Origin of the sequence: Ochrovirga pacifica (assembly GCF_000220525.1) — a bacterium.
Classification (GTDB): Bacteria; Bacteroidota; Bacteroidia; order Flavobacteriales; family Flavobacteriaceae; genus Ochrovirga; species Ochrovirga pacifica.
Map to the genome: position 1 here is coordinate 1 of NZ_AFPK01000038.1, position 55,927 is coordinate 55,927.

General features: G+C 34.3%; 50 protein-coding genes. 20 read left to right on the plus strand and 30 right to left on the minus strand.

All coding sequences use genetic code 11. The annotated features are described in order from the left end of the window. Positions 1–16 precede the first annotated feature (16 nt). From FS85_RS0107705 to FS85_RS0107740, 8 genes are all read right to left on the minus strand, one after another. A complete protein-coding gene (locus FS85_RS0107705) occupies positions 17–466 on the minus strand; it encodes a GatB/YqeY domain-containing protein (RefSeq protein WP_010135576.1) in 450 nt (149 codons plus the stop codon). Positions 467–478: 12 nt separating this feature from the next. Further along, the gene (gene trpA / locus FS85_RS0107710) at positions 479–1,249 is read right to left on the minus strand and encodes a tryptophan synthase subunit alpha (protein WP_010135577.1); all 771 of its coding nucleotides are present in this window, start codon (positions 1,247–1,249) and stop codon (positions 479–481) included. A gap of 105 nt (positions 1,250–1,354) precedes the next feature. Continuing rightward, positions 1,355–2,548: a tryptophan synthase subunit beta gene (gene trpB / locus FS85_RS0107715; protein WP_010135578.1), complete on the minus strand. Its 1,194-nt coding sequence runs from the start codon at positions 2,546–2,548 to the stop codon at positions 1,355–1,357. Between the two features lie 84 nt (positions 2,549–2,632). After that, entirely contained in the window at positions 2,633–3,256 is a 624-nt protein-coding gene (locus tag FS85_RS0107720; RefSeq protein ID WP_071585709.1) for a phosphoribosylanthranilate isomerase, read from the minus strand. 65 nt (positions 3,257–3,321) lie between these two features. Next, a complete protein-coding gene (trpC, locus tag FS85_RS0107725) occupies positions 3,322–4,110 on the minus strand; it encodes an indole-3-glycerol phosphate synthase TrpC (RefSeq protein ID WP_010135580.1) in 789 nt (262 codons plus the stop codon). Positions 4,111–4,208: 98 nt separating this feature from the next. Then, positions 4,209–5,198 (minus strand): anthranilate phosphoribosyltransferase, encoded by a 990-nt coding sequence (gene trpD / locus FS85_RS0107730; RefSeq protein WP_010135581.1) that lies wholly within the window; start codon positions 5,196–5,198, stop codon positions 4,209–4,211. Positions 5,199–5,252: 54 nt separating this feature from the next. Further along, positions 5,253–5,828 (minus strand): anthranilate synthase component II, encoded by a 576-nt coding sequence (locus FS85_RS0107735; RefSeq protein ID WP_010135582.1) that lies wholly within the window; start codon positions 5,826–5,828, stop codon positions 5,253–5,255. 88 nt (positions 5,829–5,916) lie between these two features. Next, positions 5,917–7,311: an anthranilate synthase component I family protein gene (locus FS85_RS0107740; protein ID WP_010135583.1), complete on the minus strand. Its 1,395-nt coding sequence runs from the start codon at positions 7,309–7,311 to the stop codon at positions 5,917–5,919. Between the two features lie 289 nt (positions 7,312–7,600). On the opposite strand from FS85_RS0107740, the gene FS85_RS0107745 reads away from it, so the two are divergent. Next, on the plus strand, positions 7,601–7,990 hold the full coding sequence (locus FS85_RS0107745; RefSeq protein ID WP_010135584.1) for a DUF805 domain-containing protein: 390 nt from the start codon (positions 7,601–7,603) through the stop codon (positions 7,988–7,990). Positions 7,991–8,024: 34 nt separating this feature from the next. On the opposite strand, the gene FS85_RS0107750 is transcribed toward FS85_RS0107745, so the two are convergent. Next, positions 8,025–8,777, minus strand: coding sequence for an RDD family protein (locus FS85_RS0107750; protein ID WP_010135586.1), 753 nt, complete (start codon positions 8,775–8,777; stop codon positions 8,025–8,027). A 23-nt stretch (positions 8,778–8,800) separates the two neighbouring features. On the opposite strand from FS85_RS0107750, the gene FS85_RS0107755 reads away from it, so the two are divergent. The 11 genes from FS85_RS0107755 to FS85_RS0107805 all read left to right on the plus strand — a co-directional run bounded on the left by FS85_RS0107755 (position 8,801) and on the right by FS85_RS0107805 (position 21,072). Continuing rightward, positions 8,801–9,775 (plus strand): stage II sporulation protein M, encoded by a 975-nt coding sequence (locus FS85_RS0107755; RefSeq protein WP_010135587.1) that lies wholly within the window; start codon positions 8,801–8,803, stop codon positions 9,773–9,775. Beyond that, positions 9,772–10,464 carry a hypothetical protein gene (locus tag FS85_RS0107760; protein ID WP_010135588.1) on the plus strand — a complete coding sequence of 231 codons (693 nt, stop codon included), beginning with the start codon at positions 9,772–9,774 and terminating at the stop codon, positions 10,462–10,464. Before FS85_RS0107755 ends, FS85_RS0107760 begins: the two co-directional genes overlap by 4 nt. Then, the gene (locus FS85_RS0107765; RefSeq protein ID WP_010135589.1) at positions 10,461–11,714 is read left to right on the plus strand and encodes a hypothetical protein; all 1,254 of its coding nucleotides are present in this window, start codon (positions 10,461–10,463) and stop codon (positions 11,712–11,714) included. The genes FS85_RS0107760 and FS85_RS0107765 overlap by 4 nt, the downstream gene beginning before the upstream one ends. Beyond that, a complete protein-coding gene (locus tag FS85_RS0107770) occupies positions 11,702–12,676 on the plus strand; it encodes an AAA family ATPase (RefSeq protein WP_010135590.1) in 975 nt (324 codons plus the stop codon). Before FS85_RS0107765 ends, FS85_RS0107770 begins: the two co-directional genes overlap by 13 nt. 5 nt (positions 12,677–12,681) lie before the next feature. Next, positions 12,682–14,043, plus strand: coding sequence for a DUF58 domain-containing protein (locus FS85_RS0107775; protein WP_033194643.1), 1,362 nt, complete (start codon positions 12,682–12,684; stop codon positions 14,041–14,043). An 11-nt stretch (positions 14,044–14,054) separates the two neighbouring features. Beyond that, on the plus strand, positions 14,055–16,109 hold the full coding sequence (locus tag FS85_RS0107780; RefSeq protein ID WP_010135592.1) for a M3 family metallopeptidase: 2,055 nt from the start codon (positions 14,055–14,057) through the stop codon (positions 16,107–16,109). Positions 16,110–16,196: 87 nt separating this feature from the next. After that, positions 16,197–17,615, plus strand: coding sequence for a hypothetical protein (locus FS85_RS0107785; protein WP_010135593.1), 1,419 nt, complete (start codon positions 16,197–16,199; stop codon positions 17,613–17,615). Positions 17,616–17,659: 44 nt separating this feature from the next. Next, positions 17,660–18,088, plus strand: a complete 429-nt coding sequence (locus FS85_RS0107790; protein WP_010135595.1) for a DUF6146 family protein — start codon at positions 17,660–17,662, stop codon at positions 18,086–18,088. Between the two features lie 41 nt (positions 18,089–18,129). Then, positions 18,130–18,756 carry a CPBP family intramembrane glutamic endopeptidase gene (locus FS85_RS0107795; protein ID WP_010135596.1) on the plus strand — a complete coding sequence of 209 codons (627 nt, stop codon included), beginning with the start codon at positions 18,130–18,132 and terminating at the stop codon, positions 18,754–18,756. A gap of 117 nt (positions 18,757–18,873) precedes the next feature. Further along, entirely contained in the window at positions 18,874–20,277 is a 1,404-nt protein-coding gene (lpdA, locus tag FS85_RS0107800; RefSeq protein ID WP_010135597.1) for a dihydrolipoyl dehydrogenase, read from the plus strand. Between the two features lie 102 nt (positions 20,278–20,379). Continuing rightward, positions 20,380–21,072: a hypothetical protein gene (locus FS85_RS0107805; protein WP_010135598.1), complete on the plus strand. Its 693-nt coding sequence runs from the start codon at positions 20,380–20,382 to the stop codon at positions 21,070–21,072. Between the two features lie 80 nt (positions 21,073–21,152). Here the strand turns inward: FS85_RS0107805 and ftsZ are convergent, their stop codons facing one another. From ftsZ to mraZ, 13 genes are read right to left on the minus strand one after another with little or no spacing between them, the layout of a single operon-like run. Continuing rightward, positions 21,153–23,288: a cell division protein FtsZ gene (gene ftsZ, locus FS85_RS0107810; protein ID WP_010135599.1), complete on the minus strand. Its 2,136-nt coding sequence runs from the start codon at positions 23,286–23,288 to the stop codon at positions 21,153–21,155. A gap of 31 nt (positions 23,289–23,319) precedes the next feature. Continuing rightward, entirely contained in the window at positions 23,320–24,702 is a 1,383-nt protein-coding gene (ftsA, locus tag FS85_RS0107815; protein WP_010135600.1) for a cell division protein FtsA, read from the minus strand. 9 nt (positions 24,703–24,711) lie between these two features. Continuing rightward, a complete protein-coding gene (locus FS85_RS0107820) occupies positions 24,712–25,428 on the minus strand; it encodes a cell division protein FtsQ/DivIB (protein WP_010135601.1) in 717 nt (238 codons plus the stop codon). Next, the gene (gene murC / locus FS85_RS0107825; RefSeq protein WP_010135602.1) at positions 25,429–26,769 is read right to left on the minus strand and encodes a UDP-N-acetylmuramate--L-alanine ligase; all 1,341 of its coding nucleotides are present in this window, start codon (positions 26,767–26,769) and stop codon (positions 25,429–25,431) included. Further along, positions 26,760–27,854 carry an undecaprenyldiphospho-muramoylpentapeptide beta-N-acetylglucosaminyltransferase gene (gene murG, locus FS85_RS0107830; protein ID WP_010135604.1) on the minus strand — a complete coding sequence of 365 codons (1,095 nt, stop codon included), beginning with the start codon at positions 27,852–27,854 and terminating at the stop codon, positions 26,760–26,762. The genes murC and murG overlap by 10 nt, the downstream gene beginning before the upstream one ends. Further along, positions 27,851–29,071 carry an FtsW/RodA/SpoVE family cell cycle protein gene (locus FS85_RS0107835; protein ID WP_010135605.1) on the minus strand — a complete coding sequence of 407 codons (1,221 nt, stop codon included), beginning with the start codon at positions 29,069–29,071 and terminating at the stop codon, positions 27,851–27,853. The genes murG and FS85_RS0107835 overlap by 4 nt, the downstream gene beginning before the upstream one ends. 2 nt (positions 29,072–29,073) lie before the next feature. Beyond that, positions 29,074–30,411 carry a UDP-N-acetylmuramoyl-L-alanine--D-glutamate ligase gene (murD, locus tag FS85_RS0107840; protein ID WP_010135606.1) on the minus strand — a complete coding sequence of 446 codons (1,338 nt, stop codon included), beginning with the start codon at positions 30,409–30,411 and terminating at the stop codon, positions 29,074–29,076. 3 nt (positions 30,412–30,414) lie between these two features. Continuing rightward, entirely contained in the window at positions 30,415–31,629 is a 1,215-nt protein-coding gene (mraY, locus tag FS85_RS0107845; protein ID WP_010135607.1) for a phospho-N-acetylmuramoyl-pentapeptide-transferase, read from the minus strand. Beyond that, positions 31,629–33,092 (minus strand): UDP-N-acetylmuramoyl-L-alanyl-D-glutamate--2,6-diaminopimelate ligase, encoded by a 1,464-nt coding sequence (locus tag FS85_RS0107850; protein WP_010135608.1) that lies wholly within the window; start codon positions 33,090–33,092, stop codon positions 31,629–31,631. Before FS85_RS0107850 ends, mraY begins: the two co-directional genes overlap by 1 nt. Before the next feature lies 1 nt (position 33,093). Continuing rightward, entirely contained in the window at positions 33,094–35,088 is a 1,995-nt protein-coding gene (locus tag FS85_RS0107855) for a penicillin-binding protein (RefSeq protein WP_010135609.1), read from the minus strand. A 12-nt stretch (positions 35,089–35,100) separates the two neighbouring features. Beyond that, positions 35,101–35,421 carry an FtsL-like putative cell division protein gene (locus FS85_RS0107860; RefSeq protein WP_083823636.1) on the minus strand — a complete coding sequence of 107 codons (321 nt, stop codon included), beginning with the start codon at positions 35,419–35,421 and terminating at the stop codon, positions 35,101–35,103. Beyond that, positions 35,418–36,326, minus strand: a complete 909-nt coding sequence (gene rsmH, locus FS85_RS0107865; RefSeq protein WP_010135612.1) for a 16S rRNA (cytosine(1402)-N(4))-methyltransferase RsmH — start codon at positions 36,324–36,326, stop codon at positions 35,418–35,420. Before rsmH ends, FS85_RS0107860 begins: the two co-directional genes overlap by 4 nt. Beyond that, positions 36,313–36,786, minus strand: a complete 474-nt coding sequence (mraZ, locus tag FS85_RS0107870) for a division/cell wall cluster transcriptional repressor MraZ (RefSeq protein ID WP_010135613.1) — start codon at positions 36,784–36,786, stop codon at positions 36,313–36,315. The genes rsmH and mraZ overlap by 14 nt, the downstream gene beginning before the upstream one ends. Before the next feature lie 216 nt (positions 36,787–37,002). Between mraZ and FS85_RS0107875 the strand changes: the two genes are divergently transcribed. From FS85_RS0107875 to FS85_RS0107885, 3 genes are all read left to right on the plus strand, one after another. Continuing rightward, positions 37,003–37,770 (plus strand): alpha/beta fold hydrolase, encoded by a 768-nt coding sequence (locus FS85_RS0107875; RefSeq protein WP_010135614.1) that lies wholly within the window; start codon positions 37,003–37,005, stop codon positions 37,768–37,770. Further along, the gene (gene yihA / locus FS85_RS0107880) at positions 37,770–38,387 is read left to right on the plus strand and encodes a ribosome biogenesis GTP-binding protein YihA/YsxC (protein ID WP_010135615.1); all 618 of its coding nucleotides are present in this window, start codon (positions 37,770–37,772) and stop codon (positions 38,385–38,387) included. Before FS85_RS0107875 ends, yihA begins: the two co-directional genes overlap by 1 nt. A 77-nt stretch (positions 38,388–38,464) precedes the next feature. Next, positions 38,465–39,148: an RluA family pseudouridine synthase gene (locus FS85_RS0107885; RefSeq protein WP_010135617.1), complete on the plus strand. Its 684-nt coding sequence runs from the start codon at positions 38,465–38,467 to the stop codon at positions 39,146–39,148. On the opposite strand, the gene FS85_RS15320 is transcribed toward FS85_RS0107885, so the two are convergent. The 6 genes from FS85_RS15320 to FS85_RS0107915 are packed head-to-tail and all read right to left on the minus strand — an operon-like array spanning position 39,145 to position 46,246. Continuing rightward, on the minus strand, positions 39,145–40,326 hold the full coding sequence (locus tag FS85_RS15320) for a glycoside hydrolase family 26 protein (RefSeq protein WP_010135619.1): 1,182 nt from the start codon (positions 40,324–40,326) through the stop codon (positions 39,145–39,147). The two genes, FS85_RS0107885 and FS85_RS15320, sit on opposite strands and share 4 nt — an antisense overlap. A 5-nt stretch (positions 40,327–40,331) precedes the next feature. Further along, a complete protein-coding gene (locus FS85_RS0107895) occupies positions 40,332–41,231 on the minus strand; it encodes an NAD-dependent epimerase/dehydratase family protein (RefSeq protein ID WP_010135621.1) in 900 nt (299 codons plus the stop codon). Next, positions 41,219–42,331, minus strand: a complete 1,113-nt coding sequence (gene rfbG, locus FS85_RS0107900) for a CDP-glucose 4,6-dehydratase (RefSeq protein WP_010135623.1) — start codon at positions 42,329–42,331, stop codon at positions 41,219–41,221. The genes FS85_RS0107895 and rfbG overlap by 13 nt, the downstream gene beginning before the upstream one ends. Then, a complete protein-coding gene (rfbF, locus tag FS85_RS0107905; RefSeq protein ID WP_010135625.1) occupies positions 42,316–43,092 on the minus strand; it encodes a glucose-1-phosphate cytidylyltransferase in 777 nt (258 codons plus the stop codon). The genes rfbG and rfbF overlap by 16 nt, the downstream gene beginning before the upstream one ends. A gap of 5 nt (positions 43,093–43,097) precedes the next feature. Continuing rightward, a complete protein-coding gene (locus FS85_RS15325) occupies positions 43,098–44,714 on the minus strand; it encodes a glycosyltransferase family 2 protein (RefSeq protein ID WP_010135626.1) in 1,617 nt (538 codons plus the stop codon). After that, positions 44,714–46,246, minus strand: a complete 1,533-nt coding sequence (locus FS85_RS0107915) for a tetratricopeptide repeat protein (RefSeq protein ID WP_010135627.1) — start codon at positions 46,244–46,246, stop codon at positions 44,714–44,716. The genes FS85_RS15325 and FS85_RS0107915 overlap by 1 nt, the downstream gene beginning before the upstream one ends. Positions 46,247–46,596: 350 nt before the next feature. Between FS85_RS0107915 and FS85_RS0107925 the strand changes: the two genes are divergently transcribed. Next, positions 46,597–48,195, plus strand: coding sequence for a hypothetical protein (locus FS85_RS0107925; protein ID WP_010135628.1), 1,599 nt, complete (start codon positions 46,597–46,599; stop codon positions 48,193–48,195). Positions 48,196–48,306: 111 nt separating this feature from the next. Here FS85_RS0107925 and FS85_RS0107930 read toward each other — a convergent pair whose 3' ends face one another. Together FS85_RS0107930 and FS85_RS0107935 are read right to left on the minus strand one after the other, a co-directional pair. Continuing rightward, the gene (locus tag FS85_RS0107930) at positions 48,307–49,827 is read right to left on the minus strand and encodes a hypothetical protein (protein ID WP_010135629.1); all 1,521 of its coding nucleotides are present in this window, start codon (positions 49,825–49,827) and stop codon (positions 48,307–48,309) included. 77 nt (positions 49,828–49,904) lie between these two features. Further along, positions 49,905–50,315, minus strand: coding sequence for a BrxA/BrxB family bacilliredoxin (locus FS85_RS0107935; protein WP_010135630.1), 411 nt, complete (start codon positions 50,313–50,315; stop codon positions 49,905–49,907). A gap of 226 nt (positions 50,316–50,541) precedes the next feature. Between FS85_RS0107935 and FS85_RS0107940 the strand changes: the two genes are divergently transcribed. The 4 genes from FS85_RS0107940 to FS85_RS15330 all read left to right on the plus strand — a co-directional run. Beyond that, positions 50,542–51,288 (plus strand): TerB family tellurite resistance protein, encoded by a 747-nt coding sequence (locus FS85_RS0107940; protein WP_010135631.1) that lies wholly within the window; start codon positions 50,542–50,544, stop codon positions 51,286–51,288. Between the two features lie 142 nt (positions 51,289–51,430). Beyond that, positions 51,431–54,835, plus strand: coding sequence for an isoleucine--tRNA ligase (gene ileS / locus FS85_RS0107945; RefSeq protein WP_010135632.1), 3,405 nt, complete (start codon positions 51,431–51,433; stop codon positions 54,833–54,835). A gap of 5 nt (positions 54,836–54,840) precedes the next feature. Continuing rightward, on the plus strand, positions 54,841–55,227 hold the full coding sequence (locus FS85_RS0107950; RefSeq protein ID WP_010135633.1) for a TraR/DksA family transcriptional regulator: 387 nt from the start codon (positions 54,841–54,843) through the stop codon (positions 55,225–55,227). A gap of 74 nt (positions 55,228–55,301) precedes the next feature. Continuing rightward, positions 55,302–55,927, plus strand: a 626-nt coding sequence (locus FS85_RS15330; protein WP_010135634.1) for a lipoprotein signal peptidase, incomplete at its 3' end; no start/stop codon positions are given.

Sequence of the window (55,927 nt, forward strand, 5' to 3'; positions counted from 1 at the left end):
GCTATTGTTCTTAGAGTTAAGACAATAATTGTTTTATTACAACAGAAATTGCTTTCCCATCTGCTTTTCCTGCAAATTCTTTAGATGCAACCCCCATTAACTTTCCCATATCTTTAATAGAAGAAGCTCCTGTTTCAGAGATCAATTTAGTCAAAGCAGCTTTCAATTCTTCTTCTGTCATTTGCGCTGGTAAAAACTCAGAAATTACCTCAGCCTGTGCCAATTCTGGCTCTGCCAAATCTTCTCTTCCTTGCTCGGTATACAAAGCAGCCGAATCTTTACGTTGTTTCACTAATTTTTGCAGCAATTTAATTTCAGCTTCTTCAGAAATTTCTTCTTTAGATCCTGTTTCAGTCTGTGCCAGTAATATTGCCGATTTTATAGCTCTTAACGCCTCTAAAGCCACTGCATCTTTTGCTTTCATGGCTTCTTTCATTTTGGTCATTACCTCTTTAGATAAATTCATAATATCTTGTTTTTAGTTTCCTATGATTTCTTTTACAAAATTATCAATTTTATCCACACCATTGGCACCTACGTACTTTACAAAAGCAGAACCAATAATTGCTCCATTTACATGTTCGCAAACAGTATCAAAAGTATCTTTGCTAGAAATTCCAAACCCTGCAATTAAAGTGCTTTTTAGATTGTACGATTTAATTCTGTTAAAATAATCTATTTGAGCTTTAGAAATGGTTCCTTTTGCTCCTGTAATAGATGATGAAGCCACTACATAAATAAAAGCATCTGTCATTTCATCAATCTTCTTAATACGCTCTTCAGACGTTTGCGGGGTAATTAAAAACACATTAGACAAACCATATTTTGCAAACATTGATTTGTAAGTCTGTTCATACTCTATCATAGGCATATCTGGCAACACCAACGTTTGTATTCCTACTGACTGGCATTTTTCACAAAACTTCTCAGCTCCATATCGCACTACCTGATTAAAATACCCCATCGCGATTAAAGGGATACTTACCTGGTTTTTAATTTCTTCTAATTGATTAAAAATCAAATCTAAGTTGATTCCGTTTTTTAATGCTATCGAACTCGTTTCCTGTATGGTAGGTCCGTCCGCCATCGGATCAGAATAGGGCAATCCTACTTCCAAAAAATCAACTCCTGCTTTTTCTAAATTTTTGATGATGGTTCCTGTATCATTCAATTTAGGATAACCAGAAGTAAAATATACCGAACACAAACGGTTAGGTTTTTCAGCGAATAATTGACTTAATTTACTCATATTTTATAGTTGAAAGTTTGTAAAGCTGAAGGTTTAAAAATTGTTTTTTGCATTCAACCGTACAAACATGACAAACCTTTCACTTTTTTAACTTGATATACTTTTTTATGCTTCTCTTTTTTCTAACTCTGTGATGTACGTCTCTAAATCTTTATCTCCTCTTCCCGACAAGTTGATCACAATAACTTGATTTTTCTTTAAGTCCATTTTTGGTAACACAGCTAATGCATGAGATGTTTCCAAAGCTGGAATAATTCCCTCCAGTTTTGTCAACTCAAAAGCTGCATCCAAAGCTTCTTGATCGGTTGCATTTAAAAAGGTTCCTCTTTTGCTGTGATATAAATGTGCGTGCAAAGGCCCTACACCCGGATAATCTAATCCAGCAGAAATGGAGTAAGGTTCCACAATTTGCCCGTATTCATCTTGCATTAAAATAGTTTTAGATCCGTGTATTACCCCTACTTGTCCTAATTGCGAGGTTGCAGCACTCTCTCCTGAATTTACTCCTAAACCTGCTGCCTCTACAGCTACCAATTCTACTTGTTTTTCATCCATATAATGATAAAAAGCACCTGCAGCATTAGAACCTCCTCCTACACAAGCTATAATAGTATCGGGGTTTTCTTTTCCTGTTTGTTCTTTTAGTTGCCATTTAATTTCTTCCGAAATAATTGCCTGCAACCTAGCCACCATATCTGGATAAGGGTGTGGCCCTACTACGGATCCAATTAAATAATAGGTTTCTTCTGGATGCTGAATCCAATCACGAATTGCCTCGTTGGTTGCATCTTTTAGTGTTTTACTCCCACTAGTAGCAGCTACTACTTTTGCTCCTAACATTTTCATACGAGCCACATTAGGGGCTTGACGTTTGATATCAACCTCCCCCATAAACACTATGCATTCTAAGTTCATTAAAGCACACACAGTAGCCGTAGCCACCCCGTGCTGCCCAGCACCTGTTTCGGCAATAATTCGTTTTTTACCTAAATGTTTGGCTATTAATATTTGCCCAATAGTGTTGTTTACCTTGTGCGCTCCTGTATGGTTTAAATCTTCTCTTTTTAGATAAATATGTGCTCCATATTTATCAGATAAATTGGGTGCATAATACAAAGGAGTAGGTCTTCCTACATATTGTTTTAACAAGTACAAATACTCTTTTTGGAAAGCTTCGGATTGAATAATTTCTAAATAATTATCTTCCAGTTCTTTTACATTAGGATACAGTAATTCTGGAATATATGCTCCTCCAAACTGTCCGTAGTACCCATTTTTATCTACTTGAAATTCTGACATAATTTATATCGTACTGAGTACTGAGTATTAAGCATAATAGACAAACTTTTTTTGTACCTTATACTAAATACACTGCACTAATTATTATTTCTGTTTTATTTCATTAAAAAATTGCTTTAGCAATTCTATATTTTTTAACCCTGGTTGGTCTTCAAACTTGCTATTGATATCCAAAGCATAAATAGGCAAATCTGTTTGTAATATTTCTTTTACTTTTGCCAACTCATCTACCCCAATGCCTCCACTTAGTATAAACGGTTTGGTAGATGGATATTGTTTAAGTACCGACCAATCAAATGTATATCCGTTTCCTCCTTTTTCTTTCCCCTTGGTATCAAACAAAAAGTAATTTATAAAAGGTTCGTAGTTAGCCAACACACTAAAATCGAACTCGTCTTTAATTGAAAAGACTTTAAATAGCTCGATATCTAAATCATAACTATTGAGTTCCTGACAATAGGCTACGGATTCTGACCCATGTAACTGTACTGCTTTAAACTCATATTGTTTTACTTTTTCTACGACATCTTGTACAGAAGCATTGACAAACACGCCTGTTTTTTTAATATTTTCATCAACCTTAGGAATGTCGCCTACAAAATTTCTTGGCGATTTTGGATAAAATATAAAACCCATATAGTCTGGTTGTAACCCAGCTACAGCTTTTATATTCTTCTCGAATTTCATTCCACAAACTTTTATTAACATCGTATCAAGTATTGAATATCGGGTATCAGGTACTTGCTACTTGTTGCCTGATACTTACTACTATTTTACAATTGCCCTACAAACTCTTTACAAGCTTGTCCTGGATTGTCTGTTTTCATAAAATTTTCTCCAATCAAAAACCCTTGAAAACCGTATTGTTTCAATCCCATAATAATTTTAGGATCACTAATTCCACTTTCAGAAACCTTAACACAACTGTCTGGAATTTTTGCAGCTAACTGAATGGAGTGTTCCAAATCTACCTTAAAGGTTTTTAAATTTCGGTTGTTAATTCCGATGATTTTTCCATCTGGATTGTCAATTTTATCCAACTCTTCTTGGGTATGGATTTCGTACAGCACATCCATTCCTAAATCCGTGGCCAATTGTCCATAATTTTTCAACTCTTCTTTGGTTAAACAAGCTGCAATCAATAAGATCACGTCAGCACCAATAGCCTTGGCCTCTACAATCTGAAAACCATCTACAATAAAGTCTTTTCTTAAAATAGGCTTCACTTCGTTAATGCTACGTGCTTTCATTAAATCGACCATCGTTCCACCAAAAAAGGCCGTATCGGTTAAAATAGATTGTGCGGCCACATTGGCATCTAAATAACCATTGGTTACTTCTAAAATATCTGCTTTGTCGTTTATAATTCCTTTTGAAGGTGATTGTCTTTTGAACTCTGCAATAATTCCTGTAGACCCTACTTCTAATAAGGACTTTTTTAACGACAAGGGAGTTCTTTTAAAATTGGGACTTTCTACCAATTTTTTCACAGGAACTTCTCCTTTTATCTTTGCTACTTCTTTCTTTTTAGCTTCTATTATTTTATCTAAAATTGTACTCATTTTCTTTTCATTAAAAATGCACAATGGGCAATTAACTAGTATTCTTTATCTTCGATAAACAACTGTAACATTCTAAGTTTAATTGTACACTGTTTTTGTTAATCGTTTACTAATTTACTTAAACATGCTTTGGCTTTTCCTTTCATCAAACTATCTTTTGCTGTGGCAAATGCTTCTTTAAAAGAAATATTGGCATCAAACGTTTTTAAGGCAAAAGCAGCATTGGTCAGTACTACATTGTTTTGTGCATCGGTTCCTTTTCCATCTAAAATAGAAGTAAAAATTGCTGCAGCTTCTGGCACATTGTTTCCTCCAAAAATTGCAGAAGGTTCAATAGGTTGTATGCCTATATCTTTGGGAGCAATTATTTGCTCGTCTTCTTTGCTATATATCTTAAACGGTCCAGTTAACGAAATTTCATCATAACCATCTAAAGCATGAACAACAGCAAAGTTATCAGAAGTTTTGCTCAGAATATTTTTATACAACCTTCCTACTTGCATATTGAATACTCCCACCAATTGATTTTGAGGACAGCTAGGATTTACCAGAGGTCCTAACATATTAAAAAAAGTTTTTACTCCCATCTCTTTTCTTACTGGACCTACTGCTGCCATGGCTGGATGAAACAAAGGAGCATGTAAAAAGCAAATATTTGCTTTTTCTAACTGATGCTTTAGTGTACTTTCATCGTTGGTAAATTGATATCCCAAATACTCCAACATATTTGAAGATCCAGAGGCTGAAGAAACTCCATAATTTCCGTGTTTGGCTACTTTGTGCCCCGTACCAGCTACTACAAAAGATGTAAGAGTAGAAATATTAAAGGTATTTTTACCATCTCCGCCTGTTCCACACAAATCAATGGTATTAAACTCTGATAAATCTACCTTTAACGCCAAGGCTAACAAAGCCTCTCTAAAACCTGCAAGTTCGTTTACCGTAATAGGTCGCATTAAAAACACGGTTAAAAAAGAAGCTATTTGAGAATTGTTAAACTCTTTGTTGGCTATACGTATCAAGATTTGCTTGGCTTCTTCTTGATTTAGTTTTTCGTGTTGGAATAATCTAGATAGTAATTGTTTCATTCTATTTAGCTTTTTACTCTTGGCTCTTGGCAATTATCAAATGGCTAAAAGCTTTTATTTTGCGTTTTCTATAAACTGTCTTACCATTGCCTCGCCATCAGGTGTTAGGATAGACTCTGGATGAAATTGTACAGCACTTACATTGTATTTGGTATGTTGAATGGCCATCACGCCACCATCTTCATCTACACAAGTTACTTTTAAATCTTTTGGCATGCTCTTAGGGTCTGCAATCCAGGAATGGTATCTGGCTGCAGAAAATTTTTCTGGTGTGTTTTTAAACAAAATGGCCTCTTTGTCTGTTACCTTCATCTCTGTAGCTACTCCATGAAAGACTTCGTCCATATTAATGATTTTCCCTCCATAGACTTCGGTAATAGCTTGCAAACCTAAACACACTCCAAAAATAGGCTTGGTTGCTCCATACTCAGCAATAACTTCTTTTAAGATTCCAGCCTCATCAGGAACCCCAGGACCAGGAGACAGCATAATTATATCGTAATTTTGAATTTCCTCGATGGGAATTTCATCATTTCTAAACACATCTGGCTTTTCTCCTGTAATGTCTTCTACCATATGTACTAAGTTATAGGTAAAAGAATCGTAATTGTCTAATATTAATATTTTCATATTTTTATAGTAGTGAGTACTGAGTATTAAGTAACAAGTACAGTAGCTAAGCTAACTTTGTACTTTGTACCACCTACTCATTACTAATTTATATTTTCTCTGCCATCACCAATGCTTTTTTTAGTGCGGCCAATTTGTTGTTTACCTCTTGCAATTCTCCTTCTTCGGTAGAGTCAATAACAATACCAGCTCCTGCCTGATAATACAAGGTATTGTTTTTACTTACAAACGATCGGATTCCGATAGCTAAATTCACTTCACCTGTCAATCCGATAACTCCTACAGCCCCACCGTAAAAACCTCTAGACTGTGCTTCGTACTGATCAATCAATTGCATGGCTTTGTATTTAGGTGCCCCGCTCAACGTTCCTGCAGGAAAAGTATCCCCTACCACTTTTAAGGGATTTTCTTTAATAATTCCTTCGACTGTTGATACTAAATGAATAACATGACTAAAATACTGTACTTCTTTAAACACCTCAACAGTAACATTATCGGCATGCTTGCTCATGTCATTTCTAGCCAAATCGACCAACATAACATGTTCTGCAGTTTCCTTTTTATCGTTGGATAATTTTTCGCCCAACAAATGATCTTCTCTTGCATTTCCTGTTCTACGGAATGTTCCTGCAATTGGGTTGATGGTGGCTACTCCTTTTTCTACTTTGATTTGTGCCTCTGGTGAGGATCCCATCAAACGGAAATTTCCATAATCAAAATAAAACAGATAAGGAGAAGGGTTGATGGAGCGTAAGGCTCTGTACAAGGTAAAATCGTCTCCTTTATATTTTTGTTGAAACTGACGAGACAATACAATCTGAAAAACATCTCCTCTTTTGCAATGTGCTTTTCCCTTTCTTACATATTCTTTAAACTCCTCGTCTGTACAGCTTGATGTTTCGCTATTGGCATCGTAAGAAAACTTTTGTGTTTGACAGGTAGGATTGTTAACAATGGTAACCACTTCATCAATATTTGAAGCCTCTCCTGTAGGTAAATTTTCTATGATAGACATCTCATCATTAAAATGATTGATGACCACTACGTAGCGATAAAAACTGTAATGCAATAGTGGAATGGCAGAATCTGCCTGCTTGGCATTGAGCTTAATGTTTTCAAAATACTGTACAGCATCGTAAGTTGTATATCCGTACAATCCGTTGATGGATTTGAATTGTTCTGGAGAATCTGTTTGAATTAAGTTACAGTAGTACTGAAAAATTTCATGAAAATTTCTTTGCAACGGAGCACTGCTAAGTAGATCTTCTCTGTAATACAAATTTAATGCATCGTCTTCTGCTTTGATATGCACCAAAGGATCTATTCCAATAAACGAGTAACTTTCTTCTTTAGAGTGGTAATCTGAACCTTCTAACAACACCGTGTTTGCAAAACGATCTCTCAGCCTTAAATAAATGGATACAGGGGTTACTGTATCTGCCATTTGTTCTTTAATAATGGTCTTAAACTGTAATTTCTTCATAGAGTTAGGGCACTATAAAAAAAGGCTTATCGTGAGATAAGCCTTTTTATATTTATGTTCATAAAATACAATAGTAATTCTCACGCTTAAAATTTAAGAGTGTACCACCACCAAGTATTTGTTGTATCTAAATTCATTGCAACAAATTTAATATAGATTTTTAAACTAGCAAATATTTTGAAAAAACATTTTAAAAGAAGCTGTTATATTTCACAAAACTATAGCATCTTATGTTTTTTAATTCTTTAGTTTTTATGTAATTTTCGAACAACTTAAATTAAACAAAAAAATGAATTGGTATTTAAAAGTTTTAAAACAGTACGCTGATTTTAAAGGGCGTGCAAGAAGAAAAGAATATTGGATGTTTGTATTGTTCAATATTTTATTTGGTTGGGGAATACAACTCTTAGCTCTCATAACTGGACTTGAGTTTTTAGCATACGTTAGTGTGTTATATTCTATTGCATTATTAATCCCTGGTATTGCCGTTACCGTAAGAAGGCTCCATGATATCGGAAAACCTGGTTTTATGATTTTTATCTGTCTTATACCACTTGTAGGAGCTATTTGGTTATTGGTTCTTGTATGCAAAGAAGGTGAATATGGTTCTAATGAATATGGACCTGATCCTAAAAGTGAAGTAGACGAATTAGATGAAATAGGAGTCTCAGAGGCTTAATTACAATAAAAAAAGAGGCTTAAGCCTCTTTTTTTTATGTCATACTTTGTGTAAAATGATTATAATCTTTAAGTATGGTTTCAATAAATCTCTCTGTGTGATGCTCCTCATTTAGCTGAACATCTATCACTCCACAAATTTTATTCTTCAATTTATTCAACAAAACCTGATCATTCTTTCTTTTCGCTTTTACAAAATTCTCCTTTATAATTCGCACATCATTGTCTGATAGTTTAATTACAGACGGATACACGGGCTGGTAATTACTCTTTAAGTTTTCATCTAAAATAGTGTGGCTTATGTTTATTTTGTTTCTCAAACTCACTACCGCTGTTCCCGAAGCCATTCCTCCAATTCTTTGTGCCTTTTTTGTGCTTCCTATACTTATCAGCGCAACAAAACTTAACGATGCATATATATCAACAATACGCATTACCCAACGGATAAAGTAATCTAAAAAACTAGACTGATAACCATCTAACTTTAATACCTTTATTTTCATTGCTTTTTTCCCAAGTGTCTGCCCACCTAAAACCGTCTCAAAAAAAAGCGTATAAAACGTAACTGGTAAACCGATAACTATAGAAACAGACCACTGAGACCATCTATCTAAACTATTGATATAACTTTCTAAGCCTAGTAATTTATAGACAAGCAGACTTATTAGCGTAATATATGCAGATTTTATCAATACATCAATCAGCCAAGCCAAAATCCGATGATTGAGTTCGGCAGCTTTAAAATCTAAGGTCACATTTTGCGTGGTTGTAATTTGTATTTCTGCCATTTAATCGTGTTATTTGTTACTCTATGAGAGAGATTGCATTCATCAAACAAAATAAAGAAAAATGGTTGCGTTTTGAAAATGCAATTCAACAAAAAACCAATTCCAATCCAGAGGAATTATCTCAACTGTATTTACACCTTGTAAACGATTTGGCTTATGCCCAAACCTACTACAAAAAAAGCAAGCTGGTTGTATATTTAAACCACCTGACTATTTTGGCTTTTCAGCGCATTTACAAAAACAAAAAGGAAGACAAAAGTAAAATTCTCCGTTTTTTTTTAGTCGATGTGCCTTTGCTTATGCACCAATACAAACGCTATTTTTTATACGCATTTGTTATGTTTGGAATTTCTGTTGCCATTGGTGTTATTTCTGCTATTTACGATGATACTTTTGTTCGCTTAATTCTTTCGGATGGTTATGTAAACAAAACCCTTGAAAATATTAAAAATGGAAATCCCACCGCAGTCTATGCAGGTGGCAGCAACTGGGGTAGCTTTATTGGAATTACCTTTAACAACCTAAAGGTAGGCTTGCTTGCATTTTCTTTAGGAATTACGGGCGGAATTGGAACAGGCTATGTGATGCTACAAAACGGAATTATGTTGGGTGCATTTCAATATTTTTTTGCAGAACAAGGTGTTTTTCTTCAAAGTTTAAAAGGTATATGGATTCATGGAGCGATGGAAATTTTTGCTATTGTTATAGAAGGAGGCATTGGTTTTATGATTGGTGCTAGCATTCTATTTCCAAAAACACATACCCGTGTGGCTTCGTTAAAAAGAGGAATTAGAGACGGTATTAAACTTTTAATTGCCACCTTTCCCTTTACCATTGCCGCAGGTTTTTTAGAGGGATTTGTTTCTAGATACGGTAACGATATGCCCACGTTTTTAGCCTTCGGAATCATTCTATCTACCCTTGCCCTGATTGCTTATTATTTTTTAATTTACCCTAATAAAGTCGCTAAAATTGTCACTTTAGCTCCCAAATCATGAAACAAATTTTAAGTAATTTCACTATTTTTTTCTTTCTTGGGATACAAACTATTGTAGCTGCATCTAAAGATCAAATACCGAGAAAAATTCCCGATAATTATAAAGAAGCTTACCAAAGTAAGGAATATATTTACGAAAATCATCCTCCTTCTTGGTCTCTAGACCTTAAAGAATGGTTCGCACAAAAAATACAGCACTTTTTTGATTTTTTAGGACTGCATCATCATCAACTTTATTGGTTTAAAATATTAGTGTATACTTTTATTGCTATTATAGTTGTTTACGTAATTGTCCGAATCTTTTTTTATAAAGAAGGACGTTGGATTTTTAAAAACAACACCAAAGACAACACCCTTGTTTACAACGATGATATAGAATCTATTGAAGGTCTTAATTTTGAGTCTTTAATAAATCAAGCAGAACAAGAAAAAAATTATCGTTTGGCGGTAAAATATCACTATCTAAAAGCCTTACAACTATTATCAAAAAAGGGAGCTTTGCAACTAAATGCTCAAAAAACCAATCTAGATTACCAACTGGAACTAGAAGAAAAACCTTACCACAAAAGCTTTGCATCCATTTCTTACTACTATACCTATGTTTGGTATGGAGAGTTTGTTATTGATGTAAATTTGTACGATAAAATTTCTACTACCTATCATCAATTTTCTAACACCTTAAACACATGAAAAGGAAAGAAATTATCATTGTAGGAAGTATCATCATTGTATTTACCATGTTAATTGGATGGCTAGACAATGTAAGCCCTCAAAAAATTAACTGGAAAAAAACTTATGACGAGGAAGGAACAGCACCTTTTGATATTAAAGTGTTTTACGAGCAACTACGTACGGTTTATAAAGAGTACAAGATAGTGCAGCTTAAAGAAACTTTTTACGAGTACCAGTCCAAAAAAAAGAAATCTGACACCCTACAAAAAAACAAATTGTACTTGACAATTGCTGACAAATATAAGCCCGACAGGACTTCTGAAAACGAATTGCTACAATGTATTGGAGAGGGAAATAGTGCCTTTATCAGTGCAAATTATTTTACCAAAACACTACTAGACTCATTGGGTATTACTCATAATAAAACAGAAAAAAATCTATATCAAAAACTTCCCATACAACTGTCTACACAAGAGAATCAATCTAAGCTTACCTATGTGCCAAAATTAAAATATTATCAACCCTATTTTTTGGACAGCACCAATATTGAGGTATTGGGAAAAGCGATCTTTACAACAAAAGACTCCATACTTAAAAACAGAGCTACCTTTATCAAGGTTCGCTACAAACATGGTTTTTTCTACTTGCATGCACATCCTGAAATTTTTAGCAACTACGAACTTCTTAAAAGTAACTCTACGGCCTACATCAATACGTTATTAACACATCTTACGGAAAAAAATTTGCAAAGTGAACCAACACAGAAACTTTTATTGTTTGACAGCAATGTAAAAATCGCAAAAGAGGTTATTTCTAGTCCTTTGCGTTTTATCAAATCTCAGATAGAATTGCGTTGGGCATGGAATCTTTTACTCTTTGGATTGCTGCTGTTTATTCTAATCAATGCTAAAAGAAAGCAACGTGTAATCCCTATTCTACCAAAAGTAAGAAATACTAGTTTAGATTTTGTAAGCACCGTAGCCTTGCTGTATGAAGAAGCCGATAATTTTCAGCCAATCATAGAGCAAAAGATTCACATTTTTTTCAGAAATATCAGAACCCGATACCATTTAATTACCGACAAGACCAATACAAATTTAGCAGAACAACTGAGTTTAAAATCGGGATATGACCTTGTTAAAACCAGAGATTTGCTAAGACTCATCACTTTGTTAAAAGAACGAGAAACCTCGTCCATAACGCTGCTTCATAAGCTTAACCAAGAAATAGAAAACTTTTACAAAAATACCCAAGCATGGAAGAATTAGAATTTTCGAACCGAATAGATTTGTCCGAATTACATTCGGGGGTACAAAACCTAAAACAAGAATTATCCAAAGTTATAGTAGGACAAAAACATATGCTAAACTTATTGGTAACCGCCCTGTTATGCGAAGGACATGTGCTGATTGAAGGAGTACCTGGAGTTGCCAAAACAGTTACCGCTAAATTGCTAGCCAAAACCTTAAATATAAATTATCAACGCATACAATTTACCCCAGACTTAATGCCATCAGATGTACTGGGAACTTCTATTTTTGATTTAAAAACCTCTAAATTTGAGTTTAAGAAAGGCCCTATATTCTCAAACTTAGTATTGATTGATGAAATTAACCGTGCTCCCGCTAAAACACAAGCTGCTTTGTTTGAGGTAATGGAAGAACAACAAATTACCATTGATGGAAAAAAATATCCGTTGGAGGCTCCTTATTTTGTTGTAGCCACACAAAACCCAGTAGAGCAAGAAGGAACGTATCGCTTGCCCGAAGCTCAGTTAGATCGATTTTTGTTTAAAATTACTGTAGACTATCCTAATCTTGAAGAAGAAATAGACATTATTACAAGAGAACACCAAACAGTTGCTCCCCAACTAGATTTGATCACAAAAAGTATAGACAAATCGCAAATACTAGCCTATCAACAATTAGTGAAACAGGTAATTGTAGAACCTCATCTTATTCAGTACATTGCAAATTTGGTAGTAAGTACGCGTAGCAATTCATTTTTGTATCTAGGAGCATCTCCAAGAGCAAGTTTGGCTTTGCTAAAGGCCTCTAAAGCTTTTGCTGCCATTAACGGAAGGGATTTTGTAACCCCAGAAGACATAAAACATATTGCAGTTCCGGTATTACAGCATCGTGTAATTGTTACTCCCGAAAGAGAAATGGAAGGTATTACAGCAGCACAGATTATTAAAGAAAGTATTCAAGCTACAGAAATTCCATCCTAGTATTTATGACCTCATCAACACCTATGCAAGGTATAAAAAAAGCCTACGGTAGCTTTTATCTAAACAATTTGTTTTTTTACTTTTTGTTTGGTTTTGTGGTGTGTTTTGTAATTAGCTTTTTTGTAAAACCCTTGTTTTTGTTCTGCGTATTGCTACTTGCTGTTTTTGGCGGTATTGTTTTGATTGATTTTTTAGTATTGTTTACAGTTAAAAATGGTATTACAGCTAAGCGAATTTTACCCGAAAAATTTTCTAATGGAGATCTTAACAAAGTACAATTAGAGATTAGCAACCATTATAATTTAGAACTTGCATTATTTATTATTGATGAACTTCCATTTCAGTTTCAAATTCGCGATTTTCAACTATTCAAAAAAATTAAAGGACACAGCACCCAAACTTATAGCTACGAAGTAAAACCAACTGAGCGAGGAGAGTACAATTTTGGAAGCACACAGATTTTTATATCATCAGTATTAGGTTTTGTTAGCAAAAAATACAGCTTAAATCCTGCAGCGGTAGTTAAAAACTACCCCTCTTACTTACGATTAAAACAGTTTGACTTAAAAACGATTCAAAGCTTATCTGCAGCCTATGGAGTAAAAAAAATAAGACGTATAGGAAACTCTTACGAGTTTGAACAAATAAAAGAATACATACAAGGAGACAATATAAGAGACATTAACTGGAAAGCTACTGCCAAAAAAAACCAACTAATGGTCAATCAATTTGTTGATGAAAAAGCACAACATGTGTACCTTTTGCTAGACAGAGGTAGAACCATGAAAATGCCATTTGATGGATTGAGCCTTTTAGACCATTCCATCAATTCTGGTTTAATTGTAAGCAATGTCGTCATCCAAAAACAAGACAAAGTAGGTTTGTTTTCTTTTTCTAAAAAGATGATGAATTATGTAGCTTGTGAAAGAAGAAACCATCAAATGGGGTTAATCTTAGAATCTTTATACAATGTAGAAACTAATTACCAAGAATCAGATTTTGGAATGCTGTACAGTACTATCAAACAACGCATAAAACAACGTAGTTTACTACTTCTATTTACCAATTTTGATAGTATGGATGCATTGCATCGCCAATTGGATTACTTAAGAGCCATAAACAAAAACCATTTATTACTGGTAATTTTCTTTAAAAACAAAGAAATCTTAGATTTGACAAAAGAAAAAACACGTACCGAGTCTGAAATTGTTAAAAAAATTGTTGCTGAAAAATTTATTTACGACAAAGAACAAATGGTATTAGAGTTAAGAAAATACGGAGTCAACTCCATCCTAACCACTCCAGAGAACTTAACCATTGATACTATTAACAAGTATATAGAAATCAAATCGAAAGGTTTAATTTAATAAGTACAATCATGACAAACAATCCTTTATTACAAGACTTTTATACCGCTCCTTTTGAGCAAATTAAAAACGAGCACTATATTCCGGCTTTTGAATTTGCATTGCAAGAAGCCCGAGAAGAAATAGACCTAATTACCCACAATACGGCAATTCCTAATTTCGAAAACACCATAGTAGCATTAGAATATGCAGGACACCGATTGAGCAGAATTTCTTCTATATTTTTTAACCTAAACTCGGCAGAAACCAATGACGAGATGCAAAAAATAGCTCAAGAAATTTCTCCAAAACTAACAGAATTTTCTAACGACATTAGCCTAAATACCACGCTGTTTAAACGCGTTAAAAAAGTGTACGACAAAAAAGATCAACTAGATCTAAACGCAGAATCGGCCATGTTGTTAGAAAAAAAATACAAAGGATTTGCTCGTAACGGAGCCAATCTAAACGATGATGACAAAGCAACTTTAAGAAAAATAGACAACGAACTATCTAAACTATCTTTGACCTTTGGGGAAAATGTATTGGCAGAAACCAACAACTACCAATTGCATATCACAAACAAAGAAGAACTTTCTGGCTTACCAGAAGGAGCTATAGAAGATGCCGCACAAACAGCTAAAGAAAGCAACAAAGAAGGATGGATTTTTACCCTAGCTTACCCTAGTTACATTCCGTTTATAACCTATGCAGACAACCGTGAGTTAAGAAAACAATTAGCTATTGCTTTTGGTAAAAAAGGATTTCAGGACAATGCCTATAACAACGAAAAAATTGTATTGCGTATTGTTGAGTTACGTCATCAAAGAGCTATTTTGTTAGGATATAGAAACCATGCTGATTTTGTTTTAGAAGACAGAATGGCTACTTCGCCAGAAAAAGTAACTGAATTTTTAGAAGATTTTTTACAAAAAGCCAAGCCCAAAGCCCTAGAACAATTTGAGCAATTAAAAGCCTTTGCTAAAAAAGACGGCGTAGAACAGTTACAAAAATGGGACGGTGCTTACTACAGCGAAAAACTAAAACAAGAGTTGTTTGATTTTGATGAAGAACTCCTAAAACCTTATTTTCAGTTAGAAAATGTTATCAATGGTTCTTTTGAAATTGCCAACCGCCTGTATGGACTAAACTTTAAAGAAGTTAGCCATATAGAAAAATACCATTCAGATGTTAAAACATACGAAGTATACGATGATAAAGGAGAGTTTATAGCTATTTATTATGCAGATTTTCATCCAAGACCAGGTAAAAGAAACGGTGCATGGAAAACAGCATATAAAAATCAATGGATTGCCAATAGCGAAAACTCAAGACCTCACATTTCTATTGTTTGCAACTTTACCAAACCCACCGCTACCAAACCTAGTTTACTAACATTTAACGAAGTAACAACCTTGTTCCATGAGTTTGGTCATGCGCTACACGGAATGTTAGCCAACACTACTTATCCTAGTTTGTCTGGAACGTCGGTTTCATGGGATTTTGTAGAACTCCCTAGTCAGGTAATGGAAAACTGGTGTTACGAAAAAGAAGCCTTAGAATTGTTTGCCAAACATTACCAAACACAAGAAGTTATTCCGATTGACTTAATAGATAAAATTAAAAAAGCAGCCAACTTTTTAGAGGGATTGCAAACTTTAAGACAACTTAGTTTTGGAATTTTAGACATGGCATGGCACGGACAAACCCTTTCTAATTATAGCACCAGCAATGCAAGTAGCAATTCAAACAATACAATAAGCGTAAAAACCTTTGAAAAAGAAGCCTTTAAAGGCACACAATTGTACCCTGATGTTGCAGAAAATTGCATGAGCACCTCATTTTCTCATATTTTTCAAGGAGGCTATTCTGCTGGATATTATTCTTATAAGTGGGCAGAAGTTTTAGATGCTGATGCGTTTGAATATTTTAAAGAAACAGGAATTTTTAATAAAGAAACTGCAACTAAATTCAAAGACTTTGTACTAAGCCAAGGAGGAACTCAAAACCCAATGGATTTGTACAAGCAATTTAGAGGTCACGAACCCAAACCCGATGCTTTGTTAAAAAGAGCTGGGTTGTTGTAAAACATATTTAATCTATAAAAAAAGAGCTGTTTGTTTTAATTAACAAACAGCTCTTTTTGCATATCTTTAGAATGCTAACTTTAGAAAATGAAAAACAATTTAAGCCACTTAAAATTTGATTGGGAAGACATAAAAGCTAAATACGGATATCCTATAACCAATTATAATAAAAACATATATCAAAACATATTTTACAACTTTTCTCATCAAAAAGAAAATCATATTCCTGATATTCTGGAAGCAATTATTTATGAGAAAAGAGAAATACCTACTGAACTAAAATCCTCTTTAGACATACTAATCAACGAGTTTAGAAATTCTTTTCCTAAATCTGAAAGAGACAACACTATACTTGAAGAAGGTTTTTATTTTGATGATAGGATTGAAGATATCATTCAAAACAACATAGATATTGTTGAAAGTGATATTCTTTACGATATTTTAAAATTTAAAACACAAGCCAAAGAGAATGAAGAATCTTTTAGAATAACAAAAATTGCAACAAAAGAAGATGCTGAAAACGACCCATATTTAGAAGAAGGAGAAACATATTCTCAACTTAAAGAATTCACCACTTTTGAAGATGGATTAAATTATATACAAAAGGTTGATGGAATTTCATTTCTAAAGAATGAATTATATAGGTTTTATGAAAATTTTGGAGAAGGTACTAAAGCTATTTTTAAAAATGAATTAGATGCCATTAATGAGCTTATTAAAAATTCTGAACATGTAGACCCTCTATCTGCTTTCAAAACTGGATTTCATAACAATGACCTTTTGGAATACTATAGAATCCATAATGGTTTTTACTTAAAAAAATACAATCAGTTCTACAAAAACCAAAACCATTTTTATCCAATAACTTTTTTTGAAGGAAGATATGCTCCTGTATACGGGAAATATACTTTATACAAAAAGTGGCTGGAGAAAAAACTCAACTCCTCTTTTTCTAAGGACACTATACAAGACAATATAGTGCTGAAGAATACCGCTAAATTCAGCGAAAATCAAATCGAAGGAATTATTAATAGTTTTTGTTTTGATAGTAATTTAAATCAAATATTAATCGACAGGTATACTGAAATAATTTTTTGTCATGATCACAAACAGAATATAGCTACAATGGCATTAATTGGAAGTTTAATAGAAGGAATATTGTTTGGTATTTATTTGAATCATAAAATATGTTTTTATAAAACAAATCAATATAAAAAAATTATGAAGAGTAGAAAACCTAAAAAAACAAATGGAATTCTTGAACTATCATTTGAAGAGTTAATATTGATTTCTGAAGAAATAGGTATTATTTCTTCTTCTAAAGAAGACATAAAGTTTATTCAAACGAGTAGAAATCACATCCATCCAAAAAAACATTTTGATAATTTATTTAACAAATTTAGCCCCGAGTACTCAATGAATAAGTGTAAAAACCTCCTTCATCAAATTCTAACTGAACTGTTAAACAACTATAAAACATCTAAAGATGTAAAAAAATTATCTTGACGATTTACAGCTCTTTTTGTATCTTAACAAGAAAGCTTTAAGATATGAGACTTCGCTATTTTCAATATATTTCCTTGTGCATAATTCTTATTACGGCTTTGGCTTGTGCATCTGCACCTAATAAAAAAACTGCTGTTACTAAACAAACCAACAGCATTGGCACAGATACTATTAAAATTGTAAACGAAGAAGAAGAATACGAAATTATAATTATCGACCCTGGATTTAACACATGGTTGGTAGGAAACGCAAAGCAAAGAGGATTTTACAGTCAAAAATATTTAGAAATCAAAAATCAGTTTTTAGTAAATCAGTGGAATTTAAGAGTCAATCAACCAAACAGATTTAATGCCAATTTGTATTGCATGAGAATTGAGTACAATCCGCTGATTGATTACGGTTACGAAGTTAACTATCTACTATATAACTATTTTTTGTATTTTCAGAAAAAGTACCAACAACAATTGATTTAATTCTAGCACTCGCATATACTTAACTTAGCAACTTACATACTATGATCTCTAACAAACACCTAGTAGAACTCATCATCTTTTTTGTTGCGTTTCCTGTATTTTTAGCAGTGCCAGAAATTACTGTTTTAGACAAGCTAATTGTATCGATAATTCCGCTAGTGTTTGTTGTTCAAAAAAGCATTTACTACCACAAGTCTTTGTTTAAAAAAACCAAACAAGTAAAACCTATCAAGTTTTGGAAAAAAGTGGGGTATCGCTCTTTTATAATTTTTACAGCCACTTATATTTACATCCGACACAATGACCCTGATTTGTTGTTTATTTCCATCACTACTCAGCCTTGGTTGTGGATTAAGATGATGATTTTGTATACTTTTTTATCTGTAATTCCACAAGAATATGTATACCGAGTATTCTTTTTTTATCGCTACAGAAAACTTACCTATTCCGCTCAACATTTCTATCTAATCAATGCTTTTCTGTTTTCTATTGCCCATTTAATGTTTCACAATTGGTTGGTAATGATCATGACTTTTATAGGGGGCTATATTTTTGCTTTTACCTATTCTAAAACAAAATCTTGGTTTTGGGTTAGCGTAGAACATACCATTTATGGCGGTTGGTTGTTTACCGTAGGATATGGAAAAATACTAGGCTTTCCTATTTAACAAAAACTATAAAAATCAACAAAAAGTAAAAAAACGTTTTATAAACTTAGATAAAGAGCTTTCAAGTCGATTTTACTTAATTTTGCTGGTAACAATAAATCTAAAAAATACATTTTCATGAGCAAGTACGATGTTACTGTTATCGGTTCTGGACCTGGAGGATATGTGGCTGCCATCAGATGCGCACAATTAGGATTAAAAACGGCTATTATTGAAAAGTACAGCACAATGGGAGGTACTTGTTTAAACGTAGGATGTATTCCATCTAAAGCTTTGTTAGACTCATCGCATCACTATCATGATGCTTTAACGCATTTTGACAAACACGGAATTGGAGTGGACAATGTTTCATTAGATTTCCCTAAAATGATACAACGAAAAAATGAGGTTGTAGAGCAAACTACTGGGGGAATTACTTATTTAATGGATAAAAACAAAATTGATGTTTTTGAAGGTCGTGGCGAATTTTTTGACACCACCCATATCAACATTCATAAAAACGATGGTTCTGTAGAAAAAATAGAATCTGCTAAAACCATCATTGCTACTGGATCTAAACCGTCTAGCTTGCCGTTTATCAATATTGACAAAGAACGTATCATTACTTCTACCGAAGCACTAAAACTAAAAGAAGTTCCTAAACACTTAATTATTATTGGTGGAGGTGTTATTGGTTTGGAATTAGGACAAGTTTACAAACGATTGGGAGCAGAAGTTTCGGTAATTGAGTACATGCCAAAAATCATTCCTGGAATGGATGACTTGATGTCTAAAGAACTACAAAAATCGTTAAAAAAACAAGGGTTAAAATTCTATGTAAGCCATAAAGTTACCTCTGTAAGTAATACAGGAGAAGGAGTAAAAGTAACTGCTGACAACAAAAAAGGAGAAGAAATTGTATTTGAAGGAGACTATGCATTGATTTCTGTAGGAAGAAAACCTTATACCGACGGATTGGGCTTGAATAATATTGGTATAAAAACCAACGAAAGAGGTCAAATAGAAACCGACGAACATTTGCAAACCAACATAGAAAACATCTACGCTATTGGTGATGTTGTTAAAGGAACCATGTTGGCTCATAAAGCAGAAGAAGAAGGAACCATGGTGGCTGAATTAATTGCTGGAGAAAAACCACATATTAATTACAACCTAATTCCTGGAGTTGTATATACATGGCCAGAAGTTGCTGCAGTTGGTAAAACCGAAGCACAGCTAAAAGAAGAAAACATAGCATATAAATCTGGAACATTTCATATGAGAGCTTTAGGTAGAGCCAGAGCCAGTATGGATATAGACGGTGTTATTAAAGTACTTGCCGATAGTAAAACCGATGAAATTTTGGGAGTTCACATGATTGGTGCTCGTGCAGCAGACATGATTGCCGAAGCTGTTGTTGCGATGGAGTTTAGAGCTTCTGCTGAAGATGTTTCTAGAATGTCTCATGCACATCCAACCTATACAGAAGCTTTTAAAGAAGCTTGTTTAGCCGCTACAGATGATAGAGCTATTCACGCTTAAAAAATAATTATTTTTATTTTTAAAAAAGGTCTTAGCTAGTTTTTGCTAAGACCTTTTTATATTTAACAAAAAATTTAGAAATCAAATCAATCTACCATAGTTATGTTACAATCAAAAGTTAACTTTTTTGTTTCCCTCTTTATGCTATTGTTTTTTTATACCCACGCACAAAGTCATAAAGAAAAAGGATTTTTTATAGATGTAAACGTAAATGCAACGCACAGAATTGAAGGCGAACAAACAGCATCTCAGTTTCAACGTAAAATCACACAAACAGTAACCAACGGAATTCAATACGGAATTACTGGCTATTACCAAACTCCCTTTTTAAAAAACACCAGTTTGGGTTTAAAATATTTACTAAACAAAAACCATGGCGAAGAGAACACCTCTTTGTATATTATAGATGGACAACTAGAAGAAGGCAACCTACAAAACAGCTCCCAGTTGCATTATATAGGTGCTAGTGCTATGTCTTCTTTCCTTTTTGGAGACGATAAAAACGAAGCTTTTTTTGAACCTTCTGTAGGATATTTTTATTACCATCAAGAAATAGAAATAGATACCAAACAAACCTTAAAAGGAGGTAACATTGGTTTTTCTGCCACTTTTGGTTATTTAAGACATATTGGATCTAATTTTTGTATTGGACTTAATTTGGGTTATTTAAACGCCAATTTGGAAACCTACAAACTAAAAAACAATAATGGAGAGAGAAAAATTGAAGCTTCTAGAAATGCTGCTTTGGTCTTGGGAAGTTTTCACGGAGGTTTTTTAATGAGATACAAAATCTAACTAAAAATAAATACATCAAAAAAACGCTACAACCTTATAGATTGTAGCGTTTTTTAGTTTTTGTTATAATTGTTATTTGTTTAATCTACATTATCGTGCAAAAAAGAATTGTTTCTTCTAATCGTAACTCCTTCTTCGTTTACTTGAACACTAGACCTCGATAGTTTTTCTACATCTTGTTTGGTGCTTAAATCTACTCCCAGCCTTTTGTAAGCAGGCTCTTTTTCAATATCCTCTATCAAATCTTCGTTGTAAGCCGTATTTTTAAAACGGTGATTGTACTTTTTCATAGTACTTTTTCTTTTCTCAGAGGAGTTTCTTAATTCCGAAATTGTTAAATTTAAAGGAGATACTTGCTCTTCTGATTCAGAGGGTACTTCTTTGGTTTTTCTCACTTCAAACTTTAACTCTTCTTCTACCTTGGGTGTTTTTTCTTCTTTGCTAACTTTAGGAGTTTCCTCTTTTTTAAAAACAGGCATCGATGCATTTTTAATTGTCGGCTGAAATTCATCCGTTTTGGGCAAGGTGTATCTTTTAATTCCAAAATCCTCTTCTTCCTCTGCAACTTGTTGGACTTGTGTTTCTGCAACAGGAACATCATCCTCTAAAGTAAATACTTTTCTCTTAGGAGCTTCATAAACTACTTCTTCCGCATCAAAAACAGGAATATTATTTACATCAATCACCTCTTTAACGGGTTTCTGAACCGTTACTTCTTCAGCATCTACCACTGGAATATCAAAAACACTAATACTTTCGTTTTTTACTTCTACCGCTTGATGAACTGGCAAATCGAACACATTAATTTCTTCTTGCTTTTTTACTTCCTCTTCTTGTTCTAAGACAGAAAACAAATCTAATGTTACATCATTAATCACAAAATCATCTTCTGAAATGGACTCTTCTGCTTTGGGCTTTTCCGCTTGTATTTCTTGGCAGTCTACTTTTATATTTTCTATGGCTTGCGTAGTTTCTATCAATTGGTTCTCTAAAGTAGTTTGCTCCGATACTGTGGGCTTTTTGGGAGCCACAACTTCCTCTTCTTCAAACAACTGATGCACTACTTTTTCTTTTTCTACAGTTTTTTCTATCTCTTCTTCTAAAGATTGCTTTGTTACCTGTTGAGGTCTTACGTACGACTGCTGATCTTTATCAAAATTATAATGTGCTGTTTGCTCTGTATTAAGTGTATGATATACTTTTTTAATTTCTGTGTTGGTAAACTCTTTTTGCTGATCGATGGCAAAACCTGTAGCAACAACCGTTACAGCAATTGCATCTTCTAACCCCATGTCTTCACCTACCCCCATAATAATGTTGGCATCGTAGCCTGCTTCTTCTTGAATAAAATCGTTGATCTCTCCAATTTCATCTAGTGTTACCTCATCAGCACCAGAAACAATTAGCAATAAAACATTTTTTGCACCTCTAATTTTGTTGTCGTTTAATAAAGGTGAATCCAATGCTTTTACAATTGCATTTTGTGCTCTATTTGCTCCTGCTTCTTTGGCCGACCCCATGATGGCTGTACCACTGTTAGACAGTACTGTTTTTGCATCGTGTAAATCTATATTTTGCTTGTAATGATGTGTAATTACCTCTGCAATCCCTCTTGCTGCTGTAGACAATACTTCGTCAGCTTTAGAGAATCCTGCTTTGAACCCTAAATTTCCATACACCTCCCTTAACTTATTGTTGTTTATTACAATCAACGAGTCTACATTTTGTCTTAACTCATCAATCCCCTTTTGAGCTTGTTTGGCTCTCATTTTTCCTTCAAACTGAAAAGGCATGGTAACAATTCCCACGGTTAAAATATCCATTTTTTTAGCAATTCCTGCTATGATAGGTGCTGCTCCGGTACCAGTACCACCTCCCATTCCGGCAGTAATAAACACCATTTTAGTTTGAGAGTTTAACATGGTCTGAATTTCTTCCATACTTTCTTCTGCCGCTTTTTCTCCTATTTCAGGATTGGCACCAGCTCCTAAACCAGATGTTAAACTAGCTCCTAATTGCACCTTGTTAGGAATTGGACTATTTTGCAAGGCTTGGGCATCGGTATTGCATATTACAAAATCGACTCCTTTAATATCTTGCATAAACATGTGGTTTACAGCATTGCTTCCTCCACCTCCAACTCCAATTACTTTAATGGAATTAGATTGAGATTTTGGCATGTCAAACGTAACGTTGTTAAATGATGTTTCACTCATAGTTTTAGGGATTTTTGGGGATACAACAATTTTACTCAGCTTCATTTAAAAAATCTTTTAGGCTAGAGGTAAATCTCTCTAACCAAGATTTTTTCTTTACTTTCTCTTTTGGCGTAGTGTGGGCTACGGTAGGTTCTTCTTCTATAATTTCTTCTCTTATTTCGGGCTCTACTTTAGGGGGTGCTTGTGGAATTGGCTCTGGCTCTGGAGCTTTTTCAGGTACTGGTCTTTTTACCACTTTTGGTTCTTCGGGTAAATTGTCCAAACCATTCATTAATAAACCTACTGCAGTTGCAAATACAGGACTCGATAAAATTTCATCGGATCCACCTGCCAAATGCTCGTTAGGATATCCTATACGGGTATCCATTCCTGTAATATACTCTACCAACTGCTTTAGATGCTTTACCTGTGCACCTCCACCTGTTAGTACAATTCCTGCAATTAATTTTCCGTTTTTGGTATCATGTCCATAGTTTTTAATTTCTAAGTACACTTGTTCCATGATTTCGGTTATTCTGGCATGTATTACTTGCGACAAGCTTTTTAAGGTAATTTCTTTGGGTTCTCTTCCTCTTAGGCCTGGAATCGAAACAATTTCATTTTCTTTGTTCTCTCCTGGCCAAGCCGATCCAAATTTTACCTTTAACAATTCTGCTTGCTTTTCTATAATCGAAAAACCTTCTTTTATATCTTCCGTAATTACATTTCCTCCAAAAGGAATTACGGCTGTATGACGTATGATTCCATCTTTAAAAATTGCCAAATCGGTGGTTCCTCCTCCAATATCTACCAAAGCAACTCCTGCTTCTTTTTCTTCATGACTCAATACTGCTTCGGCAGAAGCTAAGGGTTCTAAAGTAATGGCCGAAAACTTAAGACCCGCATTGGTTACACACCTTCCTATGTTTTTTATTTGCGATACTTGCCCTACTACCACATGAAAATTTGCCTCTAATCTTCCTCCGTACATTCCAATAGGTTCGGTAACATCTGCCTGACTATCTACCTTATATTCTTGTGGCAATACGTGAATAATTTCTTCACCAGGAAACATAACCAACTTGTGCACTTGGTTAATTAAATTTTCGATATCCTTATCATCTATTACCTCTTCTGCATCGGGTCTTGTAATATAATCACTGTGATGTATACTTCTAATGTGGTGTCCTGCAATACCCACTGTAACGGTTTCTATTTTTAATCCTGAAATATTTTCAGCCTCATCTACAGCTTGTTGTATGGATTGAATGGTTTGAGTGATGTTGTTTACCACCCCTCTTTTTACTCCCAAACTCTTGGCTTTTCCTATACCTAAAACCTCTATTTTTCCATATTCATTTTCACGACCAATCATGGCTACAATCTTTGTTGTACCAATATCTAATCCTATTGCAATACGGTTATTCTCCATGGCCTTAATTTATTTTGAGCACACAATTTGATTGTTGTACTGTATGTCTATTTTTTTAAACGTTGCTGCCATGCTATCCTTTTGTTGATAAGCATAGAACACTTTTAGATTTTTTAATTTTTTTTGAAATCCCTTCAACTCTCCCAACAAAACTTGTTGATGGTGGATTCGTGTTGTTAACCAATAGCCTTCTTGATCCTTTTTAATTGCCACAATTAGTTTTCTTAGAAAATCATCCGTATGAATTTTCTGAATCAATGGAAATACTTCTTGTGGTTGAACCAAGCCATTATTGTTATAAATAATCGGAACCCTGGCAGAATAACAATCTGACAAAGGCATTATTTGGCCATCAGCATCTAAATAAACGATTTCTTTTGCGTTTAGTATTCTAGCCAAAGGTTTGCGCTGAACAATTTCAACGTTAATTTTGCCTAGCACATCTACAGAAACATCAGCAGATGAGACCATTGGATGCGATACTACTAAACTCTCCAGTTCTTGTAAATTTAGAGAGGATTTTGATTGCTTCTCCAATTCGCCAATATTTTGTATCAACAAGTTATTAACGGTTTCTGTTGTTAAAAACAAATTACGATCTTGATTGAATGACACTTCTATTCCTTGTAATTTACGCTGCTCGTTTCTTCGAGACGTAAAACCAAAGACCAATCCTAAGATTAGTAAAAACAACAATGTTTTTATGTAAACAATCTTTTTCTTCATTTATCTTTTTATTGCTTTTGCTACCTCATCAACCAACACACCAACATCTCCTGCTCCTAACATTACCACAACTTGGGCCTGGGTTGTTTTTAGGTTTTCTATGATTTCTTTTTCTGACTGAATTGATTTGTGATCATTCTCTATTTTTGACAATAGCCAGCTTGAGGTTACCCCCTGAATAGGCAATTCTCTGGCAGGATAAATTTCCATCAACACCACTTCATCAAATTTAGAGAGACTCTTAGCAAAATCATCTACAAAATCTCTAGTTCTAGTAAACAAATGCGGTTGGAACACTGCCAATACTTTTTTTCCAGGATACATTTCTCGCACAGTATTTTCTACAGCATCTATTTCTGTTGGATGGTGTGCGTAATCATCTATCAACACAAAATCTTCTTCTTTAATTTTATACGAAAATCTTCGTTTAACACCTCTATACGTGTTTAGTGCTGCTTTAATTTCTTCTAAAGACAAACCATGTTTTTCTGCCATTGCAACAGAAACCAAAGCATTGGAAACATTGTGCCTTCCTGGCAAATGAAATATGACATCTTTTACAAATCCGTTAGGAGTTTGCACATCAAAAACAAAAGAACCATTTTCTATTCGTAAATTTTGAGCTTGATAATCCGCTTGTTCCTCTACCGCATAAGTCAATCCCTTTAAAGGCAATCCTTTTTTTACAATCAAAGTGTCTGTTACTTTATCTGCAAATTCCTTAAACGATTTTTCCAACTCCTCCTTTTTACCATAAATATCCAAATGATCTGCATCCATATTGGTAATACAAGCTACGTCTGGAGAAAGTTGTAAAAAAGAACGATCAAACTCATCTGCCTCTACTACAGCTATTTTGTCTTTACCTAAAATTAAATTAGAATTATAGTTTTCAGTAATTCCTCCTAAGAAAGACGTTGCTTCCGTACCACACTGATGCATAATATGTCCTAAAATAGAAGATGTTGTTGTTTTTCCATGCGTACCAGCAACAGCATAGCACAAAGTGTCTTTAGTAATTTCGCCCAAAACAGCTGCACGTTTAAGTACCGTAAACCCTTTGTCTGTAAAATAATTTAGAATTTTACTGTTTTTAGGTATAGCAGGCGTATACACGACCAGAGTTTCTATTTTGTTTCTAAATAGCAATGGAATTTCATTTACATCATCTGTAAAAGTCAATTGCACCCCTTGTCTTAACAAACCTTTGGTTACAACCGATGGTGTTTTATCGTACCCCATAACACGCTTTCCATTTTTTACAAAATAACTGGCAATAGCACTCATTCCTATTCCGCCAATCCCTACAAAAAATATGTTTTGAATTGCATTTAATCCCATGGTGCTATTTTTTTAATTTCTTTCACAATCTCTTTGGTTGCATTAGGCTTTGCCAACGCCTTTATATTTTTTGTTAATTGATCTGCATACTCTTTGTTTTGCAAACGATCTATAACTTCTATAAACAAATCTTTATCAGACTCTTTTAACATTTCTGCTGCTTTGTGTTTTACTACCGCAAGCGCATTTTTAGTTTGATGGTCTTCTGCTACGTTAGGAGAAGGTATAAAAACCACAGGTTTTCCTACAATACACAATTCCGATACAGAACTTGCCCCTGCTCTGGAAACAATGATATCTGCAGCTGCATAAGCCAAGTCCATTTTAGACAAGTAAGCATGTGTTTGTATCCCTTCTTTTTTATTGTATTCTTGATAATCTTCTATATAAAACTTACCTGTTTGCCATAGAATCTGAAGATTTCTCTCTTCTAAATCAACAGTGTGGTTTGCTATTATTTGATTGATAGCTCTTGCTCCTAAACTTCCACCTAAAACCAATAATGTTTTTTTACGCTCGTCTAACTGAAAATACTGAATTGCTGCTGTTCTTTTTTCTGCAACATTTAGTAAATCTTGTCTTACAGGGTTTCCTGTAAATACAATCTTATCCTTAGGAAAATAAGCCTCCATTCCTTCATAAGCCACACAAATCTTAGACACGGATTTGGCCAATAATTTATTGGTAATTCCTGCATAGGAATTTTGCTCTTGTATCAAACTCGGAATTCTCTTTTTTCCTGCTACATGCAAAATAGGTCCGCTTGCAAATCCTCCTGTTCCTACAACTACATCAGGTTTAAATTCTTTAATTATTGTTCTAGCTCTTGCCAAACTGCTCATCAACTTTACTGGAAACAACATATTTTTAAGAGACAGATTTCGCTGCAATCCAGCTATCCATAAGCCTTTGATAGGGTAACCAGCCTGAGGAACTTTTTCCATTTCCATTTTGTCTTGAGCTCCTACAAACAAAAACTGTGTTTCTGGATCCTCTTGCTTTAGCTGATTGGCAATCGCAATTGCAGGATAAATGTGCCCTCCTGTTCCACCTCCGCTAATCAATATTTTTTTTACTTTTTTCATACCGTCTGTTCTTTGGCTTCTTCGTATAAATTTTCTAGCGGATCTTCTCCTTTTTCTTCCAATTCTTTTTCGGTTACATGATCAGAAGCGGTAACACTTAGCACCATTCCAATAGCCAAACAAGTCATCCAAATAGAAGTTCCCCCACTGCTGATCATCGGAAGTGTTTGCCCAGTAACAGGGCCTAAATTTGTAGCCACCATCATATTGATGATTGCTTGAAAAAGAATAGGAAAACCAACACCTATGACCAATAATTTAGCAAAGACGGTTCCTGCTTTTTTGGCTGCAACATACATCCTAAAAGTTAATAACAAATAAGCTAGTAAAACCATGCATGCTCCTACTAGCCCGTACTCTTCTACAATAATGGCAAAAATAAAATCGGAAGAAGACTGTGGCAAAAAGTTTTTCTGAACACTTTTCCCTGGCCCTTTCCCTGTCAACCCACCTGTAGCGATGGCAATCTTAGCGTTTTCTACCTGATAACCCTCTTTAGACTCATCATCCGTAAAAGATTCTACCCTACTTATCCAAGTATCTACTCTGTTAGGCATTAATCCAGGAAAAGCTTTAGCTACTAATACAAACATGGCTAGTGTAACCACTCCTGCCCCAACAATTCCTAATAAATATTTTACTGGATACCCACCTATAAAGCACAACATTAAAATCATACAAAACAAAATGGCAGTGGTAGAAAAATTTGCTGGTAAAATACAAGCCAAAACTAGTGCTACAGGTAGCCATAGTTTTAGAACACTTTCTTTGAATTGTATTTTTACATCTTTGCGTTGTGCCAAGTATCTAGCTACGTAGACCATGACCACCAAAGAAGCAAATGTAGAAGTTTGAAACCCAACCCCAATAAACGGAATAACAATCCATCTTGCAGCATTAGCTCCGTTAATTACAGTTCCTTGTGCCAATGTTACAATTAGCAAAACCACAACCACAGGAATTAAAATTAGCGACAAGCCACTAAAATATCTATATGGCATGCGATGCACAATTAGCATTAACACAAAACCAGTAGCTAATAAAAAAGCATGTTTAATCAAAATTCCCAACGTACTTCCATTACCCACCACATATACTAAGTTAGAACTAGCACTATAAATAGGCATAAAAGAAAACAATGCTAACACAGCTACTAAAGCCCAGATAAACAAGTCTCCTTTGATGTATGATTTTATGTAAGGAATTAATTTTGCCATGCTTATAATTTTCTTACTGCTTCTTTAAACTTACGTCCTCTATCCTCATAATTTTCAAACAAATCAAAACTTGCACAAGCAGGAGACAACAATACGGTTTCCCCTTTGTTTGCAAACCCGTAAGCGGCTTGCACAGCTGCCTCAGCACTTTCTACCTCTATAATATCTTCTACAATATTTTGAAAAGCTTGTTTGATTTTACTATTATCCAACCCTAAGCAAACAATTGCTTTTACCTTTTCCCTAACCAAAGGATACAGTTCCGAATAATCGTTCCCTTTGTCTACACCCCCTACTATCCAAACTGTAGGATTGGTCATACACTCCAAAGCATAAAATGTTGCATTTACATTAGTTGCTTTAGAATCGTTGATATAATTTACTCCGTTTACTTTTAAAACTTGTTCTAATCTATGTTCTGCCCCTTCAAAATTCTCTAAAGATTCTAATATAGTTTTCTTTCTCGCCTTCATTAACTGAGCAGCCAAAGTTGCAGCCATTGCATTTTTGGTATTGTGTTTTCCTACGATAGGAAGTTTAGATATACTCATCTTCAACTTGTCTTTATTTATTCGTATTACGATCTCATCATCTTTAACATAAGCTCCTAGATTTTTTTTCTCTACTAAAGAAAAAGGTACCAACTGAGCTTTGGGTTTGTATTTTTCTATTCCCGCAACAATTACAGGATCGTCTGCATCATATATTAGGTAATCAGATGCATTCTGATTTTTTGTAATTCTAAATTTTGATGCGACATATTGATCAAAATCATAATTGTATCTATCTAAATGATCAGGTGTTATATTGGTAATTACTGCTATATGAGGTTTAAAATTTTCAATCCCATCTAACTGAAAACTACTCAACTCTAGCACGTATTTTGCATAGGGTGTATTTGCAACTTGTTTGGCAAAGCTATCACCTATATTTCCTGCAATACCAATTTCATAACCCGCCTCTTTTAACAAATGATGCGTAAGCAAGGTAGTGGTGGTTTTTCCGTTAGAACCTGTAATTCCAATCACAGTTGCATCACTATATTTTGCTGCAAATTCTATTTCAGAAATAACCTGAATCCCTTTGATTCTCATTTGCTTTATCAGAGGTACATGATCAGGAATTCCTGGACTTTTTACCACAGTAGTTGCATTCATCAACAAAGCTTCTGTATGGGTTCCTGACTCATACAAAATATGATTTTGTTGCAGCTCCCGCACATAATGTTCTTTTATTTCAGAACGATCGCTAACAAACACCTCTAAGCCCATTTTTTGGGCCAAAATAGCCGCTCCTACTCCGCTTTCTCCCGCTCCTAAAACAACAATTCTTTCTTTCATCCTCTATCTCATTTTTAAGGTTACAACTGACAAAACTGCTAGCAAAATTCCGACAATCAAAAAACGATTTACAATTTTACTCTCATGATATCCCTTTTTTTGATAATGATGATGTAGAGGAGCCATTTTAAATATTCGCCTTCCTTCTCCGTATTTCTTTTTGGTGTATTTAAACCAACCAACTTGTAGAATAACAGACATATTTTCTGCTGCAAAAATTCCTGCCAATACAGGTATTAACAATTCTTTTCTTACAGCTATAGCAATCACCGCTATAATTCCCCCAATTGTTAAGCTTCCTGTATCTCCCATAAAAACTTGTGCAGGATAAGTATTGTACCATAAAAAACCAATCAAACCTCCTGCAAAAGCACTAATAAACACAGTCATTTCTCCTGAATTAGGAATGTACATAACATTTAGATAATCCGAAAAAACAATGTTTCCAGACACCCAACAAAACACCCCTAAAACAGCTACGATAATGGTAGATGTTCCTGCAGCCAAACCATCAATTCCATCTGTTAAGTTTGCTCCGTTAGACACGCCTGTAACAATAAAAATGACTACGGGGATAAAAATTAACCATGCGTAATTAGACACATCATCTCCCATCCATGAAATTAAAGAAGTGTAATCAAACTCATTATTTTTTAGAAAAGGAATGGTGGTTTTTACAGACTTATGAGCTTCTCCAAACAAGTGTGTATTGGCTACCTTTTGCGAAAAAGGCAATTCTTTTTTCATAGTTACTGAAGGGTGAAAATACAGCATTACTCCTACAAAAAGCCCCAAACCTACTTGCCCTAAAACTTTAAACTTTCCTTTTAATCCTTCTTTGTCTTTCTTAAAAACTTTAATATAATCATCTATAAAACCAATAACCCCCATCCAAAGTGTGGTTACAATTAAGATTACTACGTAGATATTTTCTAGTTTAGAAAATAAAAATACAGGAATTAAAGTGGCCAAAATAATAATAATCCCTCCCATAGTTGGAGTTCCCGCTTTTTGATTCTGCCCCTCTAACCCTAAATCTCTTACGGTTTCTCCTATTTGTTTTTTTCTTAAAAAATCAATCAATCTTTTTCCATAAATGGTAGACAACAAAAGAGCCATGATAAACGCCAAAGCAGAACGAAATGTTATGTATTGAAACAAACCGGCCCCTGGCAGTTGAAATTGATTTTCTATATAGTCAAATAAATAATATAACATTATTTCTTAAGAATTTGAAAGGTTTCTATGAGTTGTTCTTTATCGTTAAAATAGCTTCTTTTTCCGTTGATTTCTTGATAGGTTTCATGACCTTTTCCTGCCACTAAAACCACATCATCTTTACTTGCCAATTGACAAGCTGTTTTTATGGCTTGCTTTCTATCCTCTATGGTTAACACTTTATGCTGAGCTTCTGCCGGCACACCTACCTCCATATCCTCTAAAATCTGCAATGGATTTTCTGTACGAGGATTGTCTGATGTTAACACTACTTGGTGACTTAATTCTGATGCTATTTTTGCCATTTTTGGTCTTTTAGCAGCATCTCTATCCCCCCCACAACCAACTACCGTTATAATTTTAGCTGTTGGCCGTACTATTTCTTTAATGGTTGATAAAATATTTTTTAAAGCATCTGGAGTATGTGCATAATCTACCACACCTACAATTCCTGTTTTAGAAACCTGATACTGAAAACGACCATCTACGCTGCTTAGCTGACTTAAAGCCACCAGCAACTCTTGTTCAGGAACTCCTAACTGGTCTGCAACACCATAAATAGCTCCTAAGTTAGAAGCATTAAAACCACCTATTAACTTTACCCACAACTCTTGATCGTTAATTTGCAACAACATTCCCATTAAACTTTTTTCTACAATCTTAATACGGTAATCTGCCAACGTTTTTTGAGCGTAGGTTTTTTGGCTTGCTTTGGTATTTTGCAACATAAAAGCCCCATTTTTATCATCTAAATTGGTTAGTGCAAAAGCGTTTTGGGGTAAATCATCAAAAAAAGCTTTTTTAACATCTCTATATTCTTTAAAAGTTTTATGATAATCTAAATGGTCGTGGGTAATATTGGTAAAAACCCCTCCTTTAAAATTCAAACCATAGGTCCTAGCCTGATGAATTCCGTGAGAACTTACTTCCATAAAACAATAAGACACCCCTTCTTTTACCATTTTTGCCAAATATTTGTTAATGGTAACAGAGTCTGGTGTGGTGTGTGTAGCTTCGTATTCAGCTTGATGAACTATTATTTTTACAGTTGATAAAAGTCCTGTTTTTGCTCCCAATTTTTGAAATAACTGACACAACAAAGTAGCTACTGTTGTTTTACCATTGGTCCCTGTAACACCAACCAAGGTTAATTTTTCTGATGGATTTTGATAAAAATTTGCGGCTATTTGAGCCAAAGCAATGCTAGAGTTTTCTACTTTTAGATAACAAACTTTTTCATGAATCTGGTCTGGAAAAATTTCGCAAACCACCACTGATGCACCCAAATCTACAGCCTTTTGGATATAATTGTGTCCATCTACATGCACTCCTCTCTGAGCTACAAACAACGTATTCTCTTCTACTTTTCTAGAATCAAAAGCTACAGCACTTATATACTGATTTTCATCAAAATAAAGTGACTCTAGAACCGTTACTTTTTCTATAATTTGCTTTAACTCCATATCAATTCAACACTACTTGTTGTCCTTTTGTTATACTTACTCCATTGCGTATAGACTGCTTAGAAACCCATTCAAAACTTCCATTAACTGCTACTTTTAAACCTCTATTTTCTAAAAGTGCTACTGCATCCATCAAAGCCATGCCCTTTACGTTTGGCATTTGTGTATGCTCTTTCTGATCTATTTCTGTTTGCTGATAACGCTTGGCTACCGAAGCCTCTAGCACCTCATCGGCCAAAGCTATTTGTTGTTCTTGTAAACTGCTTGTAAATATTTTTTGTGCAATAGCCTTGAACACAGGAGCAGCCACTGTTGCTCCATAATACCCTTTGTACTTATTGGGTTTATTTACTACTACAATACAAGAATATTTCGGATTTTTGGCTGGAAAAAAACCTGCAAATGATGAAACATACTGTGTATTTCCTGTCCAATATTCTGTTTGACAGGTTCCCGTTTTACCTGCCATAGAAAAGTTAGGAGAATAGAGCTTTTCTCCTGTTCCTCTTTTTACAGCGTTTTCCAAAATAGCCTGTACTTTTTTTACATTTTCTTCTGATGCAATTCTTTCCTTTAATACAACAGGCTCAAAAACCTGCTCTACTTCTCCTTGATTTCTTAACTCTTTTATAAACCTTGGCTTTACCATCACTCCATTGTTTCCTATGGCATTGTAAAAAGTAAGCATTTGTAGCGGAGTTACTTTGACTCCGTACCCCCAAGCCATCCAAGGAAGTGACAGTCCATTCCAACTTTTTGGATCTCCTTGTTTAACATATTTAGGATTGGGAATAAAAGGCTCTCCTTCTCCCTTGATTGGAATGCCTATCTTATCACCAAAACCTAATTCCAAAATACCATCAACAAACTCTTGAGGATCATTTTTATAGTAATTCATAATGGTTTTTGCAATTCCAACATTAGAAGAAACCTCTATAGCTCTTGCTAAAGAAATTTTTCCATACCCTCCTCTATGAGAATCTCTAATACTTCTTCCATAGACTTTAATTACTCCTTTTTCCGTATCAACAACTTTACCTGTATCTACTTTTTTATCTTCTAAAGCCACCAACAAACTTGCTAGCTTAAAGGTAGAACCAGGCTCTTGTGCTTCGTAAACAGCGTAATTTCTTTTTTCGTAATACGTTCCGTTGGCCGCTTTTCCTAAATTCACAATTGCTTTTACCTCACCCGTCTCTGCCTCCATAACCACTGCACAACCATGATCTGCTTCAAAATCTTGTAACTGACTTAACAATGCCTGATGTGCAATATCTTGAATATTAACATCTATAGTTGTTATAACATCTCTACCATCCTCAGGCTCTTTCTCATTCTTATCATTGATAGGCTTCCATTGCCCTTTGGCTATTTTCTGTTTTTTTCGCCAACCATTCTTTTCTTTTAAGTAATTGATGTAAGCTCCTTCAATACCCACTTTTCCTCTATAATCAGAATAACCAACCGTTCTAACCCCCATATCACCCAATGGTCTTGCTCTTACATTTCTTTGCTCAGTAATGAGGCCTCCTTTATACTGTCCATATTTTAGTATAGGAAATGTTTTTAGCCTAGCATAATCAATATATCCCAAATCTCTGGCCAAAAACAAATAACGATTTTTTCTTCTTTTTGCGGTTTTTAGGTAGTTTTTATAATAAGCCGAAGACTTTCCAAACATTGCCGATAAAGAATCGCTTAGAGCATTTACTTCCTTATCAAACATCCCGTTTTGATGTGCTGCAACCACATCCATTCTTACCGTATATTTAGACATTGTTGTAGCCAATAAATCTCCGCTAGCAGCATAAATATTCCCTCTATTAGCAAAAATAGTATCTGTTTTAATGGTACGTTGTGATAAGATTTCTTTGTATTTTTCTCCTTCTATAGACTGAATAAAGCCCACACGTATTGCCAATACCACAAAAAAGACAGCCAGCATCAATACCAACCATCCTAGTTTATCTATGATATTTTTGTCTGTCGTGCTCAATCTATTTTGTTTTTATTTTTTGACAACTATTTTTATCGGTGGTTTTTTAGAAGGCACCAACCCTTGACTACTTACTTTCTGTTTTACACTAGACTCCATTTTTAACCGAGTCACCTTGGTTGCACTATCTATATATTCTGCCTTTAACACCCGTATTTTTTTTTGCAACGCTGCAATTCTCATCACCTTTTCATCTGTTTGATGCGAACATGTAATCATTACAATAGACATAGACAGAATCGTAAAAATAACTTTCCAGTTTCCTGAAGATTCGCCCTTTGTTAAAAAATCTCCTTTTAGCAAGCCCGAAATAAACTCTGCCACTCCCATCATTTTTGATTTCGTTTTAACTCCGCCACTCTTAACTTAGCACTTCTAGCTCTATTGTTTGTTTTTATTTCCTGAGCCGTTGGCAATATCAACTTCCCTACACGCTGCATGGGAACATTGGTATTTCCATAAAAATCTTTTTCAGGCTCTCCTTCAAAAATTCCGTTCTGAATAAATCGCTTTACCAATCTATCTTCTAACGAATGATATGAAATTACACTTAACCTTCCCTTTGGTGTTAGCACTTCTGGGATTTGTATTAAAAATTCTTTTAACACCTCTAACTCCTCATTGACTTCTATTCGCAACGCTTGAAAAATCTGGGCTAAAATTTTATGCTCTTTTGCTTTGGGTAAAAAAGAAGCCAATACTTCTTTTAGTTCAAAACTTGTAACAATTTCTTTCTGCTCTCTTGCCATCACAATAGCTTTGGCCATAGCTCTTCCGTTTCTTAATTCTCCGTATTGAAAAAGAACGTTTGCCAAATTTTCTTGCGTATATTCATTTACTATAGTATAGGCACTCAAATTAGAATGCTGATCCATTCTCATATCCAATTTTGCATCAAAGCGAGTAGAGAATCCTCTTTCTGCTTGATCAAATTGATGAGATGACACTCCAAAATCACCCAAAACTCCATCTACACTAGTAGCTCCGTAGAATCTTAAAAAGCGTTTTAGGTATCTAAAATTCTGAGGAATTAATGTAAAACGATCATCTTCAATAGCATTGTTGTGTGCATCTGGATCTTGATCGAACGCAAATAATTTTCCTTCATCACCCAAACGAGATAAAATCTCTTTTGAATGACCTCCACCACCAAAAGTTACATCCACATAAACACCATTAGGCTTTATAGCCAAGGCATCTACACTTTCTTTTAACAAAACCGGATTATGATAACTCATTCTCATCTATATTTAAACCTCCCATTACTTGTTCTGCCAAATCCGCAAAATCATCTACAGCTCCTTCTATAGCACCTTCATAGAACTCCTTATCCCATATTTCTATAACAGAGACTGCAGAAGAAAAAACTACTTCTTTTGCAATTCCAGAATAAGCAAGTAAATCTTTTGGCAGCAATAAACGACCTGCACTATCCAACTCAACTCTTTTTACACCAGCTGTAAACAATCTTATGAAATCGTTATTTTTTTTCACAAACCGATTGAGCTTGCTTACCTGCCCCATTACTTTCCTCCATTCTTCCATAGGATATAGCTCTAAACACTTTTGAAACACAGAGCGTTTTAACACAAAACCTTCGTGCACAACACTATCCAACTGCTTTTTTAAGCCAGCTGCTAGCATCACACGACCTTTCGTGTCTACTTTACACTCATATGTTCCTATTAAAGATTCCATCCTATAAACTTTTCAAAAATATAAATATTTTACCACTTTTTACCACATTCACCCACATTGTTGATAAGTTTTCACACTCAACCCACTGATTCTTAATTTTTAACTATCAGATGGTTATGGCGTGCAGTTTGAAACTTCCCCTGTTGTTTTGTGTGCGATAGATTTTTATAAAAAAAAAGTTTACATTTGTGCCGAATGTAAGCTAAGAGAATAAGCATGAAATACAACGTAAAAACGGAAGGTGAGTTCAAATATATAGAAGCTGGAGAAGGAAAATCAATCGTTCTTTTACATGGTTTAATGGGGACTCTTGAAGATTTTGCTGGAGCTGCCGATTATTTTTCAAAAAAAGGCTACCACGTGTTGGTACCTGAACTTCCTATTTACACATTGCCAATTATAAAAACCAACATAAAGAATTTAGCAAAGTATGTTAAAAACTTTATGGATTTTAAAGGAATCCCTGAAACAACCTTAATTGGTAATTCATTAGGGGGCCATGTATCTTTATACGTTACCAAAACCTATCCAGAGCTTGTACATTCTCTTGTTTTAACAGGAAGTTCTGGACTTTACGAAAATGCAATGGGAGACACCTATCCTAAAAGAGGTGACTACGAATACATAAAAGCTAAAACCGAAGCTGTTTTTTACGACCCTAAGACTGCTACCAAAAAAATGGTAGACGATTTATTTGAGACCGTAAACGATAGAAACTGTGCCATTAGAATTTTGGCCTTAGCCAAAAGTGCTATTAGACATAACATGGCTAATGATTTACCCGACATAAAAATTCCTACATGCTTGATTTGGGGAAAACAAGATGGAGTAACCCCTCCTAATGTTGCCGAAGACTTTAACAAATTAATGCCTAACTCCGAATTGTTTTGGGTAGACAAATGTGGACATGCACCTATGATGGAACATCCTGATTTATTTAATGATATTGTAGATGCTTGGTTCCAAAAAAATAACATTCAATAATGCAGATAAAATCCGCTGAGTTTGTTATTAGCAATTCAGAAGTAAGCAAATGTCCTTCTGAAAACATTCCCGAATATGCATTTATAGGAAGATCTAATGTAGGTAAATCTTCTTTAATTAACATGTTAACCGGAAGAAACAAACTTGCAAAAACATCTAGCACTCCAGGTAAAACCCAATTAATCAATCATTTTAAGATTAACAACAATTGGTTTTTAGTTGATTTGCCAGGTTACGGTTATGCAAAAGTTTCTAAAAGCACCAAAAAAGAATTTCAGAGTTTTATCACCTCCTATTTTAAACAACGTAAAGAACTTGTTTGCACTTTTGTATTGATTGACTCTAGACACAGCCCACAGAAAATAGACGTTGATTTTATGGAATTTTTAGCTGAAAACGAAATTCCTTTTTGTATGATTTTCACCAAAACGGACAAGCTAAAACCCAAAGCTATTGCCCAAAATATCACAAAGTACAAAGAAAGTATGTTAAAAGGAAATTGGGCTGCTTTTCCTACCTATTTTACCTCATCATCTACCCACAAAAATGGTAAAGAAGAAATTTTACATTTTATAGATCAGGTAAACAAAGAGTTTTACCAAGGAAATCTTAACTAGTTGCTTTTATCACATTCTGTGTTTTTCTTTTTTAAAAATTTTGAATCTTTCAATTTTTAAATGCTTTATTTTGTAACATGCATTCTACCAAAGACAACTTACAAATTCTTTTTGAAGACAATCATCTTATTGTAATAAACAAAAGAGCAGGAGACATTACCCAAGGTGACAAAACAGGTGATTTACCTTTGAGCGAGGTGGTAAAAGCATACATTAAAGAAAAATACAATAAGCCTGGAAATGTATATCTAGGAGTGGTACACAGGCTAGACAGACCCACAAGCGGTATTGTTATTTTTGCCAAAACCTCTAAAGCTTTAGAAAGACTTAACAAAGACCTTAGAGATAAAAAAATTAACAAAACTTACTGGGCTGTAACTCAAAAAAAGAACATTCCCAAACAGCAAACATTGACTAACTTTTTGGTTAAAAATCCTAAAAACAATAAATCCAGAGTTTGTTCTGAAAACACCCCCAATAGCAAAAAAGCAATTTTACATTATCATCTTTTAAAAGAACTAGATAACTACCAGCTTTTTGAAGTTGAACTAGAAACAGGTAGACACCATCAAATACGCGTACAACTATCTAATATCGGTTGCATTATTAAAGGAGACTTAAAATACGGGGCACCTAGAAGCAACAAAAACGGCAGCATACATCTTCATGCCCGTAAAATTGAATTTATACATCCTGTGAAAAAAGAACCGATTGCATTGATTGCACCAGTTCCTAATGATCCGGTTTGGAAAAGTATTTAGTTAACATCTGGCTGTTTTACAGATGCATCCCATTTTTTTAACTCTTTTTTTATTGCTGTAGTTACCTCATGATCATCGACTATATACCAGCTTACAGATTTATAAGTCGTAGTTCCATCAGCATCATAATGAAAAAACAGAATTGCATTTACCAAAGGGTAGTTTTCATGAAAATGATTTAGTGCATCAGCAAACCACTTTGCTCTATCTCCCCCTGGTTTTAGCGATCCAAATTCCGCTATCATCATCGGCTTGTTAAACACCGCTAAATCTTTATAGTAATTTCCAAAAATTTGCTCAAAACTCCACCAATCACTCCAACTAGTACTTTCTCCATAATTTAACGCCCCTGTTGCTACTACATCTACATAATTATCTCCAGGATAATACTCTTTAAATTTACCATACGCTAAATGAGGACTCCACACCCAAATAACGTTGTCTGCCCCTGCTTGGCGAAACACTTTATGAACATGTCTCCATCCTGCTATATATTCCGAAGGCTCACTATTTTGAGGCCCCCAGGGATAACGATAAGGATCGTTCATTTCATGCCCTAATCTTATGTAAATTGGTGCTCCATATTTTTTGGCTTCCAAAGCCCAATCTATTAAAAAAGCATCGTACAATCCTTCTGCAATGGTTAACATCCCATGCTTATCTCTTTCTTTTACACTCTTGATAAGAGGAAAATTATCTTGACTGAACTTGTTTAGCCATGGCTCCCAACTTATTAAAGGCACAGATCCCATTCTTTTAATAGCTTCTAATTGGTGAATAGGAAATTCGTGCTCTGGTTTTTCACCCCATGCTTGGTAAATATGAATGATAGGAAAAGATAAATTAAGTGAATCTTCTAAGTTTATAACATTTTCATAAGATTCTAACTCAGAATCATCAGAAGCTCCGAACAAGATAATCTTAGAATTAATCAATGCGTTTTTATCTTGTTTTTGCTGCTTAAACCACGCTAATTTTTTTTCTCTATTCTCTTCTCGTTCTTCCAAAATTAGGTTTTGCTCTACATCAAAAACCCAGTCGCTTGCCCTTTCTAACATGGCTTCTATAGGTCCTTTAGCACCATCACTAGCTGCTGCAACCAAATAAACTAAAAAATAGCCTATTACTATGGCAACTAGCACATATATTACTCTTGATAACTTACCTAATCTAGACATTTATTCTATTTTTTTATGGTATTATTAATTCCCTCTCTTAACTCTATTTGTTGTCCAAACCCCAGTACATTTGCTATCTTACTTGAATCTCCAATCATTTCCCAAACCTCCTGCTCTCTGTATGGCAAAGCTCCTAAAACTATTTTGGCCGTAGAACTAATCATTTTATCAACCTCTATCGCCAATGATTTTAATTCTGTCCCTTTGCCACTACACACATTAAAAACTTCTCCATAAGCTCGCTTATTTATTGCTAAAATCATTGCAGCAACAACATCAGAAACGTATAAAAAATCTCTAGCTTGCTCTCCTTTTGTCATTAAAAAATCATTGTTATTTTTTAATGAATCTATCATTTGCGGAATAAAAAACTGTTTTGACATCCCTTCTCCATAGAAATTAAACAACCTTAGAATGGTATAGTTTACGGAGTAATGACTGCAGAAAGTTTCAATTAATTTTTCTGCTTGATATTTTGTAAGTGAGTAAGGTGATACTGGTTTGGGAATTTGTGTTTCTTTAAAAGGGGATGTGTTGTTTCCATAAACCTCACTAGTTGAAGTAAATATGAACTGGCAATTTATTTTTTTTAAAGCTTTAAGCACATGTAATACCCCTGAAACATTTACTTGATGCATCTGCTCGTACAAATCAAAATTTCTTTCTCTATTGATATTTGCAGCTAAATGATAAACAACGTCAGGCTTTATTTTCTGAACAAGTTTACAAACCTCTTCAGGATTGGTAATATCTAATTTAAACGATTGTTTTTGTGGCTTTGCATTTAGAGATGCCACATACACATCCGCTTGTTTTTTCATCAACTCTTTAACTAAAAAAGAACCTAGATATCCAGTTCCACCAATGACCAATATTTTTTTCCCAACTACACTTATTTTGTCCATACACAATTCGCTTTTTTTGCATCAGATACATAGCTTTCTAAATCGTTGATAGACATTATATTATTGTTCAAGTAAAATTCTTTGTACCAACCAATTGTCTTTTGAAGCGTAGTTTCTATTCCCCAAACAGGAGTCCACTTAAGCAATTTGTTTGCTTTAGAGCAATCTAACATTAACAAATTGGCCTCATGATGTTCCTCTGTATTTTTACCAATAGTTATTTGCACATCGTTCCAGTTGTTTTTAGCCAATTTTACAACGTCACCCACCTGTAAATTACTATCTACATTGGGACCAAAATTCCATCCATCAGCCACGGAAACATCTTGTTGCAACATTTTCCAACCAAGGGTTAAGTATCCACTTAAAGGCTCTAAAACATGCTGCCAAGGTCTTGTAGCTAATGGATTTCTTATCAAAACAGCTTGTTTTTGCGCTGTTGCTTTTACTATATCTGGAATCAAACGATCTTTGGCCCAATCTCCACCACCAATTACATTTCCAGCTCTACCGCTTGCCAAAAGAACTTGGTGTTTTTTGTTGTAATCACTTACATTAAAGAACGAATTTCTATAAGATGCTGTTAATAGTTCTGCACAACCCTTAGATGCACTATAGGGATCGTATCCACCCATAGCTTCATTTTCTCTATAACCCCAAATCCATTCTTTGTTTTCGTAGCATTTATCGCTGGTTACGTTTACAATTGCCTTTATAGATGGTATATTTTTACACGCTTCGTAAACATGCAACGTTCCCATTACATTACTAGAAAAGGTTTCTATAGGATTTTCATAAGATGGTCTTACCAAAGCTTGAGCTGCTAAATGAAAAACAATATCTGGTTGTACTTTTTGGATGTATTCTTTTAACGTTTTAAAATCTCGAATATCATTTAAAGTCTCTTGGATATTTAAATCAAGATATTGTAGGTGATGAACCTCTGTATTTTTTAATGAATACCCATATACTTCTGCTCCTAACTTTGTTAACCAAAGAGCTAACCAAGATCCTTTAAACCCAGTATGCCCTGTTAACAAAACTTTTTTTCCCTTATACACTCCTTCAAAGAGCGCATTAAAATTTACCAAGTTTTCCATTTTGCTTCATTTTTTGACCACATATCATTTAGTTCCTTGTGGTCTCTTAGTGTATCCATTGGTTTCCAAAAACCATGATGTTGATATGCATACAATTCGTTATCTTCTGCCAACTTTTCCAAAGGTTCATTTTCCCAAACTGTTTCTGCACCATTGCATATATAATCAAAGACTTTAGCTTCACAAACAAAGAAACCAATGTTTATCCATCTACCATCTCCCTTTGGTTTTTCCATAAATTTAGCTACACTATTATCCTCTTCATTTAAAGAAACTCCTCCAAAACGGCCATTTGGTTGGTACGTTGTCATTGTAGCTGCCTTTCCATGAGATTTATGAAATTCTAATAAATCTTTAAAGTTGACATCTCCAACACCGTCTCCGTAAGACAACAAAAAGGTATCGTTTCCCACCACCTCTTTAGCTTTCAAAACCCGTCCTCCAGTCATAGAATTTAGTCCTGTATCTAGCAATGTTATTTTCCATGGCTCTGATGTGTTATTTAAAATCTCTAAGCCATTGGTTTTTAAGTCAATCGTGACATCACTTTTATGTAAAAAATAATTTGCAAAATACTCTTTAATTAAATAACCTTTATAGCCTAACAGAACAACAAACTCATCAAATCCATATTGGGCATACATTTTCATGATGTGCCATAGTATAGGCTCTCCTCCAATAGGAATCATAGGCTTAGGTATTTTATCAGTAGCCTCACTAAACCGTGTACCGAAGCCCCCTGCTAATAATAGTACTTTCATATGTTTTATCTTTTACGTTTTATTTTTATACTTTTATTCGAATACACTATCACTCTACTCCACGCATCTTCAACCTTTAATCGAACAGCTTCATATGCAGCTATAATTCCTCCAAAACTTTGCACAAATGCAATCAAGGAAAAACCTAACATTGCCCAAGTTCTTTGTGCAGAGAAAATTAATCTACTTTGTGGAGTAAAATACATTCTTTCTATATACACCCCAATGGTTAAGATTAAAAATAAGACTGCGTAGATTATGAGAGGCTTAACAAAAGGATTTATAAATTTTCTTTCTGCTGTTTTGGCTGTTGGTATGTATGGTATTTTTTTATTGATTAAGGTCAGATAAAAGGCATAAGTAAAAACAGGCCAGCAAGCATATTTTAAAATCATTCCTCGCCAATGAAATCCTTTTTCTGTTTTTCTATCACATAAAAATTGTTGTGCATAAACGTAAATCATTACTGCAAAACTAAAAATAGGCACAGCGTGTGTTAAAAACTCTGTAAAATTCATATTAGCAGGCGAAATTTTTGTTGTAAAAAACAACACGGGTACCAGTATAAAAAAAGCAGTAATTACACCAAAAAGATAGTATGTTCCTATAGATAAATAAGATACCTTTTGCCAAAAGCTTAATTTTTTTACTAAAGAAGGCATCTCATCAAAAAGAAGCTCAAATACTCCTCTGGCCCATTTTAATTGTTGTTTGCAAAAAGATGCAAAATCTTCGGGTACCAAGCCACGACTAACAATTACAGGATTGTAAACCGATTTCCACCCCTGTGCATGAATTCTAATAGAGGTTTGCAAATCTTCTGCCAATCCTTGTGCATGCCCTCCTATACTTTCTAATGCCTTCCTTCTAAAAGTACAGTTGGCACCAATAGCAACTGCCGCTCCATATCCAAACAACCCCATTTGTGTTGGTCCGTAAAAGGTATAGGTTTGCTCGGCTGCTCCTTTGGCTACAAAAGACCTGTACATGTTATAATACCCCTGACTTACCTGAACAAAACCAACGGCATCATCTTCAAAAAAACCTAGGGTTTGATCTAAGAACTCTGGAAAAACAATATGATCTGGATCTAGAATTAAGATAAACTCTTCGGTAGTTCTTTTTAACGTTTCGTTAATTTTTCCTGCTTTTGCTCCTGGAATGTTTGCCAAATCTAACCATACAACTCCGTACTTTTCAGCCAAATTTTTAAATGCCTCATCTTGTGTACTGTCTAGCAAATAGGTTGTATGCGGATAATTTAAATTCTGTAAGGCTTTAAATGTGTTTTCAAACATAGAAATAGGCTCTCCTGGTGCAGAAGTGGTAAAAACCGCAACCTTTAAATCTGACTTTGGTTTAGGAACTGTTGTTGGTTTTTTAATTCTTAAATAGTTAATCCAAATCAACACAATTCTAACCATACCATACCAAAAGAACAAGCTTAGGAGAACAAACAAAAACACATTTGATATGTGTTCTTTTCTAAACCACCACTCTGCCAAATTAACTACACTAATAACGCCAGCAATTGTTAATATCAAAAGCACTAACTTATCCCAGTGGTTTATTTTTTTTGCCTGTGAATACACCCAAAAATCATCTCTTAATCTTGTATTCATTAAAATTTATACTTCAATTCTATATTAATATTATCTCTGCTATAAAAGAATGTTTCTTGATAAGTGTAAGTTCCTTTTATAGAAAACTTATCATTTAAGCTGTAAGTGGCGTACACCGATGATTCCGAAGGAAAAAACTCATCTTTTTCTTCAGGAAAACCAATAACAACCTCAGTTCCATTGTTGAATAAAAAAGGACTAAAAGCCTTGGCACTTATTCCATAATTTGTTTTTCCGCCTATTTCTAAAAAACGAAACAGGTTGTACTTAGCCATCAACAAAAAAGAATTTGACTCTTGTTCTTTGGGTGTAAAGTAAGGACTGTACAAACCAACATAATTGGTTTCGCTACTTTTTTCTTCATCAACAATATAGAGGACTTCTTCTGCGTTAGAAAAGCCATAACTATATCCAAACTGAAAGCTAAACTTAGAAAATTTTATAGGCTGTGTTACAATCCAAAAAACATAATTTGTTATAGTGTTATCTTCAAACTTTTGTTGATTGTACTCTAAATTGGAAAGAAATATTTTGTTATGGTACTCAACTTTTCCAGACATCGTTGTTTCTGTAACATTGATGTTTGTACTTGCTATTGTACCCAAAACAGGGTGTATATTATAACCTAATGAAACTGTAACATTGTAAGGCAATTGTTTTGCTAATGTTAGCCCTCCAATTATTCCACTACCCTCGGTATTATTGTAAGTACCAGCTGCCAACTTAGCAGTTACGCCCCAATTAGCAAAGTAAAACCGATTGCTAACCCTAGCTATTAAAGCTTGAGCAGAGGGCGTAAAACTATAATTTTCTATTTCTAACTTTGGCTGGAAAAATTTAGACCTATAAACTCCCAACTCTGCTTTTTGTGCTGTATACTCTAACGGCTGTGTATCTGTTTGCATTTCATAAGCTCCTTTTACATAAAGTGCGGTTGCATCCGAAATTTCAGAAGAAAGCCGATCTAATTTATCTGAAGTAGGAAAGTCGCTCCTAAAACTTTTAATTAGCCTTTTACTTTTATCAATATTCCCTTGCCAGTAACTGATATTCGCTAACATAATAAGCCCTTCGGCTTTTGATGCATCGTTCAAATTTCTTAAGGATTCTAATAAAAGTTGGGCTTTTTTAAATTTACCTCGTTCATACAAAGCCCTTGCATAATCTAATTTTACATCATTACTACTAGCATCTAAAAGCATTGCTTGTTGGTACTTTTTATCTGACTCTCTGTAATTTTTGTTTTTGTGCAATGTGTATGCATACAGCCAAACAACATAAAAGTTTTTAGAATTCTTCTTCTCATAATCCTCCATTCTGTTTTTTGCCTTTGTATACTCACCTTGTTCAACAAGATGACGTATTCCTTTTAATACTCTTTCTTCCTTGTTGTCTATAGAAGCTTGTATTGTATTCAGAATGTTTGGGACAGATTTTTCTTGATGTATAACTGTATCTTTTTCAATTTCTTGAGAAAAACTAAAAGAACAAAAAAACACTGTTACAGCAAAAAACACCCACTTTAAACACATACTATTTTACTTCTTTTTATTCTTTTTAAGATATCACTATACCGTCCAAATTTATCAATCTTTTCCTAAATACAACTTATACAATGTTTGATTTATGTTTAAAACTACATTATTATCTACATCAAACCTATTTCTCTATTTAAAACTTAAAAAAACATCTTTTTTATTAAAGAACATAGAATTCAACACAATTTTCACTTTTAACATTCTGATTTTTACATTCATAACTAAAACTCCACAACTACACATATCTTTGTTTCACAATTATATCTTCTTTAAATTATCAAAAAAATAATTAAGCAAACCTTTTCTTATTTTTTAACAATTTTAGAACTCAACTATCTAAAAAAATGACAAAAACACTTTACAAACTTTTACTAATATGTTGGTTAGCCATTACTGCTTGTTCTGACAACATAGAACAAAATGATGAATTAGAAATTCCTGTTGATCAACCGACAGATGAAAAAGAAGAACCTCCTGTAGAAACACCGACAACCGAACCTAATGACCCTAGCATTTTTGCAACAAATTTATTCTATACAACTCCTTCAGATGCTATAAAAAACAACATTTTTGAGTATCCAAACAGTAATAATGCTTTAGGTGACGGAGATGATTCTGCAACGCTTAGAACAGAAATTAACAAAGTAAATAGAGAAGGTGGTGGTGTCTTAAAAATACCTGCAGGCTATTACTACCTAAACAACATACACCTAAAATCTAATGTCCATTTAGAATTTGACTCAGAGGCTGTAATCTTGCCCGCAAAAGACAACACCAAACGAATTTTTAATTTTGGTATGATTGACAGAATTGAAAACGTAAGTATTAGCAGCACCAATAACAAACCATTTAAAGTTGATTTTACCAACCCTGTATTTTTCAACCAAAACCTTTCGTTTATTAGAATAGGTAGGGTTGATAATTTTAAACTTTCTGATTTTATTATAAACGACAGAAGAACTTCATTAGCCTCTATATTAATTTCTTACGTACCCGAGACTACGGAAACCAAACCTTGGTCTACAAACGGAGTTATTGAAAACATTACACAAACTAATTCTCATACAGGTTACGGATTAATTCAGGGCTACGCAGGCCAACACCTTTTGTTTAAAAACCTAGAATGTGAAGGAGGCATTACCTTTAGACTTGAAACAGACGATAGAGCCATGAAAGAAGAAATTAAAGACGGTGCAAAAGAAGGAGGTGTAAAAGATATTTTTGCCTACGATCTTAGAGGAAGTAAGGGATTAACAACTGTAATGTTATCTCCACACTTTACCCAAAATGGACAAATTACCATAGATAAAGTGCAAGCCAAAGGAAGCTGTTTTGCAGTAAGAATTGAACATGGTTTTTTAGAATTGTTTGATGAAAATCGTCAGTTTTCTACAACAAATGACACGGGAAGACAAAATTTCATCAATTTTATAGAAAGTCAGTTTGATTTGCCAGATGGCACACCTATTTTAGAAGGTAATCCTTACAAGAGAAACAACGGAACACAATGGGCTGTAAGAATATCTTCTGAAGCTGCAAACGCAACAAGAAACGCTTATGTTTTAGGACAACTAGGAAGCCTAAACAGAGGAGAATTTCAAGACTCTAACATCATAGGGGTTGAAGCAATATACACAAACAAAACAGAAGCTAAAATAAAGCAGAATCACTTGCAATTTTTACCATGTAATCAATGGAGTAAAGTACAAAACCCTACAAACTTAGGAATGCAAAATGGTTTTGAATACCACGGACCTTCCTTAGGGCTAAGTGTTGACCACACAAATAACTCTGGAACCACAGGTAACTATACCGTAACTATTTACAATCAAACTTTTACTGGATTTCCTTCAGGACACATTCAAAATATTGAATACGATACAGCTCCTATTTGCAACAGTAATAGTTTTGGAACAATTACTCAATATCAAGCAGATTTTTAACAATCAACATACCTAAAAACGAAAGCCTAGATCTAACATCTAGGCTTTTCACTTTCGTATTTTCTTTTTATTGATTTATCTGTTAACCAAAACTGCAAACATTCCTACTTATTACTCCTCTTTCAACTTAAGCACCCCGGTTAACAACCTATTTTCATATTCATCAAAATATGCATATTGAATCTTATATTTCTCCAAAAAAGCTATAGAGACAAATTCCTTTTTATATTTCTTGACCTTAATCCTTATTTCATCCTCTAATTCTTTATGAGCTTTCTCATAATCGTATTTTTTAAGTAGCGCTTTCTCTTTATTATACTTTGATACATTCCCCTCATCATCAACCAAAAACTCCAGCTTAAAATCGTGACTATTTGATAGATTTACGAACAACGGAAATTCTACCATACGAAAACCTCCAGGCATATTCATTCTTACCTGTTGCATTTGCTGCATATTCCTCATCATCTGATTTTGTATATTTTGCATCATTCTCTGGTGCTGTTGATTCATCATTTGTTGATGAAATTGCCAGTGAAAATTATCATGGTAATAATACGTATTCTTGTTAATATCATTTATAACTACTAATTTTTTATCAGTACCTTCTAATTCACGAACCATTAAAGAAGGTACCTTAGGACTTATTATATTCGTTAACTTTTTTGCCAATTTCTTTACATCTCCTTTTGCCCAATAACCATTATCTCCATAACTATCCAACTTAATAGTCTTTACTGATTTATTAAAATTAATTAAATCTATTACTTGAAGATTCAATTCAGACTTATACCTTGTCACTATGTAATACGTATCATTCAATAAAAATGAATTTAGATCTTTTACTGTCTTTCCATAAGGATAACCCAACTCCTTAAGCTCTCCTTCTTTTATTACTCCTCCCTCTCCTAAAGTTAACTTAAATACAACACTTTTCTTTTTAAACTTATAGCTATCTCTAGTTATATAGATATTCTTATCTGTAAAAAACAACCTTGGGGCATTAACCCCTATATTCTCTTTAAACTTATCCGATTCAATAATGGTTAACTTAGACCTCACATCGTAAGACAATGCTTCCATTTGATCTTTATCTAGCTTAATAGCACTAGTTTTAATTGTTTTTGTATCCGAAATACTAATCAAATGAATCTGTTGATTCTCAAAACGCAAAAAACAGGTCATAGTATCTGTCGCAAACTTATACTTTGATTTTTTAAATATCTTCTCTACGAAGTCAACTCTATTACTATTTAAATCATAACCAACAACCTTATAGCGTGTTTCTTCACTTTTTTTTCTTACATACCCTTTTTTCTTATTTGATTTACTCAATTTCTTTACTTCCAAAACCAACACTAACTGATTCTGGCACACATGATAAGAAACCAAATCTAAACGATCTTTAGTCACATACACACCTCTTTTCCTATTAACTCCGTTTTCTAAAACCAATAGACTTATATGATAATTTTTATCTTTCTTATCATACTCGGTAAATAAAGTAAGTTGCTTTCCTGATTTCTCTATACAAGTGACATTTTTAGCCTTTAAATCCTTTGAAAATTTAAATTCCTGTGCATAGGAAATTGAACAAATTAATGAGACTAATATCAATAATACTTTTTTCATAGCTCTTTAAAATTTTAATCAAAAATAAAAAAGACCTCCAAATGGAGGTCTTTCAACACTATATTATTTTAACTTTCTTAACAATACTCATCGTAAGCTCCAGACAAGTTTGCTGCAATCGCCTCTGCAGAGTGCCCTTCAATGTGGTGACGCTCTAACATATGCACCAACTGTCCGTCTTTAAACAATGCTACTGCTGGTGAAGATGGAGGAAATGGAATCATATACTCTCTTGCTTTTTGTACAGCTGGTCCGTCTACTCCTGCAAAAACAGTAGTAGCTTGCGTGGGTAATTTTGCATTTTGCAAAGAAGCCAATACTCCTGGTCTTGCAGTTCCTGCTGCACAACCACAAACTGAATTTACAACTACTAAAGTAGTTCCTTCTTTAGCCAAAGCTGCCTCTACTTCTTCTGGTGTTTTTAATGCTGTTACTCCTGCCTCAACTAATTGAGCCTCCATAGGAGCGGTTAATTCTGGTGGATACATATTTCTTGTATTAAATGATTTAAATATTCAACAATCCAAAGATTTTGTCCTTGTAATGCAAAGTTAGTCAATAAATATTCCATTTCCTTTCAGTCTGACAGAATTACTAACTTCCTTTTTATTTTACTGACACATCTACCGATTGAAACAAAGGCAAGGTTCTTGTTTATTGCTGATAAAAAATGGCTATTTTTATCATAGATCTAACGATTTAAAAACACAATTAATGAAAAAATTTGCACACTGGATAGGAGCGGGTATTGGATGGGCAACAGGAGGTCCAATTGGAGCAATTCTTGGATATTTACTAGGAAACGTTATCAAAGGGTTAGATACCGACTTTTCTGAATTTGCATCAGAATTTGAAACTCCAGAAGGAAACGGACAAACACAAGCAGGAGATTTTGAAATAAGTCTCTTATTCTTATCTGCAGTAATTATAAAAGCTGACGGTAAAATTCATCAAAAAGAATTGGATTATGTACGCAATTACTTTGTACAAATGTACGGTAAAGACAGAGCTAACAAAGCTTTTCAATTATTCAAAGGAATTATTAATGAGTCTAGTCTTGCTACGAGTGAAGTTTGCATGCAAATTAAAGACCATATGACTTTAGAGTCTAGAACACAACTTATTCACTTTTTGTTTTCTATTGCTCAAGCCGATGGACAAGTGGTAGATGTAGAAGTAAATGCTATCCGAAACATTGCCAATTACCTGCACATCCCTCCTACATCATTTAATTCTATAAAAGCCATGTTTTATAAAGATGCGGAATCGGCCTATCAGATTTTAGAGGTTTCTAAATCCGATGACGATGACACTATTAAAAAGGCTTATAGAAGATTGGTTAAACAACATCATCCAGACAAATTACGTCACTTGGGTGAGGAACATCTTAAGGGGGCTCAAGAAAAGTTTCAAAAAATTCAGGAGGCCTACGATATAATCCGCAAAGAGCGCGGTTTGTAAAAATCAACTTTAAAAGTATAAAAGAGCGTATAAAATGTTACATTTTATACGCTCTTTTACAATCTAGATACTTCTCTAATTTCCTAGTTGTTAATCCACAATTAAAAATGTAATTTCGCCACTTTAATAGAATTCAACAAAAATGAGTGCAAATTTCAAGGAATACAAGGGATTAAGTTTAACGAACATTGCCGAGGAAACCCTAAAATTTTGGCAAGAAAACAACATCTTCCAAAAAAGTATTGAAACACGTGAAGGAAATGAACCTTATGTGTTTTTTGAAGGACCTCCGTCTGCAAATGGGTTACCTGGAATTCACCATGTTTTAGGAAGAACTATTAAAGATATTTACCCACGTTACAAAACAATGAAAGGGTACAAAGTGCAGCGTAAAGCAGGTTGGGACACTCATGGTTTGCCTGTAGAACTAGGGGTAGAAAAAGAACTAGGAATTACCAAAGAAGATATTGGCACTAAAATTACCGTAGAAGAATACAACGAAGCTTGTAAAAAGGCCGTAATGAAATACACCGATATCTGGAACAATTTAACGGAGCGAATTGGATATTGGGTAGATATGGACAATCCATACATTACATACACTCCCAAGTATATGGAGTCTGTTTGGTGGTTGTTAGGACAGATTTATAAAAAGAATTTGTTATACAAAGGCTACACTATTCAACCATACTCTCCCAAAGCAGGTACAGGTTTAAGTTCTCACGAAATCAACCAACCAGGAGCGTATCAAGATGTAACAGACACTACCATTGTCGCACAATTTAAAACCATTAAAGAAACGTTACCTGAGCGTTTACAAGCTTTAGAAGAAGTTCATATTTTAGCTTGGACAACCACTCCTTGGACCTTACCTAGCAACACCGCTTTAACTGTAGGCCCTAAGATTGAGTATGTTTTAGTAAAATCATACAATCAATATACAAAAAAGCCCATCAATGTAATCTTAGCTAAAAACCTAGTTGCCAAGCAATTTTCTAAAAAATATACCGCTGTAGAAACCGAAGATGAATTGTTGGCATATGAGTCAGATGCTAAAAAAATACCATATTTAATTTCTGATTCTTTTATAGGAAAAGACTTGGTAGGTATTCGATACGAGCAGTTGTTACCATGGGTTTTGCCATACGAGTATCCAGAAAATGCCTTTAGAGTAATCGCAGGAGACTTTGTTACCACCGAAGATGGTACTGGGATTGTACACACTGCTCCTACATTTGGTGCAGACGATGCCTTTGTTGCTAAAAATGCAACACCACCAGTACCCCCTATGTTGGTTTTAGATGAGCACGAAAACCCTGTTCCTTTAGTAGACCTACAAGGTCGTTTTACAAAACACGTAGGCCCACATGCAGGTAAATATGTTAAAAACGAATATTACAACGATGAGGAGCGACCAGAAAAATCTGTAGATGTAGAAATTGCCATCCAATTAAAAGAAGAAAATAAAGCCTTTTTGGTAGAGAAATACAAACACAGCTATCCACACTGTTGGCGTACAGACAAACCTGTGTTGTACTATCCTTTAGACTCTTGGTTTATTAAGGTAACAGACGTAAAAGAGCGTATGTTTGAGTTGAATGAAACCATTAACTGGAAACCTGAATCTACTGGAGCTGGACGTTTTGGTAACTGGCTACAAAACGCAAACGACTGGAATTTATCTCGTTCTCGTTATTGGGGAATCCCATTGCCTATTTGGAGAACTGAAGACGGAACTGAAGAAACAATTATTAGTTCTGTTGAAGAGCTAAAACAAGAAATTGAAAAAGCACGAAAAGCTGGATTTGAAAATCCAACTTTGTTTGATGGTTTTGAAATAGGCAATATGTCTGATGAAAACTACAATCAAATAGACTTACACAAAAATATTGTAGATCAAATTACCTTGGTATCACCATCAGGAAAACCAATGAAACGAGAAGCTGATTTGATTGACGTTTGGTTTGATTCGGGAGCCATGCCCTATGCACAACAACATTATCCTTTTGAAAATAAAGAACTAATTGACAATAATGAATTTTATCCTGCCAACTTTATTGCAGAAGGGGTAGACCAAACAAGAGGATGGTTTTATACGTTGCATGCCATCGGAACTATGGTGTTCGATTCCGTTGCTTATAAAAATGTAGTTTCTAACGGATTGGTATTAGACAAACACGGTAAAAAAATGTCTAAGCGTTTAGGTAACGGAGTCGATCCTTTTGCAACTATGGATCAATACGGGCCCGATGCCACACGTTGGTACATGATTTCTAACGCCAACCCTTGGGACAACTTAAAATTTGACTTAGAAGGAGTAGATGAAGTAAGACGTAAGTTTTTTGGAACGTTGTACAATACTTATTCCTTCTTTACCTTATACGCCAACATTGATGAGTTTACATACAACGAGGCAGATATTGCATACAATGAAAGACCCGAAATTGACCGTTGGATTTTATCGGAACTAAATACATTGATTGCTAAAACTGATAAATTTTACAATGAATACGAAGCTACTAGAGCCGCTCGTGAAATTCAAGAATTTGTTACCGAAAATTTATCCAACTGGTTTGTGCGTTTAAGCAGAAGACGTTTTTGGAAAGGTGAATACGAAACCGATAAAATTTCTGCTTATCAAACACTATACACCTGTATGCTAACTGTTACAAAATTGGCCGCTCCTATTGCTCCTTTCTTCTGTGACAATTTGTATAGGGATTTGATTGCAGCTACAGGAAAAGAAGACTTCCAATCAGTACACTTAGCCAACTATCCTGTTGCTGATGTTTCTCAGATTGATGAGGATTTGGAACGAAAAATGCAAAAAGCACAACAAATTTCTTCTATGGTGCTTAGTTTACGTAAAAAGGAGATGATAAAAGTTCGTCAACCTTTGCAAAAAATTATGATTCCTATTTTAGACCACCAACAACGCGAAGACATTCAGGCTGTAGAAAATTTGATTTTATCAGAAGTAAATGTAAAAGAAATAGAGCTGTTAGATGATGCTTCTGGAATTTTGGTAAAAAACATCAAACCTAATTTTAAAGTGTTAGGACCTCGTTTTGGTAAAAACATGAAATTGGTGGGAGCTGAAATCCAAAAATTCACCCAAGAAGATATTGCAAAATTAGAGCGAGAAGGAAAAATTAGTATCACTATTGAAGAAAATTTAGTAGATTTAACCGCCCAAGAAGTTGAGATTAGTTCTCAGGACATAGAGGGATGGCTAGTTGTTAATCAAGGAGGTTTAACCGTTGCATTGGACGTTACCATAAGTCCCGAACTAAAAAATGAAGGAATTGCAAGAGAATTGGTAAATCGTATACAAAATCAGCGTAAAGACTCTGGATTTGAAGTAACAGATAAAATTAAGTTAACTGTAGTTGCTACCGAAGACTTAAAAATAGCTATTGAAACCAACGAGACTTATATAAAGAGCGAAACACTAACAGAAGAACTTGCTTTTGTATCTGAATTAACGTCTGGTTTGGAAATTGAATTTGATGAGATAAAAAGTAAAATATTGATTGAAAAAATTTAAGTAGTATGGCAGAAGGTGAAAAAGTAGTCTACAGTGACTCGGATTTAGCAGAATTTAAAGAGATAATTTTAAAGAAAATAGAAAAAGCAAAAAGAGATTTAGAAATCTTACAAAGTTCTTACAAAAACGGAGCTTCTAACAATACTGATGATACATCGCCTCAATTTAAAGCTTTTGAAGAAGGTTCAGAAACCATGTCTAAAGAAGCAAACGTACAATTGGCTATTCGTCAAGAAAAGTTTATTAGAGACCTAAAAAACGCTCTTTTGCGCATAGAAAATAAAACTTACGGAATTTGTCGTGCTACAGGAAAACTAATTCAAAAAGAACGCTTAAAATTGGTTCCTCACGCAACGTTGAGTATTGCTGCAAAAATGGCAGAAAAAAAATAAGTTAAACATACAGTAAACGCCATCATAAAAAGTTTGTAATTACAATTACAAACTTTTCTTTTTAACATGCTATTATGAACACCAAAAAATCATTCTTTATTATTATTCTTGTTTTGTTAATAGACCAAATTAGTAAGGTTTATATCAAAACAAATTTTCGTTTAGGAGAAGAAGTATATGTTTTTGACTGGTTTAGAATACACTTTATAGAAAACAATGGAGCTGCTTGGGGTACAGAGCTAGGAGGTAAAACAGGAAAGCTAATCTTAACTTTATTTAGACTTTGTGCCATTGTAGGAATTGGCTATTGGCTGCATAAAAGCATTAAAGAAAAAGCCCATAACTTGCTTATTATAGCTGTTTCTTTAATTTTTACTGGAGCACTAGGAAATATTATTGATTCTGTTTTTTACGGAATTTTATTCACCGATTCCTATGGTCAATTAGCTATTTACGACCCTGCTAATGCCTATGGAGAATTGTTTCATGGAAAAGTAGTAGACATGCTTTACTTTCCTATATGGGAAGGAACTTTACCAAACTGGTTACCCATAATGGGCGGGCAAAACTTTACCTTTTTTAATGCTATTTTTAACATTGCAGACTCTGCTATTTCTATAGGAGTGATGTTATTGCTGTTTTTTAGTAAAACCATCTTTCCTAAAAAATATCTTAGATTCTTATTTCATTATATAAAAAA

Coding starts and splice junctions, on each gene's coding strand:
- FS85_RS0107705 (WP_010135576.1), bottom strand. CDS start 466: ATGAATTTATCTAAAGAGGTAATGACCAAAATGAAAGAAGCCATGAAA.
- trpA (WP_010135577.1), bottom strand. CDS start 1,249: ATGAGTAAATTAAGTCAATTATTCGCTGAAAAACCTAACCGTTTGTGT.
- trpB (WP_010135578.1), bottom strand. CDS start 2,548: ATGTCAGAATTTCAAGTAGATAAAAATGGGTACTACGGACAGTTTGGA.
- FS85_RS0107720 (WP_071585709.1), bottom strand. CDS start 3,256: ATGTTAATAAAAGTTTGTGGAATGAAATTCGAGAAGAATATAAAAGCT.
- trpC (WP_010135580.1), bottom strand. CDS start 4,110: ATGAGTACAATTTTAGATAAAATAATAGAAGCTAAAAAGAAAGAAGTA.
- trpD (WP_010135581.1), bottom strand. CDS start 5,198: ATGAAACAATTACTATCTAGATTATTCCAACACGAAAAACTAAATCAA.
- FS85_RS0107735 (WP_010135582.1), bottom strand. CDS start 5,828: ATGAAAATATTAATATTAGACAATTACGATTCTTTTACCTATAACTTA.
- FS85_RS0107740 (WP_010135583.1), bottom strand. CDS start 7,311: ATGAAGAAATTACAGTTTAAGACCATTATTAAAGAACAAATGGCAGAT.
- FS85_RS0107745 (WP_010135584.1), top strand. CDS start 7,601: ATGAATTGGTATTTAAAAGTTTTAAAACAGTACGCTGATTTTAAAGGG.
- FS85_RS0107750 (WP_010135586.1), bottom strand. CDS start 8,777: ATGGCAGAAATACAAATTACAACCACGCAAAATGTGACCTTAGATTTT.
- FS85_RS0107755 (WP_010135587.1), top strand. CDS start 8,801: ATGAGAGAGATTGCATTCATCAAACAAAATAAAGAAAAATGGTTGCGT.
- FS85_RS0107760 (WP_010135588.1), top strand. CDS start 9,772: ATGAAACAAATTTTAAGTAATTTCACTATTTTTTTCTTTCTTGGGATA.
- FS85_RS0107765 (WP_010135589.1), top strand. CDS start 10,461: ATGAAAAGGAAAGAAATTATCATTGTAGGAAGTATCATCATTGTATTT.
- FS85_RS0107770 (WP_010135590.1), top strand. CDS start 11,702: ATGGAAGAATTAGAATTTTCGAACCGAATAGATTTGTCCGAATTACAT.
- FS85_RS0107775 (WP_033194643.1), top strand. CDS start 12,682: ATGACCTCATCAACACCTATGCAAGGTATAAAAAAAGCCTACGGTAGC.
- FS85_RS0107780 (WP_010135592.1), top strand. CDS start 14,055: ATGACAAACAATCCTTTATTACAAGACTTTTATACCGCTCCTTTTGAG.
- FS85_RS0107785 (WP_010135593.1), top strand. CDS start 16,197: ATGAAAAACAATTTAAGCCACTTAAAATTTGATTGGGAAGACATAAAA.
- FS85_RS0107790 (WP_010135595.1), top strand. CDS start 17,660: ATGAGACTTCGCTATTTTCAATATATTTCCTTGTGCATAATTCTTATT.
- FS85_RS0107795 (WP_010135596.1), top strand. CDS start 18,130: ATGATCTCTAACAAACACCTAGTAGAACTCATCATCTTTTTTGTTGCG.
- lpdA (WP_010135597.1), top strand. CDS start 18,874: ATGAGCAAGTACGATGTTACTGTTATCGGTTCTGGACCTGGAGGATAT.
- FS85_RS0107805 (WP_010135598.1), top strand. CDS start 20,380: ATGTTACAATCAAAAGTTAACTTTTTTGTTTCCCTCTTTATGCTATTG.
- ftsZ (WP_010135599.1), bottom strand. CDS start 23,288: ATGAGTGAAACATCATTTAACAACGTTACGTTTGACATGCCAAAATCT.
- ftsA (WP_010135600.1), bottom strand. CDS start 24,702: ATGGAGAATAACCGTATTGCAATAGGATTAGATATTGGTACAACAAAG.
- FS85_RS0107820 (WP_010135601.1), bottom strand. CDS start 25,428: ATGAAGAAAAAGATTGTTTACATAAAAACATTGTTGTTTTTACTAATC.
- murC (WP_010135602.1), bottom strand. CDS start 26,769: ATGGGATTAAATGCAATTCAAAACATATTTTTTGTAGGGATTGGCGGA.
- murG (WP_010135604.1), bottom strand. CDS start 27,854: ATGAAAAAAGTAAAAAAAATATTGATTAGCGGAGGTGGAACAGGAGGG.
- FS85_RS0107835 (WP_010135605.1), bottom strand. CDS start 29,071: ATGGCAAAATTAATTCCTTACATAAAATCATACATCAAAGGAGACTTG.
- murD (WP_010135606.1), bottom strand. CDS start 30,411: ATGAAAGAAAGAATTGTTGTTTTAGGAGCGGGAGAAAGCGGAGTAGGA.
- mraY (WP_010135607.1), bottom strand. CDS start 31,629: ATGTTATATTATTTATTTGACTATATAGAAAATCAATTTCAACTGCCA.
- FS85_RS0107850 (WP_010135608.1), bottom strand. CDS start 33,092: ATGGAGTTAAAGCAAATTATAGAAAAAGTAACGGTTCTAGAGTCACTT.
- FS85_RS0107860 (WP_083823636.1), bottom strand. CDS start 35,421: ATGATGGGAGTGGCAGAGTTTATTTCGGGCTTGCTAAAAGGAGATTTT.
- rsmH (WP_010135612.1), bottom strand. CDS start 36,326: ATGAGTTATCATAATCCGGTTTTGTTAAAAGAAAGTGTAGATGCCTTG.
- mraZ (WP_010135613.1), bottom strand. CDS start 36,786: ATGGAATCTTTAATAGGAACATATGAGTGTAAAGTAGACACGAAAGGT.
- FS85_RS0107875 (WP_010135614.1), top strand. CDS start 37,003: ATGAAATACAACGTAAAAACGGAAGGTGAGTTCAAATATATAGAAGCT.
- yihA (WP_010135615.1), top strand. CDS start 37,770: ATGCAGATAAAATCCGCTGAGTTTGTTATTAGCAATTCAGAAGTAAGC.
- FS85_RS0107885 (WP_010135617.1), top strand. CDS start 38,465: ATGCATTCTACCAAAGACAACTTACAAATTCTTTTTGAAGACAATCAT.
- FS85_RS15320 (WP_010135619.1), bottom strand. CDS start 40,326: ATGTCTAGATTAGGTAAGTTATCAAGAGTAATATATGTGCTAGTTGCC.
- FS85_RS0107895 (WP_010135621.1), bottom strand. CDS start 41,231: ATGGACAAAATAAGTGTAGTTGGGAAAAAAATATTGGTCATTGGTGGA.
- rfbG (WP_010135623.1), bottom strand. CDS start 42,331: ATGGAAAACTTGGTAAATTTTAATGCGCTCTTTGAAGGAGTGTATAAG.
- rfbF (WP_010135625.1), bottom strand. CDS start 43,092: ATGAAAGTACTATTATTAGCAGGGGGCTTCGGTACACGGTTTAGTGAG.
- FS85_RS15325 (WP_010135626.1), bottom strand. CDS start 44,714: ATGAATACAAGATTAAGAGATGATTTTTGGGTGTATTCACAGGCAAAA.
- FS85_RS0107915 (WP_010135627.1), bottom strand. CDS start 46,246: ATGTGTTTAAAGTGGGTGTTTTTTGCTGTAACAGTGTTTTTTTGTTCT.
- FS85_RS0107925 (WP_010135628.1), top strand. CDS start 46,597: ATGACAAAAACACTTTACAAACTTTTACTAATATGTTGGTTAGCCATT.
- FS85_RS0107930 (WP_010135629.1), bottom strand. CDS start 49,827: ATGAAAAAAGTATTATTGATATTAGTCTCATTAATTTGTTCAATTTCC.
- FS85_RS0107935 (WP_010135630.1), bottom strand. CDS start 50,315: ATGTATCCACCAGAATTAACCGCTCCTATGGAGGCTCAATTAGTTGAG.
- FS85_RS0107940 (WP_010135631.1), top strand. CDS start 50,542: ATGAAAAAATTTGCACACTGGATAGGAGCGGGTATTGGATGGGCAACA.
- ileS (WP_010135632.1), top strand. CDS start 51,431: ATGAGTGCAAATTTCAAGGAATACAAGGGATTAAGTTTAACGAACATT.
- FS85_RS0107950 (WP_010135633.1), top strand. CDS start 54,841: ATGGCAGAAGGTGAAAAAGTAGTCTACAGTGACTCGGATTTAGCAGAA.